At 69.3% G+C, this 57,290-nt stretch carries 52 protein-coding genes (2 of these 52 only partly in view); 8 read left to right on the forward strand and 44 right to left on the reverse strand.

The window, feature by feature from the left end:
• Positions 1–186 carry the 3' end of a vanadium-dependent haloperoxidase gene (locus tag ACIA58_RS18200; RefSeq protein WP_396404816.1) on the forward strand. It extends 1,137 nt beyond the left edge of the window, so 186 of the gene's 1,323 nt are visible here — the last part of the coding sequence; its start codon lies beyond the left edge, outside the window; the stop codon is at positions 184–186.
• A gap of 142 nt (positions 187–328) precedes the next feature.
• On the opposite strand, the gene ACIA58_RS18205 is transcribed toward ACIA58_RS18200, so the two are convergent.
• Together ACIA58_RS18205 and ACIA58_RS18210 are read right to left on the reverse strand one after the other, a co-directional pair.
• A complete protein-coding gene (locus ACIA58_RS18205) occupies positions 329–1,426 on the reverse strand; it encodes a hypothetical protein (RefSeq protein ID WP_396404817.1) in 1,098 nt (365 codons plus the stop codon).
• A gap of 217 nt (positions 1,427–1,643) precedes the next feature.
• Positions 1,644–2,309, reverse strand: coding sequence for a winged helix-turn-helix transcriptional regulator (locus ACIA58_RS18210; RefSeq protein ID WP_396404818.1), 666 nt, complete (start codon positions 2,307–2,309; stop codon positions 1,644–1,646).
• Between the two features lie 78 nt (positions 2,310–2,387).
• Between ACIA58_RS18210 and ACIA58_RS18215 the strand changes: the two genes are divergently transcribed.
• On the forward strand, positions 2,388–3,143 hold the full coding sequence (locus tag ACIA58_RS18215; RefSeq protein WP_396404819.1) for a DUF899 family protein: 756 nt from the start codon (positions 2,388–2,390) through the stop codon (positions 3,141–3,143).
• 43 nt (positions 3,144–3,186) lie between these two features.
• Here ACIA58_RS18215 and ACIA58_RS18220 read toward each other — a convergent pair whose 3' ends face one another.
• The 10 genes from ACIA58_RS18220 to ACIA58_RS18265 are packed head-to-tail and all read right to left on the reverse strand — an operon-like array spanning position 3,187 to position 16,133.
• The gene (locus ACIA58_RS18220; RefSeq protein WP_396404820.1) at positions 3,187–4,686 is read right to left on the reverse strand and encodes an arylsulfatase; all 1,500 of its coding nucleotides are present in this window, start codon (positions 4,684–4,686) and stop codon (positions 3,187–3,189) included.
• Positions 4,683–6,305, reverse strand: a complete 1,623-nt coding sequence (locus ACIA58_RS18225; RefSeq protein WP_396404821.1) for a hypothetical protein — start codon at positions 6,303–6,305, stop codon at positions 4,683–4,685. Before ACIA58_RS18225 ends, ACIA58_RS18220 begins: the two co-directional genes overlap by 4 nt.
• Before the next feature lie 9 nt (positions 6,306–6,314).
• Complete coding sequence (locus ACIA58_RS18230) at positions 6,315–7,997, reverse strand: hypothetical protein (protein ID WP_396404822.1); 1,683 nt, start codon at positions 7,995–7,997, stop codon at positions 6,315–6,317.
• Between the two features lie 19 nt (positions 7,998–8,016).
• Entirely contained in the window at positions 8,017–9,429 is a 1,413-nt protein-coding gene (locus tag ACIA58_RS18235; protein WP_396404823.1) for a sulfatase, read from the reverse strand.
• Complete coding sequence (locus tag ACIA58_RS18240) at positions 9,426–10,325, reverse strand: carbohydrate ABC transporter permease (protein ID WP_396404824.1); 900 nt, start codon at positions 10,323–10,325, stop codon at positions 9,426–9,428. The genes ACIA58_RS18235 and ACIA58_RS18240 overlap by 4 nt, the downstream gene beginning before the upstream one ends.
• Positions 10,322–11,227, reverse strand: a complete 906-nt coding sequence (locus tag ACIA58_RS18245) for a carbohydrate ABC transporter permease (RefSeq protein ID WP_396404825.1) — start codon at positions 11,225–11,227, stop codon at positions 10,322–10,324. Before ACIA58_RS18245 ends, ACIA58_RS18240 begins: the two co-directional genes overlap by 4 nt.
• On the reverse strand, positions 11,224–12,624 hold the full coding sequence (locus tag ACIA58_RS18250) for an ABC transporter substrate-binding protein (protein ID WP_396404826.1): 1,401 nt from the start codon (positions 12,622–12,624) through the stop codon (positions 11,224–11,226). The genes ACIA58_RS18245 and ACIA58_RS18250 overlap by 4 nt, the downstream gene beginning before the upstream one ends.
• A complete protein-coding gene (locus tag ACIA58_RS18255) occupies positions 12,621–14,645 on the reverse strand; it encodes an ADP-ribosylglycohydrolase family protein (RefSeq protein WP_396404827.1) in 2,025 nt (674 codons plus the stop codon). The genes ACIA58_RS18250 and ACIA58_RS18255 overlap by 4 nt, the downstream gene beginning before the upstream one ends.
• Positions 14,645–15,034, reverse strand: coding sequence for a D-ribose pyranase (rbsD, locus tag ACIA58_RS18260; RefSeq protein WP_396404828.1), 390 nt, complete (start codon positions 15,032–15,034; stop codon positions 14,645–14,647). Before rbsD ends, ACIA58_RS18255 begins: the two co-directional genes overlap by 1 nt.
• Before the next feature lies 1 nt (position 15,035).
• Positions 15,036–16,133: a LacI family DNA-binding transcriptional regulator gene (locus ACIA58_RS18265; RefSeq protein ID WP_396404829.1), complete on the reverse strand. Its 1,098-nt coding sequence runs from the start codon at positions 16,131–16,133 to the stop codon at positions 15,036–15,038.
• A 248-nt stretch (positions 16,134–16,381) separates the two neighbouring features.
• On the opposite strand from ACIA58_RS18265, the gene ACIA58_RS18270 reads away from it, so the two are divergent.
• Complete coding sequence (locus ACIA58_RS18270) at positions 16,382–16,756, forward strand: hypothetical protein (protein WP_396404830.1); 375 nt, start codon at positions 16,382–16,384, stop codon at positions 16,754–16,756.
• On the opposite strand, the gene ACIA58_RS18275 is transcribed toward ACIA58_RS18270, so the two are convergent.
• On the reverse strand, positions 16,683–18,188 hold the full coding sequence (locus ACIA58_RS18275) for an MFS transporter (RefSeq protein WP_396404831.1): 1,506 nt from the start codon (positions 18,186–18,188) through the stop codon (positions 16,683–16,685). The two genes, ACIA58_RS18270 and ACIA58_RS18275, sit on opposite strands and share 74 nt — an antisense overlap.
• Positions 18,189–18,331: 143 nt before the next feature.
• Between ACIA58_RS18275 and ACIA58_RS18280 the strand changes: the two genes are divergently transcribed.
• The gene (locus tag ACIA58_RS18280; protein ID WP_396404832.1) at positions 18,332–18,916 is read left to right on the forward strand and encodes a TetR/AcrR family transcriptional regulator; all 585 of its coding nucleotides are present in this window, start codon (positions 18,332–18,334) and stop codon (positions 18,914–18,916) included.
• A gap of 64 nt (positions 18,917–18,980) precedes the next feature.
• Here the strand turns inward: ACIA58_RS18280 and ACIA58_RS18285 are convergent, their stop codons facing one another.
• The 6 genes from ACIA58_RS18285 to ACIA58_RS18310 form a co-directional block, all read right to left on the reverse strand.
• Entirely contained in the window at positions 18,981–19,856 is an 876-nt protein-coding gene (locus ACIA58_RS18285) for an alpha/beta fold hydrolase (protein ID WP_396404833.1), read from the reverse strand.
• Positions 19,857–19,943: 87 nt separating this feature from the next.
• Positions 19,944–20,846 (reverse strand): alpha/beta fold hydrolase, encoded by a 903-nt coding sequence (locus tag ACIA58_RS18290; RefSeq protein ID WP_396404834.1) that lies wholly within the window; start codon positions 20,844–20,846, stop codon positions 19,944–19,946.
• Positions 20,847–20,870: 24 nt separating this feature from the next.
• Positions 20,871–21,632 (reverse strand): SDR family NAD(P)-dependent oxidoreductase, encoded by a 762-nt coding sequence (locus tag ACIA58_RS18295; protein ID WP_396404835.1) that lies wholly within the window; start codon positions 21,630–21,632, stop codon positions 20,871–20,873.
• Positions 21,632–22,813, reverse strand: coding sequence for a thiolase family protein (locus ACIA58_RS18300; RefSeq protein ID WP_396404836.1), 1,182 nt, complete (start codon positions 22,811–22,813; stop codon positions 21,632–21,634). Before ACIA58_RS18300 ends, ACIA58_RS18295 begins: the two co-directional genes overlap by 1 nt.
• Positions 22,810–23,676 carry an enoyl-CoA hydratase gene (locus ACIA58_RS18305; protein WP_396404837.1) on the reverse strand — a complete coding sequence of 289 codons (867 nt, stop codon included), beginning with the start codon at positions 23,674–23,676 and terminating at the stop codon, positions 22,810–22,812. Before ACIA58_RS18305 ends, ACIA58_RS18300 begins: the two co-directional genes overlap by 4 nt.
• A gap of 32 nt (positions 23,677–23,708) precedes the next feature.
• The gene (locus ACIA58_RS18310; RefSeq protein ID WP_396404838.1) at positions 23,709–25,007 is read right to left on the reverse strand and encodes an alpha-L-fucosidase; all 1,299 of its coding nucleotides are present in this window, start codon (positions 25,005–25,007) and stop codon (positions 23,709–23,711) included.
• A 156-nt stretch (positions 25,008–25,163) separates the two neighbouring features.
• On the opposite strand from ACIA58_RS18310, the gene ACIA58_RS18315 reads away from it, so the two are divergent.
• Both ACIA58_RS18315 and ACIA58_RS18320 read left to right on the forward strand, forming a co-directional pair.
• Positions 25,164–26,216, forward strand: coding sequence for an LLM class F420-dependent oxidoreductase (locus tag ACIA58_RS18315; RefSeq protein WP_396404839.1), 1,053 nt, complete (start codon positions 25,164–25,166; stop codon positions 26,214–26,216).
• An 11-nt stretch (positions 26,217–26,227) separates the two neighbouring features.
• Positions 26,228–27,415: a thiolase C-terminal domain-containing protein gene (locus ACIA58_RS18320; RefSeq protein ID WP_396404840.1), complete on the forward strand. Its 1,188-nt coding sequence runs from the start codon at positions 26,228–26,230 to the stop codon at positions 27,413–27,415.
• Here ACIA58_RS18320 and ACIA58_RS18325 read toward each other — a convergent pair.
• The 12 genes from ACIA58_RS18325 to ACIA58_RS18380 form a co-directional block, all read right to left on the reverse strand.
• Entirely contained in the window at positions 27,408–27,998 is a 591-nt protein-coding gene (locus ACIA58_RS18325; protein ID WP_396404841.1) for a TetR/AcrR family transcriptional regulator, read from the reverse strand. The genes ACIA58_RS18320 and ACIA58_RS18325 overlap by 8 nt on opposite strands.
• Positions 27,999–28,013: 15 nt before the next feature.
• Positions 28,014–29,588 carry an AMP-binding protein gene (locus tag ACIA58_RS18330; RefSeq protein WP_396404842.1) on the reverse strand — a complete coding sequence of 525 codons (1,575 nt, stop codon included), beginning with the start codon at positions 29,586–29,588 and terminating at the stop codon, positions 28,014–28,016.
• Positions 29,570–30,637, reverse strand: coding sequence for a CaiB/BaiF CoA transferase family protein (locus ACIA58_RS18335; RefSeq protein ID WP_396404843.1), 1,068 nt, complete (start codon positions 30,635–30,637; stop codon positions 29,570–29,572). Before ACIA58_RS18335 ends, ACIA58_RS18330 begins: the two co-directional genes overlap by 19 nt.
• On the reverse strand, positions 30,634–31,794 hold the full coding sequence (locus tag ACIA58_RS18340; RefSeq protein ID WP_396404844.1) for an acetyl-CoA C-acetyltransferase: 1,161 nt from the start codon (positions 31,792–31,794) through the stop codon (positions 30,634–30,636). Before ACIA58_RS18340 ends, ACIA58_RS18335 begins: the two co-directional genes overlap by 4 nt.
• Positions 31,787–33,256, reverse strand: a complete 1,470-nt coding sequence (locus tag ACIA58_RS18345) for an AMP-binding protein (protein ID WP_396404845.1) — start codon at positions 33,254–33,256, stop codon at positions 31,787–31,789. The genes ACIA58_RS18340 and ACIA58_RS18345 overlap by 8 nt, the downstream gene beginning before the upstream one ends.
• Before the next feature lie 94 nt (positions 33,257–33,350).
• Positions 33,351–34,073: an ABC transporter ATP-binding protein gene (locus tag ACIA58_RS18350; RefSeq protein WP_396404846.1), complete on the reverse strand. Its 723-nt coding sequence runs from the start codon at positions 34,071–34,073 to the stop codon at positions 33,351–33,353.
• Complete coding sequence (locus ACIA58_RS18355) at positions 34,070–34,831, reverse strand: ABC transporter ATP-binding protein (protein WP_396404847.1); 762 nt, start codon at positions 34,829–34,831, stop codon at positions 34,070–34,072. The genes ACIA58_RS18350 and ACIA58_RS18355 overlap by 4 nt, the downstream gene beginning before the upstream one ends.
• A complete protein-coding gene (locus ACIA58_RS18360; RefSeq protein WP_396404848.1) occupies positions 34,828–36,789 on the reverse strand; it encodes an ABC transporter permease in 1,962 nt (653 codons plus the stop codon). Before ACIA58_RS18360 ends, ACIA58_RS18355 begins: the two co-directional genes overlap by 4 nt.
• On the reverse strand, positions 36,789–38,024 hold the full coding sequence (locus ACIA58_RS18365; protein ID WP_396404849.1) for an ABC transporter substrate-binding protein: 1,236 nt from the start codon (positions 38,022–38,024) through the stop codon (positions 36,789–36,791). The genes ACIA58_RS18360 and ACIA58_RS18365 overlap by 1 nt, the downstream gene beginning before the upstream one ends.
• 105 nt (positions 38,025–38,129) lie before the next feature.
• Positions 38,130–39,038 carry an SDR family NAD(P)-dependent oxidoreductase gene (locus ACIA58_RS18370; protein WP_396404850.1) on the reverse strand — a complete coding sequence of 303 codons (909 nt, stop codon included), beginning with the start codon at positions 39,036–39,038 and terminating at the stop codon, positions 38,130–38,132.
• Positions 39,031–39,468, reverse strand: coding sequence for a MaoC/PaaZ C-terminal domain-containing protein (locus ACIA58_RS18375; RefSeq protein WP_396404851.1), 438 nt, complete (start codon positions 39,466–39,468; stop codon positions 39,031–39,033). Before ACIA58_RS18375 ends, ACIA58_RS18370 begins: the two co-directional genes overlap by 8 nt.
• The gene (locus tag ACIA58_RS18380; protein ID WP_396404852.1) at positions 39,465–39,881 is read right to left on the reverse strand and encodes a MaoC family dehydratase N-terminal domain-containing protein; all 417 of its coding nucleotides are present in this window, start codon (positions 39,879–39,881) and stop codon (positions 39,465–39,467) included. Before ACIA58_RS18380 ends, ACIA58_RS18375 begins: the two co-directional genes overlap by 4 nt.
• A gap of 122 nt (positions 39,882–40,003) precedes the next feature.
• Here ACIA58_RS18380 and ACIA58_RS18385 point away from each other — a divergent pair, with 122 nt between their 5' ends.
• Positions 40,004–41,170 carry an acyl-CoA dehydrogenase family protein gene (locus ACIA58_RS18385; protein ID WP_396404853.1) on the forward strand — a complete coding sequence of 389 codons (1,167 nt, stop codon included), beginning with the start codon at positions 40,004–40,006 and terminating at the stop codon, positions 41,168–41,170.
• On the opposite strand, the gene ACIA58_RS18390 is transcribed toward ACIA58_RS18385, so the two are convergent.
• A complete protein-coding gene (locus tag ACIA58_RS18390; protein WP_396404854.1) occupies positions 41,171–41,935 on the reverse strand; it encodes an SDR family NAD(P)-dependent oxidoreductase in 765 nt (254 codons plus the stop codon).
• A gap of 187 nt (positions 41,936–42,122) precedes the next feature.
• Between ACIA58_RS18390 and ACIA58_RS18395 the strand changes: the two genes are divergently transcribed.
• Positions 42,123–43,244: an acyl-CoA dehydrogenase family protein gene (locus ACIA58_RS18395; RefSeq protein WP_396404855.1), complete on the forward strand. Its 1,122-nt coding sequence runs from the start codon at positions 42,123–42,125 to the stop codon at positions 43,242–43,244.
• Between the two features lie 15 nt (positions 43,245–43,259).
• On the opposite strand, the gene ACIA58_RS18400 is transcribed toward ACIA58_RS18395, so the two are convergent.
• The 12 genes from ACIA58_RS18400 to ACIA58_RS18455 form a co-directional block, all read right to left on the reverse strand.
• The gene (locus tag ACIA58_RS18400) at positions 43,260–44,462 is read right to left on the reverse strand and encodes a serine hydrolase domain-containing protein (protein WP_396404856.1); all 1,203 of its coding nucleotides are present in this window, start codon (positions 44,460–44,462) and stop codon (positions 43,260–43,262) included.
• The gene (locus ACIA58_RS18405; protein WP_396404857.1) at positions 44,462–45,652 is read right to left on the reverse strand and encodes a thiolase family protein; all 1,191 of its coding nucleotides are present in this window, start codon (positions 45,650–45,652) and stop codon (positions 44,462–44,464) included. The genes ACIA58_RS18400 and ACIA58_RS18405 overlap by 1 nt, the downstream gene beginning before the upstream one ends.
• Before the next feature lie 95 nt (positions 45,653–45,747).
• On the reverse strand, positions 45,748–48,540 hold the full coding sequence (locus ACIA58_RS18410; protein ID WP_396404858.1) for an ATP-binding protein: 2,793 nt from the start codon (positions 48,538–48,540) through the stop codon (positions 45,748–45,750).
• 12 nt (positions 48,541–48,552) lie between these two features.
• Positions 48,553–49,434 (reverse strand): amidohydrolase family protein, encoded by an 882-nt coding sequence (locus tag ACIA58_RS18415; RefSeq protein WP_396404859.1) that lies wholly within the window; start codon positions 49,432–49,434, stop codon positions 48,553–48,555.
• A complete protein-coding gene (locus ACIA58_RS18420; protein WP_396404860.1) occupies positions 49,431–50,600 on the reverse strand; it encodes an SDR family oxidoreductase in 1,170 nt (389 codons plus the stop codon). Before ACIA58_RS18420 ends, ACIA58_RS18415 begins: the two co-directional genes overlap by 4 nt.
• Positions 50,601–50,716: 116 nt before the next feature.
• A complete protein-coding gene (locus ACIA58_RS18425; RefSeq protein WP_396404861.1) occupies positions 50,717–51,451 on the reverse strand; it encodes an SDR family oxidoreductase in 735 nt (244 codons plus the stop codon).
• A complete protein-coding gene (locus ACIA58_RS18430) occupies positions 51,451–51,936 on the reverse strand; it encodes a VOC family protein (RefSeq protein WP_396404862.1) in 486 nt (161 codons plus the stop codon). The genes ACIA58_RS18425 and ACIA58_RS18430 overlap by 1 nt, the downstream gene beginning before the upstream one ends.
• The gene (locus ACIA58_RS18435) at positions 51,933–53,918 is read right to left on the reverse strand and encodes a thiamine pyrophosphate-dependent enzyme (RefSeq protein WP_396404863.1); all 1,986 of its coding nucleotides are present in this window, start codon (positions 53,916–53,918) and stop codon (positions 51,933–51,935) included. The genes ACIA58_RS18430 and ACIA58_RS18435 overlap by 4 nt, the downstream gene beginning before the upstream one ends.
• A 193-nt stretch (positions 53,919–54,111) precedes the next feature.
• Positions 54,112–54,399 (reverse strand): alpha/beta fold hydrolase, encoded by a 288-nt coding sequence (locus ACIA58_RS18440; RefSeq protein ID WP_396404864.1) that lies wholly within the window; start codon positions 54,397–54,399, stop codon positions 54,112–54,114.
• Positions 54,400–54,499: 100 nt separating this feature from the next.
• Positions 54,500–55,750 (reverse strand): hypothetical protein, encoded by a 1,251-nt coding sequence (locus tag ACIA58_RS18445; RefSeq protein WP_396404865.1) that lies wholly within the window; start codon positions 55,748–55,750, stop codon positions 54,500–54,502.
• Entirely contained in the window at positions 55,740–56,249 is a 510-nt protein-coding gene (locus tag ACIA58_RS18450) for an RNA polymerase sigma factor (protein WP_396404866.1), read from the reverse strand. Before ACIA58_RS18450 ends, ACIA58_RS18445 begins: the two co-directional genes overlap by 11 nt.
• Positions 56,250–56,407: 158 nt before the next feature.
• On the reverse strand, positions 56,408–57,290 hold the 3' portion of the coding sequence (locus tag ACIA58_RS18455) for a mandelate racemase/muconate lactonizing enzyme family protein (protein ID WP_396404867.1). 266 nt of this gene lie beyond the right edge of the window; only the last 883 of its 1,149 coding nucleotides appear in the window; its start codon lies off the right edge, out of view; the stop codon is at positions 56,408–56,410.

Consider the following 57,290-nt stretch of genomic DNA (forward strand, 5'->3'; position numbering starts at 1 on the left):
GCGGTCACGTCCGACGTGCTTCCCGGCGTCACCCGGAAGTTCCGCTCCCTGCAGGCCATCGCCGACGAGGCCGGACTCAGTCGCCTGTACGCCGGCATCCACACCAAGCTCGACCACTATGCCGGCCAAGAACTCGGCCACAACCTGGCCAGATCCCTCCTCACCCACCCGGAACTGCGCCCGTAACAGCGGCCTGCACTCCGCGAACTCCATACTTCGTCCATCGCCGAAGCGACCGGCTCGGCTGTCCCGACCTGACCTCACCGTCCAGCCTGCCCAGCAGCTGGCGTGGACCTTCGGTGGCCCGCAGCTGAACGGGGCCCATTGCTCAGCGGGGTCCATCAGGCTTGCGCCGTGGACGGGCCGAGAAGTCCCAGTCCGGCGGTGGGGCCGGCCAGTGCGGTGGTGGCCGCCAGCCCGGCGGAGGTCTCCAGCCTGGAGGCGGTACGGGCCAGCCCGGCGGTGGGTTGAAGCCAGAGCCGCGATTGTTGTTGCCCAAGCTGAGAGCGAACACGATGAAAACGGCCAGCAACAGCAGGGAATCGCTGACCGCAAGCAGCCTCACCGTCAGCAGTAAGTGGCCTGTCGCCATGCCGGCGACGCCCAAGTTGTCCATGTCGACCGGGCCGGCTCCGACGACGATGGCGGCAACCCAGGTCAGGACGACCACGCCTGTACCGAGGCCGGCCAGGAGCCGTCGCCTGCGGCGCAGACCCATCAGAGCCAGCAGCAGACCGGCCACGCCCACCGCCCAGAGCCCGATCCCCAACTGTCCACGCCAAGGCTGTGGGTCCATTCGAACAGTCCCCGCGGGGGGCATGTCACCTTGGCCGAGCCTGTCCCAGGACCAGTAGTCACCATCAACGTCGCCGGGTGGCGATTGCCAGTCTGCGGCAGCTGGTACGCGGGGTGCACGTACGGTGATACGCACGGCCCGAACGCCGACGGTTCTCAGTCTCGACAGCGTGGTGCGGAAGTCCAAGCCGACCGTCGGACGGTTTCCGGGCTGGTAGACCCCGGTCGCATGCAACACCGCGAAGGAGTAGCCGGCGCCGTTGTCTCCGTGATCGACCCACCGGCGCGATGCGGTGGGCAGCAGCAGCGGTGCGACCGCTTCTCCGGTGCGGATCTGTTCGGCTTCCGACATCCCACCGATGATCAGGTCGACATCCATACCGCCGTCGGCCTTGATCCTGGCATCGACGCGGGCCTCCGTCCTGTCACCTGGCATCCACCCGACGGGGTCGCATCCGGTCAGGAGAACCGACAGCACCACACCAACGACGACAAGCAGACAGCCGCCGCGCGGATTGACACACCGGGCGGCGCCTCGTGTCACCTTCGCCCCGTCGGCCAGGCCGGCCGGAAACCGGACGCAGAGACCTCCCACAATCGCCGTTCGAAACTCGCCAAGCCCGAGCCTCACCTGCGCCATCCCTGACTCTGCCGCACCACATGATCCTGCGGCCACAGAGTAGGCCGCCCGAGGTTACTCAACCAGCTTTCGAACATTCTGGAAGTAACGCAGCGCTACCACAGGCTGAAGTTGCCTATGGCACCGGTCGCCGGCAGGCATGGGCGAATCTCGCATGGAAATCAGCGGGTTCGGGGGCCCGGGCATGTTGGTGTCTCGTGTGGACTCTTTACGCGCCTTGTGGGGTTGGGATGCGGACGTTTGCTATGAGGTGGCGTACGGGCTCGGGGGCGCCGGTGATGACGGTCCCGGCCGCTGCAAGGGCGGCGGGGTCCTCGGTGCCGAAGGCGGCGAGGAGGGCTTCCGTTGTGGTGACCAGGACGGCGTCCGGATCTTTGGGCGGCTCGTGGGCGACCTCGGCGCCGGCCGAGGTGAGGCGGACGCCGAACACCCCGGCAGGACCGTGGTCGCGTAGTTCGATCCGGAGCGTCGTCTCCGGCCGCTCCGGCGTCGGCACGAAGAAGGTGCGGATGGTCAGCATGGCGCTGTCCACGCTGACGAAGAGCTGCTCGGCGGTTCGGGGGGCTGCCAGCGCCCAGGTGCCGAGCGCGACCACGATCGGCTCGAGGCCGCGACCCCAAGGGGTCAGCTCGTAGACCCGCACATTGCCTGGCGGAGGCAGCTGCCGACGGCGTACGACGCCCGCGGCTGCCAGCTCGCGCAGCCGGTCGGACAGTGCGTTCGGACTGGCCGTCGGGAGCGCCTCCTGGAGGTCGGTGAACCGTTTCGGCCCGAGCAGCAGCTCCCGCACCACGAGCAGCGACCACCGCTCTCCCACGATGTCGAGGCCGCGTGCGACGCCGCAGGCTTGCCGATAGCCCCGCTGGGCCGGCATAGGACACCTCTCTTCCTGTACTTGCTCGATCATAGCAGTAACTATTAGCCTCATAGCTCCCGATATGAGGAGGAACCCATGTCCGTGTCAGCGGCACCCCCGCTCACCGACCGCGAGACCTGGCAGAAGCAGCATGACGAGCTCCGGCTCCGCGAGAAGGCACACACGCGTGAGGGCGACGCCATCGCCGCGGCCCGCCGGCGGCTGCCGATGGTCGAGGTCGACCCGACCACCCATCTGGTCGGTGCCGACGGCCCGGTGCCCCTGCTCGACGTCTTCGAGGGGAGGACTCAGCTGTTCGCGTCGTACCACATGTGGCACACCGGCAGCCCGGCCGCCGACCAGTGCGAGGGCTGCACGTTCTTCACCGGCCAGGTGCTCGAGCTGTCCTACCTGCACTCGCGCGACGTCACCTTCGCGGTCTTCTGCCAAGGGCCGTTCGAGGAAACGTCGCGCTACCGCGACTTCATGGGCTGGGAGGCGCCCTGGTACTCAGTGCCCGCGGAGTCGCTCGACTCCCTCGTCGCCGGGCGCGCGTTCGGGATGAAGGCGTGCTACCTGCGCCAGGGCGACCGGGTGTTCGAGACCTACTGGACCACCGGGCGGGGCGTCGAGGCGATGGCGCCGTCGTACGGCCTGCTCGACATGACCGTCTACGGCCGCCAAGAGGAATGGGAGGACTCGCCGGAAGGCTGGCCACAGCGCTTCCGGACCGACGGCGACCAGTTCCGGCTCGATGGCCGGCCCACATCGCAGTGGTCGCGCCTCGCCGCCGGCCGTGACGACGACCTGGGCGCCACCGGATCCGCGAGCAGCGAGCACCACTGCCACTGAGGTCCGGCAACGGTCCAGCGACCAGCGTCGGGCCAGCTCTGGATCAGGCCGTTGGAGAGCCGGCGAGGACGCCGAAAGCGAGGCCGCTCGATTCGTCGTGGCAGATGGCTTGGAGGTCGGCGTAAAGCCTGGCGACGATCTCTGGCTCGTCCGACCATCGGTTGACGGCCTCGGCCGGGTCGGCCTCCACGTCGTAGAGCTGTCCGTCAGGATGGTCCGCGTCCCAGACGGGGTTCGCTTGTACCTTGCCTGAACCGGAGCTGAACAGGGCACTGATCGACGGCTCCGAGAAACCGCCGCCGGAGCCGGGAGCGAAGATCGCCTTCCATCGGCCGGAGCGGATCGCGAAGCGTCCGCCAAGACTGTGATGCACGATCGACCGGTCGGGCTGGAGCGGCTCGCCCTGGGTCAGGGCACCGAGCAGATCCCGCCCGTCTTCGGCGGCTCCGTCCGGCAGCGGCGTCTGTGTTGCCGCCGCGACGGTGGGCAGTACGTCGGTGAGACAGACCGGGGCCTCGATCAACGATCCGGGCTCGATCCGGCCGGGCCAGGACGCGATGAACGGCTCCCGGTGCCCACCGTCCCACAGGTCACCCTTCTGCCCCCGCCAATCACCGTTCGGTCGATGCTGCGTCATGTCACCGTCGTCGGAGAAGATCATCGGCGCACCGTTGTCGCTGGTCACGATCACCAGGGTGTTCTCGGTGTCCCCCCGATCGGCGATCGCCTGCAGCACTTCACCGACCATCCAGTCGACCAGGCAGACGGCGTCCGCCCGATCGCCCAGGCCGGAGCGACCGCGGACGAAGTCCGGCGGCACACAAGGTCGATGCGGCGCCGATGGTGCGAGGTAGCACAGGTACGGCGTGGTCGGGTCGATCCCCCGCAGCCAACTGACAGCCTCACCGACGAACCGTACGTCGGCCTCGTCCTCACGCCAGCCCTCCACCTGCAGCCCGGGGCGCTGCTCGGTGAGATACACCTCCTTCTCCCGATCGGGTACGCCGACAGTGCGATCGTCGGAGATGAACGCGTACGGCGGCATGTCGAGCGAACCGGCGATCCCGAAGAACCGGTCGAAGCCGAGGTCGTTGGGCCCGCCGGTCACGGCTGCGGAGTAGTCGATGGAACGTCCGAAGTCGGTCTCGACGTCGTCGTGCAGCACCGCGCCGGGGGCGAACGCGTCCCGGACCGAGCCGTCGCGGTGCCGCCACCCGAGGCCGAGGTGCCACTTGCCGAAGGCGCCGGTCGTGTAGCCGGCCGACCGTAGGACGTTCGCCATCGTCGGCCGCTCCGGCTCGATCAGCGCCGGACCGTGTCCCATCAGCACGAAGTTCTTCAACGGTCCGCGCCAGGCGTAGCGCCCGGTCATCAGCGCGTACCGGCTAGGTGTACAGACCGCCGATGCCGAGTGACAGTCGGTCAGTCGGGCCCCGCCGGCCGCCAGCCGGTCGATGTTCGGAGTGGGGATGGCCGAGCCGTAGCAGCCCAGATCCCCCCACCCCATGTCGTCGGCCAGTACGACGACCACATTCGGTCTCACGTGTGACAACTCCCGTCCGTACTGCGGTAGATCCGGATCGCGTTCGTGGTTCCCGGGTCGATGCTGAAGTTCCCGGCCTGACTGTTGTTGAAGCACACGCCGTCGGCGTACACGTTCTGGAAATTGATGTCGCGCACCTTGTGGTTGGCGTCGACGCCGGTCACCACGTTGGGCTGGCTGAAGGTCGTGTACGCGTGGATGTTGCGGAAGATCACCTGGTCGACCTCGCCGTAGCCGAGCGCCGGGTCGTACCACTTGTTGTTCTCGACCGCGAGGTAGAACAGCCGCCAGTTGGCGTTCTCGATCCGGATGTCGTCGAACAAATACCGCGACATCGTGCCGCTGCCGGCGTGCAGCGCCCGGAAGACAGCCGGCTTCTCCAGCTGGTACGCCTCGGAGTGGATCACGTCGTTGTCGTACACGTGGAAGGTGTCGCTGTCCTGCTGGATGTTCCAGCTGATCATGAACGACGCACCGTTCTCCAGCTGCCAGATCGTGTTGCCCCGGGCAACGGTGTCACCCCAGAACAGCTTGATCGAGTCGTCGTTGACCTTGATGAAGTTGTCCTCGAGCAGGCTCTTGTTGCCACCCACCATGCCGTCGGTGCTGTACCACCAGGAGATCGCCTTGACGTTGTGCACAGTGGTGTACTGCCCGAGAGCACGGATGTTGAAGCGCGGGCCGTCGACCAGCGTGACGCCTTCGACCAGCAGGTTCGACGAGGCCTGGTCGGCGATGTCGATCAGGCCCGGCTGGTCCTTGTTCTGGTCCTGGTCCCCGGTGTCGAGGAAGAGGCCGGAGATCACGCCACGACCCTTGATCGCGACGTTCGAGACGGCGCCCGCGGCGATGAAGGCGGCCTCGACGTACGCCCCGCCGGCCAGGTAGATGGTCTTCCCGGACTGGATCGGCTGATTCGCGCCGAGGTGGTGCACGCCGGGACCGAGGTACAGCACATTCGGATCGCTGGGTGACGGGACGTCGACCTCAGGCGGGTTGGCGAACACCAGCATCGGATGGAGCACCGGGTTGTGGATGTTCGGTTCGAACTCGACCGACAGATTGCCCGGCTGGTTGGTGGTGAACGTGCAGACGTTGCCCGCGTACGACGGCGTGATCGCCGCCGAGATCGGACGGACCAAACACCCGGTCGCGGTGCCGGCCAGCAACCGCACCCGGACCGTCACACTCCCCGAGAACGAGAAGCTGGTCCACGACGTGTCCTGCTCGCGGTTGGTGTCGGCCTTGCGGGCCAGCGCCTTGTAGACGAACGACGGTTGCTGTCCGGCGGCCTGCTCGACGGTGACGGAGTACTGGTCCGATGCCGCGATCCCGGCCGGCTGGGGGTACGTGGTCAACTGGTCCGGAGTACCGGCCGCAGGATAGATCCCGCCGTACGCCAGCGAGTCTCGATGGGCCGCGATCTCGGCGACCGTTGCGTTCGTGGACGTGGTGATGCTGTTCGCGATGTCGTCGACGACCGGCACGTCACCACTGATCTGCGTGATGCTGCCGCCGAAGTCGTACTGCTTACCGGTGTACGGCGCTCCGTCGGCGCCGGCCGGTAGCGCCGTACACCCGAGCGCGAGGACAACGGCTGCCGTGACGAGAAAACGCATGACCGGACCTCACCTTCCCGAGCGGAGGCAGGGGGTGTGGGCGCTCTTCACGATCCGGATCTGGTCGGTTGTCGCCGGATCTATCTGGAAGTTGCCGTCGGCGGCCGACGCGACGCAGGTGCCGGCTATCGAGACGTCGGCGAGGGTGGCGTCGGAGACCAGATGGTCGGGGTCACCGCCGGTGAAGACGTTCGGCATCGTGAACGGGGTCTTCGCGGTGATGTTGCGGAAGATCAGGCCGGAGATCTGCCCGAAGCCGAGCGCCGGGTCGTACCACTTGGGGTGCTTCTCCAAGATGATGTAGAACAACCGCCAGCTCGCGTCCTCCACCCGGATGTTCTCGAACAGGAACCTCTGCAGATGCCCCGGCGTGGCGTGCCGGGCGCGGAAGATCGCCTGGGGTGAGAGCCAGTAGTGCTCGGCATGGATGACGTCGTTGTCGTACACGTGGAAGTCGGCCTGGTCGGTGAGGATGTTCCAGCTGATCATGAACGGCGCGCCGTTCTCGAGCTGCCAGACGACGTTGTCGCGGATCACCGAGTCGCCGGTCATCGGCTTCAGCGCGTCGTCGTTGACCTTGCAGAAGTTGCCCTCCACCAGGCTCGCCGTACCGGCCCAGATGCAGTCGGTGCTGTACCACCAGCTCATCACCTTCAGGTTGTGCACGGTGACGTGGTCGCCGAGCACGCGCACGTTGAAGCGGGGACCGTTGACGAAGGTGAGCCCGTCGACCACCACGTTGCTCGAGTTGGATCCGGGCGAGCAGGCGGCATGCGGCGGCTGGCCCGGATCATGGCAGTCGATGTCGATCAGCCCCGGTTGGCTCTTGTTCGCGTCCTGGTCACCGAGGTCGAGGTAGGTCCCGTCGATGACGCCGCGGCCGCGGATCACCACGTCGTGCACGCCGACGCCCTTGAACGTCCCCTGCACCCAAGCGCCACCGGCGATGTACACCGTCTGGTTCGAGTGCAACTGGACAGTTCCGAGCTGGTGCAGGCCGGGACCGAGGTACAGCACGTTCGGGTCGCTCGCCGGCGGTACGTCGACCTCCGGCGGGTTCGCGAACACCAGCATCGGATGCAGCACCGGGTTCGTCGTGTTGGGAGTGAACTCGACGGACACATTGGCCGCCTGGCCCAGGACGAAAGCGCACGTGTTGCCGGCGAAGTGCGTACGGATGCGCGCCGACTCCGGCCGCACCAGGCAGCCGGTCGCCGTACCGCTCAGCTTGTGCACCTCGACCGTCACCGGGCCGGCGAACGAGAACGACGTCCAAGAGGTGTCCTTCTCCAGGTTCGTGTCGGTCTTGCGCGCCGCGACCTGGTAGACGAACGATGCAGTACGGCGCCCCGACTGGGTGAGCGTCGTCGCGTACTGATCGGAGACCGGGCTACCGGCCGCCGGTGGATAAGTCGTGAGCTGGCGCCCGGCGTGGCGGTCGCCGTCGATGGCGCCGTACGGTAGCTTGGCGCGCTCCCGGGCCAGGTCCCGGAGCATGGTGTCGGTGGTCCGGGTGATCTGGTCCGCGAGCTGATCGACATGCGGAAGCGATCCGTCGATCGCCTGAGTGCTACCGCCTTGGTCGTACTCCGTCCCGACGTACCGCGGGGCGGGACGGGCGGCTGCGGGCACTGCTGCGAGCAAACCCGCGACGCAGACCGCCGCGGCGAGCACACTTGCGAACTTCTTCATGCCTCACCTCTCAAGGGTGTCAGCCGAAGCGGCGCTGGAACTTGGCGTCGGGATCCCATTCGTTCAGGCCGGGACAGCCGAACGCGGGCGCGAGCACGTAGTGGTCGTAGGTCTCGACCAGCTTGTCGCGCAGCAGCACGTGATGGCGGCGGAGCTCGTCCACATGCTTCTCGCTGTCGACCAGGTTGGTCATCTCGTACGGGTCGTCCTCGAGGTCGAAGAACTGCCACGGCCGGCCGCCGTGCGCGTCACCGAGCACGGTGTACTTGTAGCGCCGGGACCGGAAACCGCGCCACGTCTCCTCGTGGAACGGCAGGCCCGGACGCATCTCCGCGACGAACTCCAGCAGCACGCCCTCGCGGTCGATCCCGGACTCGTCACCGCGGGCGAGCGGCGACAGATCGATCCCGGGCTTGGGATCGCGGGGTACGACGCCGGCCAGCCCGAGCAAGGTCGGGAACAGGTCCTCGGTGCTGACCGGATCCTCGACCACGGACGGCGTGATCCCGGCACCGGACAGGATGAGCGGGACTCCGATCGACTCCTCCCACGGTCGCTGTTTCGCCAGCAGCCCATGGCACCCGAGCAGCTCACCGTGGTCCGCGGTCAACCCGATCACGGTGTTCTCCAGCTGACCGGTCTCACGCAGACCGTCCATCAGCCGCCCGATGTTGTCGTCGAGGTTCTCGATCATCGCGTAGTACACGCGCAGGTCGTCGATCAGGTCGCGCCCGTGCGGTCCGCGCTTGTTGTACTCCTTGCCGTCGTCAACGTTCTCCCGCAGGACGATCTCGCGATCCTTCCAGCGCTCGATGTAGTCCGGCGGCGCGGTGAAGATCGGGTGCGGCGGCTCCACCGAGAGCACCGTCGCCCACGGCTTGTCGGACGGACTCTTCAGGTCCTGGATGGCGATGTCGAACAACCCATCGGTCTGGAACCCGTCGATCTTGTGCGGCTGCGGGTCGTCCTCGTTCCAGTAGTAGGTGTCCCACGGGTCGTTGCAGATGTCGAAGGCGGCGAACCGCTGGAACCGGCCCTGGTACGGGCGCGGGACCTGGGTGCGCGACGCCTTCACCACGTTGTGGCCGGGGTAGTGACCGAAGTTCCCGTACAGGTGCCACTTGCCGTACAGCGCGGTCGAGTAGCCGGCCTCGTTCAGCTCGTCGGCGAGCGTGCGTTCGGCCGGCGACATCCGCCACTCGATCGAAGGGATGAACCGGGTGTGCGCGTACTCACCCGTCATCAGGCTGAACCGGTACGGCACGCACACCGGGTACGTCGAGCACGCGGTGTCGAACCGCGTCCCGGCCGCCGCCAGCGCATCGATGTTCGGTGTGCTGACGTTCGGGTCGCCGTACGCGCCGAGCGCCTGGCGGCGCAACTGGTCGGCGACGATCAGGACGAGGTTCGGACGGGGGTCTGGTGACGTCACTTGAGTCCTCCTGCGGTCAGACCGCTGACGAATCGGCGTTGCAGTACGAGGAACAGCAGCACCACGGGGCCGAGCATGAAGATCGCCGCGGCGCTCGTCATGCCCCAGTCCGTCGAGTACTGGTCCTGGAAAGCCAGGAAGCTGGTCGCGACCGGCCGCAGCTTCGGGTCGTGGATGAAGGTGATCGCCCAGAAGAACTCGTTCCACGACCACAACGCCACAATCAGGGCGACGGTCAGGAACCCCGGCCACGCGAGCGGGAGCACCACCCGGCGGGCGATCTGCAGGTCGGAAGCGCCATCGAGGCGGGCCGCCTCGGTGTAGTCCTTCGGGATCTTGAGCAGGAACGATCGCAGCAGCAGCGTCGCGAACGGAGCGTCCGTGGCCCAGTAGATGACGATCAGGCCGAACAGGTTGTCGACCAGGTGCAGCTGGGTCCAGAGGAAGAACAACGGCACCAGGAACAGCTGCACCGGCAGCGCGCTACCGAGGAAGAGGTACCCGACGACGACACCGCTGCCCGGGACATGGAGATGACTGAGTGCGTACGCCGCGAGGCCGGCCACGACGCAGGTGCCGATGACGGAGCCGAGGCAGATGATCAGGCTGTTCCGCATGGTGGTGGCGAAGTCGCCGCGGGTCCAGGCCTCGGTGAAGTTGTGCAGGCTGAGCGAGTCCGGCGGAGCCAGTGGGTTCGTGCCGATCTCCGCGTTGTTCTTGAACGCGTTGAAGACGACCGCGACCAGCGGTCCGAGCGCGAACAACGCCAGCACGATCAGGACGACGTACGCACCAGGACCACCGCCGGACAGTCGCCGGCCCGGCCGCCTCGAGTTGCCGGCCGACGGGCGGGGTGTGCGGGTGGTGGTCGCCGGATCGATGACGGTGGTGGTCACTCGTCCTCCCATCCCTTCCTGCGCAAGTGTTGATAGACGGCGAGGATGACGGCGGTGATCGCGGTCATCGACAGTCCCAGTGCGGCGGCGTACCCGGCGGAGTACTCGTTGAAGGCCTGCTTGTACATCAGCGTCGAGACGACTTCGCTCGACCCGGCCGGACCGCCCTGGGTCATGATGTAGATGTAGTCGAACGCCTTCAGCGTCCAGATCACCGTCATCAGGATCACGAAGATCATCGTCGGGCGGATGCCGGGCAGCGTGACCGACAGGAACTGCTGCCACCGGTTCGCGCCGTCGACGCTCGCCGCGTCGTACAGCTGCGGGTCGATGCCCTGCATCGCGGCCAGGAAGATCACCGCGAGGAACCCCCACCAGTGCCAGTCCACGACGACGTTCACGCTGACCAGTGAGGTGGAGGTGTCACCGAGCCAGGAGTGGTCGATCCCGAACTGGTGAGCGATCCCGCTGGTCGGCGAGAGCAGCATCTTCCAGACCGCCGCGTTGACGACGCTCGCCACGACGTACGGAATGAAGTAGATCGCCCGGAACAGCACCTGGAACCTGCGGACCTGGCTGAGCAGGTAGGCGCCGAGCAGCCCCATCGCCAGCGGGACGGAGCCGAACAGCACGAACCAGATCGCGTTGTGCAGCACGGCCTGGTGGACATCGGGGTCGGCGAAGGCCTTGGTGTAGTTGGCCAGGCCGATGAACTTCGCCGGCCCGAGCCCGGACCAGTCCGTCAGCGAGTAGTACATGGTTGCGATCGACGGACCGATCACCACCAGCAGATTGAGCACCAGCAGCGGTGCGAGGAACGCCCAGCCGATCACCGCCGACCGGCGCCGCGCACGAGCGGCACCGGGCGCCCGTACGCCGGCACCGACGACGGCGGCCGTCATTTGGCCGGGCCCTGAGCGGGCAGGGCCGGGATCGTACCGTCGGCCTTCTCGCTGGTGAACAAGCGGTCGAGCTCCTTGCAGTAGTCGGCCGGCTTGATCTTCTTGGTCAGCACCTGCTCGAGCCCCTCGTACACGTACACGTCCGTCTTCGGTGGCCACCAGGTCCACGTGACGTACCCGTAGTCACCCGTCGAGACCGCCTTGTTCAGCGACGTCAGCACGCGGGCCGAGCGGGGGTCGATCTTCTTCGGGATGTCGGTGTCGGCGAAGTCGATCGGGATGTTGTACGTCGCCGGCACGTCGGCCATCCGCTTCAGTGCGGCGGCGCGGTCGCCGTAGTACCAGTTCAGGAAGGTGGCCGCGGCGTCCTTGTTCTTGCTGGCGGCGTTGATCCCGAACGAGCCGCCGATGCCCAGCTCGTACAGCGGGTACTTGACCTCGTCGCGCAGCGCCGGGATCGGCATCCAGTCCCACTCGTTCGCGTTCTTCGCCTTGGCACCGAAGTACTGGCCGACCTGGCTCATGAACCAGACGCCCTGCGGGACCATCGCGACCTTGCCCTTGCCGAAGTTCGCGCCGATCTCCTGCGACGGGACGGAGAAGTACTTGTCGACGCCGCCGGCCAGCCAGCCCTTGTCGAAGTACGTCTGCACCAGCTCGACGGCCTCGACGAAGACCGGGTCGGTGAACTTGATCTGGCCGGACAGCGCCTGGTGCAGGGCGTCGGGACCGGAGTAGTGGTTCCAGAAAACCGTCATCAGCCACTCGCCCGCGGCTTTCCAGTCCACGTTCGAGGAACCGAACGGGGTGATGCCCTGGCCGTGCGCCTCGGCCGCCAGGGCCTCCAGGTCGGCCCGGTTCTCGGGCTGCTTCCAGCCCTTCGACGCGAACAGCGTCTTGTTGAAGTACAGCATCATCGTGTCGACCCGCATCGGCAGCGCGTACAGCTTGTCGTCGGTCGTGAACGCCTTCATCGCCCAGGCCGACAGCTTGTCCTTCCAGCCGTACTTGTCGGCGTACGGTGTGAGGTCCGCGAGCGCGTGCGCCTTGCTCCAGGCCAGGGTCTGGGTCGCGGCCGGACCGCGGACGACGTCCGGGCCCGATCGCGCCTGCAGAGCGGTCTGCACGAGCCGGCGCAGGTCGTCGCCCTTGTAGTACGTCGTGTTCAGGTCGACGGACGGGTTCGCCTTCTCGAACAGGGCGGCGACCTGCTCGTTGAAGTACTTCTGGTTCGCGTCGCCCTGGATGTCGAGCCAGAGATCGACCTTGCCGTTGCCCGAGCCGGTGCTGTCGTCGCCGCCGCCACAGGCGGTCAGGACGCCCGGCGCGGCGATGGCTGCCGCGCTCAGGCCTGCGCCGGTCAGGAAACGGCGGCGGCCCAACGATCGTGCGGTCATGATTCCTCCTCGCGGGAGATCGGTGTGATGCTGACCTGCTGAGTTGCGGTCCGGCCTTCGGTGACCACCAGCGCGACGCCGCCGCAGTCGAGCGTGGGGTCGGTCAGGTCGAACACGGTCTCGCCGTCGACGGCAGCGACGAGGCGGTCGCCGTCCACCGTGAGAGCGAGCTGATAGGTGTGGCCGTACTCCCAGTCGAACGCGCTGCTGGCGAGCACGGTGTGGTGCAGCACGAGCCGGACCGTGTTCCGGTCGGCCAGCTCGAGCGCGTAGTAGCGCTGCAGCCCTTGGAACCGGGCGGCGAGCCCGGCCGACGCGGCCAGATGCGGAGTCACATCGGCGGTCACGGTGTAGTTCTGCCAGTCCCGCGATCCCTGGCTGAGCAGCCCGGTGCCGCGGTTCTGGACGATCCGGAACGGCTCCGGCCAGTGCGGATCCCAGCGGTCGACCGCACGCACCCACGCACGGCGCCAGAGGGTTCCACCCGCCGGCCGCGTCAGCGTGACCTGGGGCGCGCCGTCCCAGGTGAGGCGATCGAGCTGGACGGTGCCCGAGCTCGTCAGGCCAACGGTTGTGACCGGCCGGCCACCGAGGTCCGGCACGGTGAACTCCAGGTCCGCCGACTCGCCGGAGGACAACGCGGTCGCGGGTCCGGAGAAGCTCCGCAGCTCGTCGTCCTCGTCGTACGCCGTGACCGTCAACCGGACCTCGGCGTCGTCGGTGGCGTCGACGCGGGCCGCGATCGTCTGCCCCGGGTAAAGGGTGGGGCTCGCGAGTAGGCCGTAGATCGGCATGTCGAGCGCCTCGGGCGGAGTGAACGTCGGCGTGCTGACGGTGGTCCCACCCGGCACGGTGAGCCGGCTGTCCTGGTTGCTGACCGGACCGGTGCCCTCGGCAACGGTAAAGCCCTGCACCGAACCCGGGAACGTGAAGTGGAAGCGTGCACCGTCCTTCGGGACGATCGGCTGTTCGCCCGCCCAGGCGCGGCCGTGCGCGGCAAGGGTCAGGGCCTCGCGGGCCGCGTCGGTGATGCAGGATCCACCCTCGGCGGTCGGCAGATAGAGCCGGTCGGCGATCGGGCCGCGCCAGTCCGGGCCGGCATCGAGTCCGGCGAGGCCGCCCCGCACGCCGCAGATCGCGCCGACATTGCCGGCGTTGGAGTCGGTGTCCCAGCCCGAGGTGTTGACCACCGTCATCGCCTGGGCGAACTCGCCGCCACTGTGTGCGAGCGCGTGGATCACCGTCGCGTGGTTCGGGATGACGTGGCAGTTACCGCCGTACAAGTGGTAGCCGTACCGCTCCTCGATCCGCTCCCGGGTCGCCTTCCAGTCGCCGCCCTCGGCCCACTCACGGACGTCGGCGATGACCCGGTAGATCAGGCTGTCCTTCGGGATCAGCGTGACGGCGGTGTCGAGCAGCCGCTCCATGTCCGACTCCACGAATGACCCTGCGACCAGCGCCGCGACCACCCGCGCGGCCTGGATCGCCTCACCGTCGTGGCTGACCCGGGCGGCCCGCTCGGCCAGATCTGCCGCCGCTTGCGGATCGCCGGGCCGCGTCATCGCGAACCCTTCGACGAAGATCTGCGCGCCGACCTGCTCGGCCACCACCTGGCCGTTCAGCGACATCGCGCCGCTGTCCGGTGGCAGGATGCCGGACTTCATCCGCAGGTACGCCGTGTGCTCGGTCGAGTTGCCCAGACCACCCCACCACAGCACGGTCTGCTCCTCGATGATCTGGTCGAGCCACGTCTGGCCGACCTGCTCCGAGGTCGGCTCGATGCCGTGGTCGCGCAGCGCCCGCGGAAACACCAGCGTGCCGCTGATGTCGTCGTCGGTCACCACCAGCAGATGGTTCTTCAGCGGCAGATCGCTGCGGTGGTTGACGTAGTAGGTGATGTCGCCGAGCTCTTCGACGATGCGCTGGAATCGCCAGCCCTCGAACGGCCGGCCCAGATAGACGGCGATCACCTTGCCGAGCACTCCGGCGTACACCCGATTCTCGTAATCGGCTGGAATCATCAGAACGGCACTCCCGCGGTCAGGATCACATTGGCGTACGGCGTGGTCTCGCCGGTGCGGACGACAGCCCGCGACCTGCGGCAGAGAAGTTTGAAGTCTTCGTGACTGGTTCGTTTCAACGGGATCGATCCGAGACACCGATCGAGGCCCCGAAGCAGGACGGCGTCGGTCAGTTCCTCGGCGATCAAGGCCTCCTCGGCCACCAGTTCGGCGGTGAGTACGGCCAGCACGGGCAGCAGCGCGGGTTCGTCGCGCGCCCAGACCAGGTCGATCGTCTCGACCTCGGGTGGCACCGGCAGCCCGGGATCGGCGACCACGATGGTCTCGGTATGCCGTAAACCGGCCACCACCGCGGCCAGCCGCGGATGCCAAAGTCCCGATCGCCGCATCTCAGTTCTCCGTTCGTTCGGTCGGGAACGTCGTCAGTTCTGTGTCGCCCGTCTGGAGAGCATCGCCACCGGTCGGGTCGACGCAGCCACAGGAACCTCGCCGGACCAGGCGGACCGGCAGCACCTCGGTGCCGTGCTCCTCGTCCGCGCCAGGATCGTCGCTCACGCTGAGTGTCAGTTGCTGCATCAGCTCGCCCACGGCCGCCCGGGCCAACAGGCGGAACGGCTGCTGGACGGTCGTCAGACCCGGCGTCGAGTACATCGCCGCGGCCACGCCGTCGAACGATGCGATCGCCACCTCGTCCGGACAGACCAGGCCGAGCTCGGCGATCGCCCGCAGTACACCCATGGCCTGCTCGTCGCTCGCCACGAAGATGGCGTCCGGCCGGTCCTCCTCCGCGAGCATCGTGCGGGCGGCGCTGTACCCGGCCTGCCGGCCGAACGGTGCGTGCCACAGCGACATCGCATCCGGTCGCACCCCCGCCTCCGCGAGCGCAGACCGCCAGCCGGCGACCCGGTCCGTCGCGGGCATCACGTCCTGCGGGCCGGCCAGGCAGGCGATCCGCCGCCGGCCGTGGTCCAGCAGATGCCGGGTCGCGGCGTACGCACCGCCGTGGTTGTCGACCAGGACCGCCGGCGCGATCCCCGGCACCGCCCGGTCGAGGGTCACCCACGGCGTCTTCGCGCGCTGCAGATCAGGCAGGCAACGCAACGGACCGTGCGCCGGCACCAGGAACAACCCGTCGACCTGACGTGCCAGGAAGGTCTGCACGTACGTCGTCTGCCGATCGTCGTCCTCCGACGAGTTCCCGATCAGCAGCGTGTATCCCTCAGCGAACGACTCTTCCTCGATGGCACGCGCCAGCTCGGCGAAGTACGGGTTGGCGTTGTCCGGTACGACCAGCCCCAGCGTCATCGTCCGCGCCATCCGCAACGACCGCGCGATCCCGTTGGGCCGATAGCCCAACTCCTCGATCGCGGCCAGCACCCGCTGCCGGGTCTCCTCCGCGACCCCCCGCGGCCCACCGTTCAGCACATAGCTCACCACCGATGGCGAAGTCCCCGCCAACCGAGCGACATCCGCGCGCCGAACTGTCACCAGGCCTCCTGATCAACACGAGTTGCGGATCCAGATGACGGCCAGCATGTAGTCCAGCTCACACGCGAAGCAACACGTGTTGATTCCATCGTTACCCAACCGTGACCAGCGGTCCTCCGGCTCGATGGTGCCGCGACTGCAACCAGCGGGACGCCGTCACGACGACTGTGCATCGATCACGCAGCACATTCAGGCTCTGACACGTCTACAGGGCGGAGGCCGGCAACTAGCCGGCCGGATTGGGCTCAATGGCTGAGGTCGGATCACCCGCGCCGTACCGGTTGAGATATCTGCCCACGGGGCTGGTGCTGGTATCCGTGACCAGGCTCGTCGGCACCTCCAGAGTCGACCGGCGCCGAGGAGCCACCGACCACTTCGCCGTCTACCGAACCGAGCGGAACCAGCCAGCTCTGACCATCGCGTTCGAGTCGGCGGGACATGAGCCGGACGCCGAGCCGGACACCCAGATCAACGGATTGCGCGTTTGGTGTGCAGACGGCTCGCGCCGGCGTTCGGTCATCGCCGCCGGCGACGACTTCATCCTGACTCTCACCGCGAGTGAGTTCGGTCCGGGCGCGGACGCTCTGCGGGGAATCGTCGGCGGGCTCGAACTCCCTCGGTGAGCAACGGCGTTGCCGGAGCGGGATCGGGTGACGCGGCGCCGTCCACGGGCTGGGACCTCGTCAGCCACAGGCCGGTGAATACGGCGGTGGCCACGGTGATGATGCCGGCGGCAACGAAGGCGCTGTTGAGGCCGCTCTCGAAGGATCCGCCGCCGGCTTGGCTGCTGCGGACAATGGCTCCGAGTACCGCCACGCCGAGCACCGCGCCGATCTGCCGCGTGGTGCTGCTGATGCCGGAAGCGAGGCCGCCTTCTCGTGAACTGACCGCTTGGATCGCCGCGCCTGTCAGTGGGGACATGGTCAGGGCGAAGCCGATGCCGACGGCTCCCAGCCGCCACCACACGTTCCCGTAACCGGTCTCGGCGTGCACCATGCCCAGCGCCAGCAGCCCCCCTCCGGCCAGGGCGAGGCCGATGGTCACCACGACTCGGAAGCCGTACCGCGCGGCGAGCCGGCCCGCGAACGGGCTGACGATCACCATGGCGAGCGAGGTGGGGAGGGTCTGCAGGCCGGCGCGCAGGATCGAGCTGCCCTGGACGTACACGAAGAACTGGGAGAAGAAGAACGACGAGCCCATGAGCGCGAACCCCACCACGATCATGGCGGTATTGGACACGGTGAACAGCCGCTGCCGGAACAGCCGTGGTGGCAGCATCGGTGCCGAGCGACGCGCTTCGACGGCGACGAAGCCTGCGAGGAGGATCGCCGCGGCGGCGAAGCTTCCCAGGATGACCGGTGAGGTCCAGCCGCGGGCGCCGCCCTCGATCAGTCCGTAGGTCAGTGCCCCGACCGCCAGGACGGACAGCGCGGTACCCGGTAGGTCGATCCTCGGCGCGCTCGGATTGCGGGACTCGCGGAGGTGGCGCAGGCCGACCAGCAGCAGGATCACGCCGATGGGCAGATTGACCAGGAAGATGGCGGGCCAGCCGAAGGCATCTGTCAGGACGCCGCCGGCCACGGGTCCGGCGACCAGGCCGAGTCCGCTGAATCCGGCCCACAGCCCGATCGCCTTGATGCGTTCCTGAGGAACGGGATACGCGGCGGCGAGCAGGGCCAGCGAGGCAGGGCTCAGCGCCGAGGCTCCGATGCCCTGCAGCACCCGGCCGGCGACAAGCCATCCAACTGAGGGCGCGAGGCTGCACAGCACCGATGCGGCGGTGAACACCACCGCACCGGCCAGATACACCCGCTTGCGGCCGAACCGGTCGGCGAAGACGCCGCCGGTCAGCAGCAGCATGGCGACCAGCAGCACGTACGCGTCGACGATCCATTGCAGACCGGTCAGCTGAGTGTGCAGCCGGCGCTGCATATCGGGCAGCGCCGCTCCAACAATCGTGTTGTCGAGCAGCACCATGAATTGACCCAGGCAGGTCACCGTGAGCAGCACGGCCCGGTTCGGTCCACTGCCTACGACCGAAGGTGATGCAGCCAAGAGGATTCCTCTCCATCGGTAGTTGCGCTCTCCGCGGCCGACGCGGTCAGCCTTGGACGCGCTAACGCAGTTGGCGACTGCGTTAGATAACTGTAAGCAGACTCTTTCACAAACGCAACTCGTGACTGCGTTAAGGTGGGCGCATGGACGAGCGACAGCGAGCGAGGCGACCCGGCGGGCGCGGCGCCCGCGTCGGTGCGGCGGTGCACCAGGCCGTCACCGACCTGATCAGCGAGCGCGGGTACGGCACGTTCACCGTCGGCGACGTCGCCGCCCGCGCGGGCGTGGCTGACAGCAGCATCTACCGCCGGTGGGGCAGCCTTGAAACCCTGCTCACCGACGTGGCGCTCACCCGCCTCAACGCGCGGTCGCCGATGCCCGACAGCGGGAGTCTGGCCGCCGACCTGCGTACGTACGCGGCCAACGTGGCCCGCGAGATCACCGGACCCGAAGGCCTGGCGTTGCTACGCCTGGCCGTCGCCCTGTCGAGCAACGGTCAGCAGGGAGTGCAGGCGCTTGACGACCTCCTCGCCGAACGCGGCCGGCAACTGCAGTCCATGCTCGATCGCGCCGGCGACCGCGGCGAGCACGCACCCGATGCGCTCGGCGTACTGGACCACGTGATGGCCCCGATGTATATCCGCGTCTTGTTCGGCATGGGCCCGCTGACCGCGGACTACGTCGACGGGTTGGTCGACCGCTTGCTCCGATGTCATCAGCTCCCGTGACGGCTGGGTCGGCGCTGGACAACTCCCTGTCGACAGCGACGCGTGCGGAACGATCAGCGCCGGGTCACAGCCGGATCAGGTCGGCGACTTCCTCGGGCAGACCTGGGGAGAAGAAGGCGTGGCCCATTCCGGGTACTACCTGCAGGCGCGAGCCCGGAATGGCGGCGGCCAGGGCCTCTGCGTGACCGAGCGGGAAGATCGGGTCCTGGTCGCCGTGCACGATCGTGGTCGGGGCTGTGATCGACGAGAGCGGGGCGAGCCGGTCGGGGGCGAACGTCCGGCCGGCCAGGTCGTGGTGGGCGGCCGCCGCCGGCTGAGTAGCCCTCGACCAGGCCAGCTCGAGCATCGCGCGGGCGGCGTGCTCGTCGAACGGGCGGACCGGTCCGTTGAAGACGCGGAACAGAGCAACGTCGGACTCCACGCCTGGCGGCATGCCGGCGGCAAGGTGTGCGAGGAACGCAGCGGACGGCAGCGGCAGGTCGTCCGGGTCGGGCGGCTTCCCGGCCTGTGCCCGGGCCCAGGCCGGACCCGGGTCGTAGCCCATCGGCGAACTGCTCACCACTGTCAGGGAACGTACGCGGGCCGATTCGTGCACGCCCAGCCACTGCGCGATCATGCCGCCCATCGACATGCCGGCCACGTGGGCGGCGGCCAGCCCGTAGCCATCCAGTACGGCCAGACAGTCGGCGGCCAGGTCGGCGATCGCGTACGGATGAGCATCGAAGTCGACCACGCTCGACCGGCCGGTGTCGCGGTGGTCGAACCGGATCACCTGGACGCCGCGCTCGACGAGCCGGGCGACCAACGGTTCAGGGCAGCTGATGCCTTGCGCGGCCGACCCCATGATCAGAAGGAGTGGCGGGTGACCGGGGTCGCCGGCCCGCTCGGTCCACAGCCGGAGCCGGCCGGAGGTCACGAATCGCTCTTGCCTCTCCAGCATGCACAGCACCGTACCTTCTCCTCAATCGAAGGCCGTCGAACTCCGCTGACCGCTGGGCCGTCTGGCTGGCGCCGGCCAGGCTGCCCTTCAAGCGTTGGACTCTGCGTCGACTGTGTTCGCGAAGGTCAACAGCCGCGAGTTGACCTTCGTCGCGTACTGGCCGGAGATGGCATGCGTGGCATCGGGCCACAGCTCGGCCTCGACCTCAGGGACGAGACTGCGAGCACGCTCGACGGCCCGTTCCGGCTGGTGCATGACAGTTCGCCCCGCGATGACTGCCAACGTCGGCACCGAAAGCTGTCGCAACTGCTCATCGGTGAAGTACGACGGCGGCGGCACGCCTGGCCGGAAGTACCGCAATGCCGCACCGATGACCCTCGCCACCGGGTCGTCCTGGGGTACTTCCCCGCCCTGGCCGTCGACATACTTCAGAAATCTCGGCACCGCCCGTCTCGCCGTCAACGGGATCAGGATCGGAATGGTTCGCAGGACGACGGCGAGCCGGATCCGGGCGAACGTCTGCGCAGGGTCGAACATCGCCAGCGACGCCACCCGCTCGGGATCGCGAACGGCCAGGTTGCACGCGGTCCAGCCGCCGACCGAAACACCCGCCAGATGGAATCGCTCGGGTCCGAGTTGCGCCAGTACCTCCGACAGCCACGCGGCCTGGTCCTCGGCATTCCGCAACGGGGCGGTCTGAACACTCCGGCCGGCCTCGCCGAGCATGTCGAGTGCATAAACGGTCCGATGGGCCGCCAGGTCGGCGATGTTCGGCCGCAACATCACCGTCGTGCCACCCCGCCCGTGCAGCAACAGAAGCGGTGTGCCGGAGGCGTCACCGAAGCGATAGGTACGGACCTCGCCGAACGCCGTGGGTACGTCGCGGACGTCAGCCGGTTCCGGCAACTCGCGCAGACCCTCGTCGTACGCGGCGTCGAAGACCGCGCGGCCTTCGTCGGAGATGAACCGGCCGAGCCTTTGCTGTGCCATCTGGATCCCTTTCTGCCGTTGACGTCAGCGCGGAGCCAGCCGGAGGGCGCCGTCGAGCCGGATCACTTCACCGTTGAGCATCGGGTTGGCCACGATGTGGGCGACGAGGGCTGCGTACTCGGCGGGGAGGCCGAGCCGTCGCGGATGTGGCGGCTGGGCGGCGAGCGCGGCCCGCGCCTCCGCACTCAGGACCTGCATCATCGGGGTCTCGAACAGCCCTGGCGCGATCGTCATCACCCTGATCTGCCGACTCGCGAACTCGCGCGCCAACGGGAGCGTCATACCGGCCACCCCGCTCTTGGAGGCCGAGTACGACACCTGCCCGATCTGGCCGTCGAAGGCAGCCACGGACGCGGTACTCACGATCACGCCGCGCTCTCCGTCGACCGGATCGATCCTCGACATGCGCTCGGCGGCGAGGCGGATCACGTTGAAGGAACCAACCAGGTTGATCGTCACGATCCGGGTGAAGTGCTCGAGCGGCAGCACGCCCTCACGGCCGAGCGTGCGGCCGGGGTCGGCCACGCCCGCACAGTTCACCACGACCCGTAACGCCCCCAGCTCGGCCGCCGCGTCGAGCGCTGCCGATACCTGGGTCTCGTCGGTCACGTCGGCCGGGACGAAGCAGACGCGCTCCCCGAGTTCCTTGGCCAGTGTCGCGCCCGCGGAGCGCGGCAGGTCGAGCACGACCACGCTCGCGCCGTCGCCGTGCAACCGCCGGACAGTGCCCTGCCCGAGCCCTGACGCGCCACCGGTGACCAGAACCACCGCGCCGTCGAGCCGCATCAGGACACCCGCTCGATGATCATCGCGTTGGCCAGGCCGCCGCGTTCGCACATGGTCTGCAGGCCGTAGCGGCCGCCTGAGCGTTCGAGCTGGTTCACCAGCGTGCCGAGCAACCGGGTGCCGGACGAGCCGAGCGGGTGGCCGAGCGCTATCGCACCGCCAACCGGGTTCACCCGAGCCAGATCCACCCCGAGCTCCTGCGACCAGGCCAACGGCACGGACGCGAAGGCCTCGTTCACCTCGAACACGTCGATGTCGTCCAGGCTCAGCCCGGCCCGGTCGAGCACCTTCCGGGTGGCCGGGATCGGACCCGTTGCCATCAGCAACGGATCGTCACCGGCCACTGCGAAGCCGCGGAACGTGGCCCGCGGCCGCAGCCCGAGCTCGGCCGCGGCCTGTTCGCTCATCAGCAGTACGGCGGAAGCGCCATCGGTCAGCGGCGAGGAGTTGCCGGGCGTGATCACCCAGTCGACCTCGGGGAACCGGTCGGCCAGCGCAGCGTCGTAGAACGCCGCTTCGAGGCCGGCCAGGCCTTCGAGCGTCGTACCGGGCCGTACGGTTTCGTCCGCGCGGTGGACCCGATCGCCGACCCGGACCGGAACGACCTCGGCGTCGAACCAGCCCGATTCCGCTGCGGCGGCGGCTCGTTGGTGCGACAGCAGCGCGAACGCGTCGCAGGCCTCGCGGTCGATCTTCCAGCGAGCCGCGACCAACTCACCGGCCACACCCTGACTGACCAGGCCTTCCGGGTAGCGGGCTCGGACGCCGGCGCCGAACACGTCGGCGCCCTGGAAGGGCGCGTCGAGCGAAACCCGGCTCATCGACTCGACCCCACAGGCGATCACGATGTCGTAGGCACCGGCCGCCACGCCCTGGGCCGCGAAATGCACCGCCTGCTGACTCGAGCCGCACTGCCGGTCCACGGTCGTGGCGGGCACGGTCTCGGGGAAACCTGCCGCCAGCACCGCGGTGCGGGTGACGTTCATCGTCTGCTCGCCGACCTGCGAGACGCATCCGCCGATGACGTCGTCAACCCGGGCCGGATCCAGCCCGTTGCGCTCGACCAGCGCGGCCAGTACGCCGGCCAACAGGTCGGCCGGGTGTACGTCGGCCAGCGCGCCGCTGCCCTTGCCCTTGCCCGACGGCGTCCGAACCGCGTCGACGAGAACCGCGCGGGTCATCGCACACCGCGCTGGATCCCGGCCCGGAGCGCGGCCGGGCCTTCGGGGTCGATCAGGATCCCGTACCGCTGCAGGTTGTTCGCATGCCCGAGAGCGTGCAGCGAGTAGGCACTGCGCACCGCCTCGGTCTGGCCCTGCGCGTCCAGCGCCTGGTTCACGCTCATCTTCGCGAGCTTCAGCGCGAAGGGCGGCCGGGTCGCGATGCGGGCGGCCAGGTCGAGCGTGAACGATTCCAGCTCGGCCTCGTCGACGACGTGGTTCACCATGCCGAGCGAGTGGGCCTCGGCCGCACTGATCAGGTCCCCGGTGAACAGCATCTCCTTGGCTTTGCGGGCTCCGACCTCCCACGGATGCACGAAGAACTCGTGCCCGTTCACGCCCAGTGCGACGACCGGATCGCAGAAGCTCGCGGTGCCGGCGGCGATGATGATGTCGCAGGGCCAGAGCAACATCAACCCGCCGGCGATGGTCCGGCCCTGCACCTGGGCGACGGTGGGCTTGGGAAAGTTCCGCCAGCGCAGGCTGAGCCCGAGGTACGCCTCGCACTCGAAGGCGACGGTGCCTTCGATCCCGGGCAGACCGGCCTGGGTGTCCTGGTGCACCAGCGGAGCGCCCGGGTACACCTCGGCACCGTCGCCGGTCAGATCGCCGCTCAGGTCGTGGCCGGAGGAGAAGTCGGGGCCGTCGGCCGCGAGCACGACCACCTTCACGTCCGGGTCGGTGCCGGCCAGCGTGAACGCGCGGTCGATCTCGTACAGCATCGCGGTGTCCTGCGCGTTGCGCTTGTCGGCCCGCGCCAAGGTGATCCGGGCGACGTGATCGCGCGGCCGGTCAAAGCGGATCCGGGTGAACTTCTCCGACACCTGGTGCTCCTCTGCTGGATGTTGATGAAGGGTCACGCCGCGCCGCCGATCGTCAACGACACAACTGATGCGGGCTCCTTGGTGGCGGGAATCCGGATGGCCCCCTCCGCCAGGTCCACCTCGCCGAAGCCGAGTACCTGAGCCGACCTGGCCAGCGCCGCCACGTCCGGTGCGAGTCTGAGCTGCTCCGGCGGCCGGCCGAGCACGATCACATTCAGCCGATCGCCGGACGTGGTGTAGCGCACCGGCGTACCACCGAGATCGTCGGCCGGGCGCTGCCAGGGCCGGGTGCCGTAGATCGCGTCGCCGTTGACGGCCAGCCAGTCGCCGAGACCTGTCAGCCGCGAGCGCTGGATGTCGGGGATCGTGCCGTCGCCGCGCGGTCCGACGTTCAGCAGCAGATTGCCGCCGCCGGCGACGATGTCGACGAACGACCGGACCAGGTCGGCGACGCTGATCAGGTCGGCGTCGGTCTCGGCGCCGTTGTAGCCGAACGAACTACCCAGACCCCGGGTCGACTCCCACGCTCCGGTCCGGGGTCGCTCGCCGATGCCGTACTCGACGGTGCGGAAGCCGTAGTGCGCGACACCGAGCCGGTCGTTGACGACACCGTCCGGCACGGTCTCGTAGTACCGCTCCAGCAGCGCGCCGAGGTCCTTGTGTCCCGCCTTCGGCCAGCCCATGTCGTTCCACAGCACGTCCGGCCGGAACCGCTCGATCAGCTCGGCGAGCTGGCTACGGGCGTACTCCGCGTGGGCCGGGTCATGGGCGGTGCGCTCCGGATCGGCCTGAGCGACGTCCTGGACGCTGCGCACCGGGGACAGCGGCCGCGTGTGCCAGTCGACCAGACCGGAGTAGTACAACCCGAACCGCAACCCCGCGGCACGCACCGAAGTCTCCAGGGCGCCGATCAGGTCCCGCTTCGGGCCCCGCCGGACGGCCGTGAAGCCGGTGCTCGACGTGTCCCAGAGCGCGAACCCGTCGGCATGCTTGGAGGTCGGTACGACGTACTTCGCGCCGGCGTCGCGGAACAACCGGACCCACTCGCCGGGATCGAAGTGCTCGGCCCGGAACTCGTCGGCCAGATCCTCATAACCCACGCCGGCTCCGTACCGCTGGTCGTGGTGGTGGCGGGTCGGGCTGTCGGGCAGCCGCAGGGAGTTCGCGTACCACTCCGCGTACGGGAGCCGGGCGAAGTCGCCGAGCGCGTCCCCGAACGACGCCCCGGTCGGCGCCCAACCCGGCACCGAGTAGATGCCCCAGTGCACGAAGATGCCGAGCTTGGCATCGAGATACCAGTCCGGCGTCCGGTTGTCCGGATAGTCGTTCATACGCACGATCCTCATCGCCGCGGGCCGTTTACACGGCCGACAGTACGCGGAATTGACCGATCAGTCTATTCGATCGAGATGCATGACACATTGACCAATCAATTCGCAAACTGAGAGCGTATGGACTGGTCAGTCCATTAGCCAGGGGGAAGCATTGTGGAGATCGGTCTCGGGCTCAGCTACACCGGCGATTTCGCGGCACAGGCCCGCCAGGTGGCGGAGTTGGAGAGTGCCGGGCTCGACGCCGTCTGGGTCGGCGAGGCGTACGGGTTCGACGCACCGAGCTATCTCGGCTACCTGGCCGCGAGGACCAGCACCGTCCGGCTCGGCGCCGGGGTCCTGCCCGTCTACAGCCGGACGCCGGCGCTGCTGGCGATGACCGCGGCCGGTCTGGACAGTCTGTCCGGCGGCCGGTTCCAGCTAGGCCTCGGTGCGTCCGGCCCGCAGGTGGTCGAGGGCTGGCACGGCGTCCCGTACGACGCCCCCCTCGCGCGGACGCGGGAGATCGTCGAGATCTGCCGCAAGGTCTGGGCCCGCGACGAACCGGTCATCCACAGCGGTCCGCGCTACCCGCTACCCCTGCCACCCGAACAGGGCACCGGCCTGGGCAAGGCGATGAAGATCATCCCGCGGCTGGTCCGCGACCGGATCCCGGTGTGGCTCGCAGCGCTCGGCGAGCGCAGCGTCCAGCTCGCCGCGACGGTTGCCGACGGCTGGTTGCCGGCCTTCCTGATCCCGGAGAAGGTCCAGGACACCTGGGGTACGGCGCTTGCCGCCGGCCTGGCCGATCGCGACCCGGCCCTCGGGCCGCTGCAGATCGCGGCCGGCGTCACGCTGGCGATCGGCGACGGCCCGGAGGTGGTCGCCGCGCGGCAGTCGGCCCGTCCGGCCCTGGCCCTCTACATCGGCGGGATGGGTGCCCGCGGCAACAACTTCTACGCCGAGCTGATCAGCCGGTTCGGGTGGGAGTCCGAAGCCCGCGAGATCCAGGACCTGTACCTGGCCGGCCACAAGGACCAGGCAGCCGCCGCCGTCCCCGGCAGCCTGCTCGAGCTGACCTCGTTGTGCGGACCGGCCGGGTACGTCGCGGAACGGATCGCGGCCTATCGCGAAGCCGGTGTCACCCAGCTGCAGGTCGCTCCGGTCCCGGTCGGCGAGCAACGCACGGCCGACCTGATCGAGCAGGTCAAGACTCTGTCCGACAACTGAGGAGAATCCCCATGAGCATCCGCACGTTCGTGATCGGCGTCGGGATGACCCCGTTCGTGAAGCCGGGCAGCCGCGACTGGCAGTACCCGGACATGGCACGCGAAGCGGGCCAGGCCGCACTGGCCGACGCCGGCATCGGCTACGAGCGCATCCAGCAGGCGTACGCCGGCAGCGCCCTGGGGGGATCAGGACACCGTGCGCTGTACGAGCTCGGCACCACCGGCGTTCCCATCATGACCGTGGTCAACGCGTGTGCCAGCGGGTCGAGCGCGCTCTTCCTGGCCGGCCTGGCGATCCGCGGCGGTGCGGCGGACTGCACGCTGGCGCTCGGCTTCGAGAAGATGGAACGCGGCTCACTCAGCACCGGCGACGGCGCGGTGAATCCGTTGCAGTACCAGGTGGACCTGGCTACCGCGGCCCGCGGCTGGGACGACGGGATCGCGCCGATGCCGCAGATCTTCGGCAACGCCGGCCGTGAGCACATGGACAAGTACGGCTCGAAGCCCGAACACTTCGCCTGGATCGGCTGGAAGAACCACAAGCACTCCGTGCACAACCCGAACTCGCAGTTCCGCGTCGAGTACAGCGAAGCCGAGATCCTGGCCGCACCGCCGGTGTACGAGCCGCTGACCCGGCTGCAGTGCTCGCCGACCTCCGACGGCGCGGCCTGCGCCATCCTCGCGAGCGAGCGGTTCGTGGACGACAACGACCTGTGGGACCGCGCGATCGAGCTCATCGGTCACGCCGTCGCGAGCGACCCGGCCATCACCTTCGAGGGCACCGCGTCCGCGATCCGCGCCGTCGGCTCCGAGGCCACCCGGGTCGCCGCCGTCCGCGCCCTGGACCAGGCCGAGACCGGGATCGACGAGGTCGACGTGATCGAGCTGCACGACTGCTTCAGTACGAACGAGCTGATCAGCTACGAGGCGCTGGGGCTGGCCGAGGAAGGCCATGGGCACGAACTGGTCGACGCCGCGGCCACGACGTACGGCGGTCGCTGGGTCGTCAACCCGTCCGGCGGCCTGATCTCCAAGGGTCATCCGATCGGCGCCACCGGTGTAGCGCAGTGCGCGGAGCTCACGTGGCAACTCCGGGGCACAGCCGGTCAGCGACAGGTGCCGGGCGCCCGGACCGCATTGCAGCACAACGTCGGCCTCGCGAACGCGGCCGTGGTGGCTATCTACCGGGCGGTCAGCTGAGGGTCCGAAGCCCGTCCAGCAGCAGGTCGACCAGTTCGTCGGCGATCTCGTCCGGACCCATGGGTCCGGCGGGGTCGTACCACAAGTAGATCGAGTTGAAGAGGCCGAGCACACCCTTCACGGTCAGGCGCCGACGGGCCACCAGGCTGCGGTCCGCGGCGCCCTCGTCGAGAATCCGCACCCAGGCCTGCTCGAACCGGTCGGCTGCCGCCACCACCCGCTCACGATTGTCCCCGGTCAGCCACTGCCACTCCCGGTAGAAGATCCGGGTGGCGTGCTCGTGCTCGGCGATGTCGCGAACGATCGCCCGGGCCAGCAACCGCGCCTTCGCGGCCGGCTCCACGGCCAGGGCGAGCACCTCGTCGGCGTAGGTGTTGAGTTTCTCGATCCGGCGGATCGTGATATCGAACAGCAGCGCCTCTTTGTTTCCGATGTGGTAATAGATGGCGCCGCGGCCGAGCCGCACGGAACGCTCGATATCGCTCATTCCGGTGCCGTGGAAGCCCTTTTCCGAGAATAGCTTCTCGGCCGCCCTGACAATGCGCGCCCGGGTGGCGTTGTCCTCGTCCGAATCCGCTGGCACGCGGGCCAGAATACGTCAGGTCCGCAGTTGCCGGCGTAACTCGGCCTTCGCCACCTTCTGCAGCGTCGACCGCGGCAGGTCGTCGACCACGTAGACCTCCCGTGGCACCTTGAACGAGGCCAGCCGGGCCGAGCAGGCCTCGGTGATCTCGGTCGTCAGTGCGGAGTGGTCCCGGCGGGAGACCACGAACACGACCGGCACCTCGTCCAGCATGTCGTGCGGCGCACCGACAACCGCCGCCTCGACCACGCCGTCCACGCCGAGGACGACCTGCTCGATCTCGGACGCGGCGACGTTCTCACCACCCACCTTGAGCATGTCCTTGACCCGCTCGAGGAACGTGACGAACCCGTCGGTGTGCCGGACCACCCGGTCGCCGGTGGAGAACCAGCCCGTCTCCGTGAAGGCGCCCTCGGTCGCGGCCGGATCGTCCAGGTACTCGGCGAACAGCGACACGCCCCGGTCCCCCTTGATCAGCAGCTCGCCCGGCTCCTCGTCCTGCACCGGCCTTCCGTCCGGGCGGACGATGTCCAGCTCGTACTCCGGTGCCGGCCGACCGATCGACATCGGCCGGTTCGGATGGTGGACGTAGCCGACCACCCCTTGGGTGATCGTCTCGGTCATCCCCCACCAGCCCAGCGAACGGACGCCGTACCGCGCGTCCCACGGCGGGTCGCAGGTCCCGGCTGCCCAGAGCCGGTAGTTGTGGTCCGGAACCTCGTAGTCCGCGAGAGCCCGGATGGCGAAGGCGATCGTCGAGTTCCAGGTGCAGCCGTGCTTGACCGAGACCGGCCAGTACCGCCGGGCCGAGAACCGCGGCTGCAGCACCACACCGGCCCCGGCCCACATCGACGGCAGGAAGGAGTAGGCGAGCGCGTTGGCGTGGTACAGCGGCAGGAAGATCAGATGTACGTCGTCACGTCGCAGATCCTGATGGGTCGCGGTGACCCGCGCACCCCACAACGCGTTGGCATGGGTCCAGACGACGCCCTTGGGCCGGGCCGTGGTGCCGGAAGTGAACTGGACCAGGACTGCCAGACCAGGCTCGGGGACGCGGCCCGCGGACTCCGGCGCGCCGTACAGGGCTGCGAAGGACGACTCCGCGTCAGGCCGGGACGAGGGTGTCGTTCCGGCGTCGGACTCCGTGACCGCGATCCAGCCGGCCTCCGGAACCGAAGCGCTCACCAGTTCGGCGTACGCGGGCTGGGTGATGGCCGCGGCAACCTGCGACGTCTCGGCGAAGTACCTCAGCTCCGGACCGGCGGCGCGCGTGTTGGTGGTGACGGCGATCGCGCCGAGGGCGGCCAGAGCGAACCAGGACAGGACGAACTCGGGACAGTTGTCCAGGTGGATCAGGACCCGGCTGCCGCGGCCGATCCCGCGGACTCGCATCCCGGCCGCCAGGCGTCGTACGTCGGTGACGAACTCGCGGTACGACCAGGTGCGCCCGAGCCCTTCGAGCGGTTCCCAGGCCAGGAACCGCCGGTCGCCGTACGCGCTCTCGCAGGTGCGCAGCAACCAGTCGATGTCCTGGCCGACGAACGGGTGCGACGGTGGCAGCGCGAACGACTTCACCTGGGGACCGGGCATTCGGCCCACCACCTTTCGTTGCCGGGCTCGGCGCTCCACATGGGCGGCGCCAGCCGCGGGAGAGGGTCGAAGACACCTCGTGCCTGGTTCACCGGATGTGACGGCGCCTCGTCGATGGAAAGCACCGGTGTGAGACAGACGTCGCTGCCCTCGAGCAGGTCGCACCATTCGGACCGGCTCTTGGTCCGGAAGACGTCGCCGAGCAGCTTGGTTGCCCGCGGCCAACTGTCGCGGTCGAGCTGTGCGGGCAGGTCCTCGGGGTCGAGACCCAGGCTCCGCAGCAGGAGCTCGTAGCGGTGCGGCTCGATCGCGGTGACGGCGACGTACTCACCGTCGGACGTCTCGTACACGTTGAAGAACGGCGCACCACCGTCCAGGTGGTTGCGACCGGGCACGCCCCAGTCCCCGGCCGCGTGCATCGCGTAGACCGAGTGCATCAAGGCGGCCGCGGTCTCGGACTGCGCCGCATCGATCACCACCCCGGCACCTGTCCGGCGGGAGTGGTGCACGGAGCTGACCAGCGCCAGGGCCGCGTGCAGGCCGCCGGCCATCTCGCCGATCAGATTCAGCGGAACGATCGGGGCGGACCCGTCGCGGGCGAGGGCCCGCAGCGCACCACTGATCGCGACGAAGTTCGTGTCGTGCCCGGCGACCCCGGCCTGCTCTCCTTGCTGCCCCCAGCCGGTCGCCCGGCAGTAGACCAGGCGCGGGTTCCGCGCCAGGCACTCCCCCGGCCCTAGTCCGAGGCGCTCGGCCACACCGGGCCGGAACCCCTCGATCACGGCATCCGCGCACTCGGCCAGCCGCAGCACTGTCTCCTTGCCGGCGGCGGACTTGAGGTCGACGGGCATCGTCTCGCGGTCGGCCCCGAAGTCCACCGAGGTCAGTCCACTCATCGCGGCGTCGACCGAACTGGGCGCGTCCGCGCGGCCGATCCGGACGAGTTGGGCGCCGAGGGCAACCAAGAACGAGGCACACGTCGCGGCCGATCCTGCCACGCTCAACTCGACCACGCGCAGATCGGCGAGCGGCCTGAGTGCGCCGCTCATCCGAGCCGCTCCACGATGGTCGCGTTCGACTGCCCGCCGCCCTCGCACATCACCTGCAGGCCGAACCGGCCACGGGTGCGGTCCAGTTCGGCCAGCAGCGTCGTCATCAGCCGGGCTCCACTAGCCCCGAGCGGATGCCCGAGTGCGATCGCGCCGCCGTTCACGTTCACCCGCGCCAAATCGGCGCCGGTGTCACGCTGCCAGGCCAGCACGACCGGGGCGAAGGCCTCGTTCATCTCGATCAGGTCGATGTCGTCGAGCGACAGCCCGGATCGCGCCAGCGCGTGCCGGGTCGCGGGAATCGGGGCCGTCAGCATGAAGATCGGGTCCGAACCGACCACCGACAGCTGGTGCACCCTGGCCCGCGGGGTGAGGCCATGCAGGCGCAGCGCCCGCTCGGACACGACCAGCATCGCCGCCGCCCCGTCGGACACCTGGGACGACGTCGCCGCGGTGACCCGCCCGTCCGGAACCAGGGCCGGCAACGCGGCCATCTTCGCCAGTGAGGTGTCCCGCCGCGGCCCCTCGTCGGCGCTCAGGCCGAAACACGGGCTCAACTCCGCGGCGAAGCGGCCCTCGTCGGCCGCGGCCACAGCCCGGCGGTGACTCTCCAGCGCGTACGACTCCAGCTCGGCCCGGTCGAGATCCCACTTCTGCGCGATCAGCTCCGCCGACCGGAACTGGCTGACCGGTTCATCGCCGTACCGCGATCGCCAGCCCACCGATCCGACGTACGGATCCGGGTCGTCGTAGCCGGGCAGCCGGTCGGAGTGGAACGACGACTGGATCGGCACCTGGCTCATGTTCTGGACTCCGCCCACGACCACCACGTCCTGGGTGCCGCTCATCACCGCCTGCGCGGCGAAATGCAGGGCCTGCTGCGATGATCCACACTGCCGGTCGAGCGTGACACCGGGTACGGACTCGGGCAGGCCGGCCGCCAGCCAGGCGGTTCGCGCGATGTCGCCGGCCTGCGGGCCGATCGTGTCCACGCAGCCGAAGATCAGGTCGTCCACCGCGGCCGGATCGATACCGGTCCGCTCGACCAGGGCCCGCAGTACCTGGGCGCCGAGGTCGGCCGGGTGGACCGTGGCCAGCGCGCCGCGACGACGGCCGATCGGGGTCCGCAGTGCGTCGACGATGTAGGCCTCAGCCATCGGAATCCTTTCGGGCCGCAGCGGCGCCGAGGCGTTCGATCGCGGCGTCGCGGATCGCACCGCGCCGGACCTTGCCGGCGTCGCTGCGCAACGGTTCGCCGACGAACTCGACCGAGCGCGGAACCTTGTACCGGACCAGGCGATCGGCCAGGTAGGACAGCAACTCGGCCTCGGTCAGCACCTTCTCGGTCTGGACGACGGCATGCACCCGCTGTCCGAGATCGACATCGGGCAGACCGACCACGGCGCAGCTCAGGACGGCCGGATGCTCGACGATCGCGGCCTCGACCTCGGCGGGGTAGATGTTCGCGCCCCCGGACAGGATCAGGTCGGTCCGGCGGTCGCTGAGGTACAAGAAGCCCTCGTCGTCCAGCCGGCCCAGATCGCCGACGGACTCCCAGTCGCCGTGCCGACGCGCCTCGGCGCCCTTGTAGTGGTACGTCGGGGCCGCCGAGCGCATGAACACCTCGCCGACCTCGCCCGCGGGCAGCGGTTCGCCGGCGGCATCGAGGATCGCGATCTCGCCCGACAACGGCCGGCCCACCGAACCGCGGTGTGTCAGCCATTCGGTCCCGGTGATGACGGTGTAAGCGATGGACTCGGTACTGCCGTACATCTCGATCACGGCCTCGGGCCCGATCAGGTCGATCCAGGCCAGCTTCAGCCAGTCCGGACACGGCGCGGCCATGTGCCAGACGATCCGCAGCGACCCGACGTCGAAGCGCCCCGGCTCGGCCTCGATCGCCCGGAGCATCCGCAGCATCATCGTCGGCACGAGGTTGACCCAGGTGATCCGGTGCTCCGCGATCGCCTCCAGCGCGGCCACGGCGTCGAAGGACGGCAGCACCACCAGCTCCTGGCCCAGGAAGAGTCCGAGGCTCGAGAACGTCAGCGGCGAGTTGTGGTACAGCGGACCGGCGACGAGTTGCCGGTCGTCGGCCCGCATGTGGAACAGCTTCCCGGTGTCGGCCGGCAGGACGCTCGGTTGGCCGGCCACGATGAGCTTCGGCCGGCCGGTGCTGCCCCCGGAGGCCGGGGCCTTCCAGGCCGGTGAGACCCGGTCCGGGAGTGGCGCCTGGCTGTGTGCGGACAGGTACCCCGTCGGCAGGCTGGGCCAGGCCGTCGTGTCCAATCCGACGACCAGCCGGGGGTCCGCGAGCTTCAGGATCTCGTCGCGCTCCCCGGCGGGCATCCGCGCCGACAGCGGCTGTGGGATCGCGCCGACCTTCCAGGCTGCCACGAGGGCGACATAGAACTCGATCGAGTTCGGCAGCACGATCGAGACGAAGTCACTGACCTGAACGCCGCGCTCGACATAGGCCCGGGCCAACCGGTTCGCCCGCCGTTCCAGCTCGGCGCGGCTGACCCGCTCGGCTCCGCACACGATCGCCAGCCGGTCGGGTCCGGTCTCGGCCAGGCCGGACAGGATCCGGGCGAACGACGGTGGCTGGTCGGCTGGCACCTGTGCTGCTCCTCGCGTCTTCGTCGGCAATTGAGGCGGCCCTGCCACTCTGCCGCCGCCCGAGGCCAGGCGGCCAGCAGGGTCCTCCCTCGGATTAGCGGCCATCCGCCGCGGCCTCCCCCAGGTAGCTGTCCTCCAGCAGGTCCCGCCGCGACAGCAACTCCTCGCCACGACCGGACATCACGAGCTCGCCGTGCCTCAGCACGTAGCCGCGGTCGGCGATGGCCAGCGACATCTCCACATGCTGCTCCACCAGCAGGACCCCGATCCCCCGCTCGGTCGCGATCCGGCGGATCACCGGCAACAGCCGCTGAACGATCACCGGAGCCAGTCCGAGACTCAGCTCGTCGAGCAGTAGCACCGCCGGGTCCGCGATCAGCGCCTTCGCCACTCCGAGCATCTGCTGCTCGCCGCCGGACAGCAGTCCACAACGCCGCTTCATCAGTGGCCGGAGCGCCGGAAACAGCTCGGCCACGTCGTCGACGGTCGTCGTACTGCGCCGGTGCCGGCCCAGCCGCAGGTTCTCCGCGACCGTGAGCTGGTAGAACAGGCCGCGGGCCTCCGGTACCAGGGCCAGGCCACGTCGCGCCAGCCGGTGCGGCCGTCCCCGTGGGACGGAACCGCCGAGCACCTTCAGCTCGCCGCGCAGCGCCGGCAGCACGCCGGAGAGCGTCAGCAGGGTCGTCGTCTTGCCGGCTCCGTTCGGTCCCAACAGAGCGACCACCTCGCCGGCGTCGACGTGCATGGTCAAGTCCCGGACCACGGGGACGCCGGGATAGCCGGCGACAAGGTTCCGTACGTCGATCACCGTCGTCACGTGGCCACCTCCGCCGCTGTGCCCAAGTACGCCGCGACGACCGCCGGATCGGTGCGCATCTCGGCAGGCGTGCCCTGCGCGATCAGCTTGCCGAACTCCAGCACGTACACCTGGTCGCACACCTCCAGCACAAGTCCCATGTCATGGTCGACCAGCAGCACACTGATGCCGTCGGCAACAACACCGCGGAGCCGGTCACCGAGCTCCTTGCTCTCGTCCACGTCGAGACCGGCGGCCGGCTCGTCGAGCAGCAGCACCTTCGGCCGCGCCGCCAGGGCCCGCGCCACCCCGAGCAGCTTGCGCTGCCCGAGCGACAGCTCATCGGTACTGCGGTGCGCCAGGTCACGCAGACCGACCAGGTCGAGCGCGGCCCACACCTGCGCGTCATCGTCCTCGCGCCCCGGCCGGACCAGGTCCGTCAGCAACCGGCCGAGGCTGAATCGACGGGACGCGACCAGCGCGTTCTCGTACACCGACAGGTCCCGGAACAGCTCGATCGACTGCCAGGTCCGGGCCAGGCCGAGCCGGGCGCGCCGGTGCGCCGGCAACGAGCCGAGCGGCGTACCGGCGAGCTCGATCTCCCCGGTACACCCGGTGAAGCCGCTGACGGCATCGATGAAGGAGGTCTTGCCGGCCCCGTTCGGGCCGATCAGTCCGACGATCTCGCCCCGGCCCACCGTGACGCAGACCTGGTCGTTGGCGACGACTCCGCCGTACCTAACGGTGAGATCCCGGGTGCTCAGCACCGGTGCCGTCATCGCGCGACCTCCGGGGACGGGATCCGGCGTGCCTTGATCTTCTCGACCAGCCTGGCGTTGCCCGCGCGCACCTGGCCGGCGATGCCCTGCGGGTTGAGGATGACGGTGATCATCAACCCGATGCCGGACAGCAGCAGCCACCAATCGCCGCGGAAGTGGAACACCCGGTCGAAGAACACGTTGGCCAGCCCCAGCGGCGCCGAGAGGCCGGCGATCATCGCACCCGAGACGCTCGTGATACCGCTCAGGTAGGCCACCGCCAGCAGCGCCAGCCCGGAGATGACCGCGAACGACGCGGTCGAGAGCTGCCCCCGGCTGTACCCGATCAGGCAGCCGCCCGTCCCGGCGACGAACGACGAGAGCGCGAACGCGACCAGCTTGGTGGCCGCCAGGTCGATGCCGACCGCGGCCGCCGCCCGTTCGTTCGAGCGCACGGCCAGGAAGACCCGCCCGGTGTACCCGCGCAACAGGTTGCCGACCGCAACGGTCAGGACGACCAGCAGGACCAGCACCATGACGGCGAACGGCAGCCGGACCAGCTCCGCACCGCGACGGATCCCCAGATCGATACCGAACAAGGACGGATCGCTGATCGGGTTGCCGGTCGGCGGAGACAACGACGGGTTGCTGAAGACGAACTGCTCGATCGCGACCGCCCCGGCCAGCGTGACCACCGCGAGCTGGGCGCCGCGGATCCGCAACGCCGGGATGCCGACCAGGACGCCGAGCCCGGCCGAAGCCAGGCTCGAGAGCAGGACAGCCAGGGGGAACGGGACACCCGCGCCGGAGGTCAGTCGCGACAGCGTGAACCCGGCAGCTCCGGCGAACGCCAGCTGGGCCAGCGAGATCTGACCGACGAATCCCGTCAGGAGCACATAGGACAGCCCGAGGATCGCCATGATCATCGAGGTGACGACGGCGAACCGGAAACTTCCCTGCGTCGTCAGGACCGCGATCAGCCCCGCGAGGGACGCGAGCGCGACCACCACCGGCCGGTTGGCGGGCCGGTGCACCTGCGGCAGCCGGTCGGCCTCTTCGTCACCCCGCGAGGGCAGGCTCCGGCCGGCCAGGAACAACGAGACGACGATCACCAGGAACGGTACGACGTCGGCCAGCCCGGGGCCGGCCCAGTCCGGCCACCAGAGCTTGGTCCGCAGCAGCGACAGCTCCGACTGGATCCCGGCCAGCACGAACCCGGCCACGCAGACGATCCCCACCGAGCGCAGCCGCCCGACCAGCGCGACAGCCAGCGCGGGCACGATGTAGAAGATGTAGTTGGACGAGGTGAGCCCGGTCGCGGACGAGGCCAGAATCACCATCAACCCGCTGAAAGCCGACGAAAGCAGCCAGGCCGAGCCGGCCAGCAGGTCCGGCGAATAGCCGGACAACGACGCGTGGACGTCGCTCTCGGCCGCTGCCCTGGTGGCCAGACCCAGCCTGCTGAACCGGAAGTAGGCCCAGAGCAGCGCAGTCAGCAAGACCGCTGTGCCGGCCATGTAGAGACGGCCGCTGGCGACGGCGACGCCGTTGACCACGACCAGATCGTTCGGCAGTAGGGCGTCCACGGCCCGGGAGTCCTCGCCGAACCGCAGCAGTGTCGCGACCTGAAGGGTCAGCATCAACCCGACCGAGGCGACCACCTTGGCCAGGGCCGGCGCCGACCGCAGCTGACGAAACACCAGTACGTGGGCGAGCAGACCGGTCACCGCGGCTACGCCGACTCCGAGCACCAGCGATGTCCACATCGCCGATCCGACGTGGATCCGCCCGGCCGGCAGCACCAGGTCACCGCTCTTGCGAAGCTCGGCGAAGGTGAACGCTCCCCACGCGGCGATCCCGCCCTGGGCGACGCTGATCACCCCGGTCGCCTTGTAGACGACCACGACGCCCTGGGCCAGTGCGACATACGCCGCACCGGTCCCCAGGCCGACGATCAGGAACAAGAGGAAGGAACTCATCACCGCGGGGCCAGATCGGACATCCCGACGAAGCCGTCGGAGGCGACGCCGATCTTGCCCCCGGCCTTGACCTCGTAGAAGATCACCGAATTGCTGCAGGCGGTGGTCCCCTTCCACGCGCTGCCGTCACAGCTGATCCGCGGACCGGCGAAGGCGTCCACCGACTTCGCGGCCTTCAGCGACTTGAGCACGCCAGGCCCGGTCAGGTCGCCCTTGGCGGCTGTGAGGATCCGCGCGATGGTCATGGTGTCACCGAAACCTCCGCCCGCGGTGGTCAGCAGGTCCGCATGGCCCGCGGCGGTCATCGCCTTGACGTAGGTCTGCAGTTCGGCCTTCTTACCTGCGGGCGCTTCGTCCATCACGTCGTGGCGCCAGCCGTCGCTGAAGATCTGTACGCCGACAGCCTGGTCGGGCACCGCCTCGATGAACTTCGAGCAACCGCCGACGTACACGTCACCGGCGTAGCCGCTCGTGCGCAGCGCGGTCACCAGTGCTGTGCAGGAGGCATCCACCAGGCCGAGGCCGGCGATCACGTCCGGCTTCTTGGCCATCGCCGTCGCCGCGAGCACGCTCCAGTCCGGATTCGCCGGCGAGTACTGAACGATGTCGTAATGGATCCCGAGCTTGTCCGCGACCGGCTTCAGCAGCCCGTCCGCCCAGGCCTTGGCGCCGGGTCCGTCGCTGAAGAAGAACGTGATCGACTTCTTGCCCTTGTCCTTGTAGAACTTCAGCGGCGCGGCGAACAGCGACTCGATCGCGGCACCGAGGAACACCGCGTTCGGATCGACCTGTTGCTGCTGGCCGATCGCGGTGTGCCCGACGAGCGGGATCTTCGCGCTGTTCAGGATCGGCAGCATCGCATCGCCACCGGCCTCGGCCCCGACCTGGACGAAGGCGACCTTGGCCTCGACCAGCCGGTTCGCACAGTCGATCGCCGACTCCGGCGTACCTTGGGTCTTGCAGACCTCGTACTTGATCGGGCGGCCGTTGATGCCACCCAACTGCCGATCGACATAGTCGGCCGCGACCTCCGAACCGACCCGCCAGCCAGGGATGCCGCGCGCGGTCTCGGTGTTGACCAGACCGACCTTGATCGGTTCTCCGGTCGCGACCTTCGCGTCAGCCAGTGGCTCGGCCGCGGTACCCGCCGCGCCGCCGCCGTCCTCGTCACCGCAGCCTGCCAGCACCACCAGCAGGCCCACCGCCAGACAGCCGAACCTTCGGATACTTCTCATCTGCTGCACGCTCCCTCACGGGTCCACCGGCGGTCTCCGCACGGTGATCAGACTCTTGGCCCAGCCGTCGCCGGCCAGTAGCGGGAAGAACCCTGCAAATAGCGATCAGGCGATACCGGTCCCCAGGTGCTGGACCAGGAGCCCTGCCTCCTGCACCGCACTGTGGGGCTCGCTGTAGCCAGCCGCGGCGCGGATCCGGTCGATCTGTTCCGCGACGTCCTCCGCCGTCGGCTCGTTGTCGCTGAACCAACCGGGACCGACCCCGAGCAGCACCCGGGCGAACCGGCCGCCGCCGGCGGTGTACACCTCGTGCGTGATCGTGCAGCCGGGCGACACCAGAAGGACCACCAGGGGCGTGACCAGGTCAGGCCGCACCGAATCAGCGAGATCGCCCATCAGCCCTTCGGTCAGCCGCGACGCTGCGATCGGGGAAATCACGTTCGACGTGATGCCGTACTTCTCCCCCTCGACCGCGAGAACGTTGGACAGCCCCACCACGCCGGCCTTCGCGGCCGCGTAGTTCGCCTGCCCGAAGTTCCCGAACAGGCCGGCCGCGGAACTGGTGAACAGCAGGCGTCCGTGCCGCCGCTCCTTCATCACCCGGAACGCCGGCTGGGTCACGTGGAAGGCGCCGTACAGATGGACCTCGAGTACGGCCTTCAGGTCTTCGCTCGTCAGCTTCGGGAAGGTCCGGTCGCGCAGGATGCCTGCGTTGTTGATCAGGATGTCGACCGTGCCGAAGGCGTCCAGCGCGCGTTGCACGATCGCCTCGCCGCCCTCGGCGGTGGCCACGCTGTGGTGACTCGCCACGGCATCGCCGCCGGCGGCCCGGATCTGTGCGACGACCTCGTCGGCGGCCGCTTGCGATCCGCCCGTGCCGTCCAGCGCACCGCCGAGATCGTTCACCACCACCCGGGCTCCGCGCCGGGCCAACTCGAGGGCGTAGCTCCGGCCCAGGCCGCCGCCCGCACCGGTGACGATCGCCACCTGACCGGTGAAGTCGAGGTCAGTCATCGCCGGCCTTTCCAGCCGGTACGACGAAGACGGCCGTACCCGAGACCGCGACGCTGCCGTTCTGGCGGGTGCAGGTCAGCTCGACCTCGATCCGCTGACCGTCGCCGGCGGGTTCGGCCGCGGTGACCCGGCCCGAGCACGTCAGCACGTCGCCGGGCCACACCGGCTCGCGGAACCGGACGGCGAACCGGCGTACGCCGTCCGCGCCGAGCCACCGGGTCGCGAACGTCGCCAGCAGGGAAGCCTGCAGCATGCCGATCGAGAACACCGACGGGAAGCCCGCCGAGCGCGCGAACTCCTCGTCGTGGTGGATCGGGTTGAAGTCGCCGGAAGCACCGGCGTACCGGACGATGTCGGTCCTGGTCAACGGGCCGAACGTCGTACTCCAGGCCGTGTCGCCGACTGTGAGCACCGGGGCGGCGGTCGTCATGGGCGGCCCTCCTCCGGGGCCTGGCTGGTCTGCACGAGCGTGGTCCGCTGCTCGACCACCAGGTCCCCAGTCGCATCCCGGAACTCGTGCACGATGGTCACGAAGGTCAGGTCGCCGCCGCGGCGGCCCGGCTTGCGGTAGACGTCGCCGAGCCGGGTGGTCACCTCCAGCGTCTGTCCTGCCCGCGGCAACGGCCCGTGGAAGACGTACTCCTCCTCGCCGTGCAGCACTCGGCGCAGGTCGAGCTGGAGGTCACCGAGGTCGAGCTCGCCCGGCGGTTCCCAGGCCAGGCTCGCGGTGGTCAGGAAGGTCGGCGGCACGACCGCGTCCGGAGCGTCGTACGCCGGGTCCGGCGCCATCACGGCCCGGGCGAACTCGCGGATCTTGCCGCGTTCGATCGGCATCGTGTACATGGCCAGAAGTTTGCGGACGCCCGGCAGGCCCGCACAGTGGTGCCCGCCCTAGACATAACACCCGCCTATCGTCAGGGTTTTTCCCACTTCCCTCCGGCGGCGCGGTCGTCGACCGTTGAGACGTGCCTGCTACGAGTGATGCCGACGAGTTGCTGCAGTCCCTGGTCGCCGCCCTGCTGCGCGACCATCCCCCGGGCGAGGTCGACCCCGAGGCCTTCCGGGCGGCACAGTTCGACCGCGGACTCGCGTGGGTGCACCACCCCGAGGGGCTCGGCGGCCTCGGCCTGCCGGTTCAGCAGCAAGCCGTTGTCGACGACCTGCTCGCGCTGGCCGGGGCGCCGGGCCCGCCGGACCACAGCGTGATCGGCTACGGGATGGCTGCCCCGGTACTGCTCGTGCACGGGACCGAGGTCCAGCAGCGCCGCTACCTGCGGCCGCTGTTCACCGGCGCCGAGGTGTGGTGCCAGCTGTTCAGCGAGCCGGGCGCCGGCTCGGACATCGCCGCGCTGGCTACCTCGGCCCGGCGCGACGGCGGCGACTGGGTGGTGAACGGGCAGAAGGTCTGGACGAGCTTCGCGCAGCTGGCCCACTTCGGGCTGCTCGCTGCGCGGACCGATCCCGGCGTGCCGAAACACCGCGGCATCACGTACTTCGTGATGGACATGCACGCGGACGGCGTCGAGGTACGGCCCCTACGGCAACTGACCGGCGACGCCGAGTTCAACGAGGTGTTCTTCGTCGATGCCACGGTGCCGGACGCCGACCGGCTCGGCGCGGTCGACGGCGGCTGGCCCGTGGTTCTGACCACCCTCATGAACGAGCGAGTGATGATCGGCGGGGCATTGCAACGCGGTGCCGGGCCGATCCAGGACGCACTGCTGCTGTGGCAGCAGGCCGTGAACCGTGACCCGGTGCTGCGCGACCGGCTCGTCCAGCTGTGGATCGAGGCCGAGTGCCTGCGGCTGACCACCGTGCGGGCTGCCGAGCAGGCGAAGGCCGGGACCCCTGGACCGGAAGGGGCCGTGGGCAAGCTTGCGGCCACCGTGCTGAACCAGCGGATCTACGACCTGTGTATGGATCTGCTCGGGCCGGCCGCGACCCTCTACGACGCGACCGCGGCCGGGGTCCGGGACGACCCGCGCTGGCAGTTCCTCCGCTCGAAGGCGAACACGATCGAGGGCGGTACGTCGGAGATCATGCGCAATATCCTGGCCGAGCGGGTGCTCGGTCTGCCGGCCGAGCCGAGGACCGACCGCGACCGGCCCTGGCGCGACGTACCGCGGAGCTGATCACTGCGGCATCCGCAGGCCGGCGTCGATGCGGAAGCAGTCGGCGTTGAGGTAGTCGTTGTCCACCAGGTGCCGGACGAACGACGCGAACTCCTCCGGCCGCCCCGGGCGGCGCGGGTACACGAACTCCTGCTGCCGCCGTTGCCTGATCGCATCCGGCAGGCCGGTGAAGGCCGGGGTGTCGAAGGCGCCCGGGGCGACCGCCAGCACGCGGATACCCCACACCGACAGATCCCGCGCGGTCGAGTGCACCATCGCGGTCAGCGCGTATTTCGACGACGCGTAGGCACTGACTCCCAGCGTGCCGTCCAGACCGGCGATCGACGACGTGTGCACGATGACGCCGCGGCCACCGGACCGCAACTCCGGCTGCCGGGCCATCGCGCCGGCCGCCTGCCGGGTCACGTCGTACGCCGCGACGAGGTTCACCTCGACCACGCGGCGCCACGGCTCCAGCGGCTGCACCTCGCCGTTGCGGCGCACGGTTCTGGTCGGCGGCAGGCCGGTGGCCGCGCAGTTCACCACGACCCGCAACTCCCCGGCCGTGGTCGCCACCTCGACCGCACGGGCGACGGCGTCCGTATCGGCCAGATCACCCTCGACCACGATCGCCTGGGGCAGGCCGGCGAGCCGGCGACTCAGAGCGTCGCCGTCACGGTCGAGCCCGACCACGATCGCCCCGTCGGCGGCGAGCCGGCCGGCAGTTGCCGCGCCCAGCCCTGAGCCCGCTCCGGTGACGAGTGCGACGGTTCCGGTGATGTCCACGAGAGTCCTCCTGCTCGGTGCTTTTATCGCAAACTAAGGACGTTCCATGGCCCGCGGCAGTGGAGATCGCCCTTGCCCTAAACGCCGGGCATGAGCCTCGTCCCTCGTTGTCCCGCGACACGTTGACCGGCCGCGAAATCCGCGGCTAGCGTCGATGATCGAGACCGGGCACCGAGCAGGAGGAACGATGACCATGGCCAGCACAGCCGCCGGCGCGTCACCGACGGAGCTGGACGAGCTGCGTGCGACCGTACGCCGTTTCCTCGCCGACAAGGCGCCCGAGTCCCACGTTCGCTCGGTGATGACCAGCGACCACGGCATCGACGCGCAACTGTGGCGCGAGCTTGCCCAGCAACTCGGACTTCAAGGGTTGGCACTCCCCGAGGCCTACGGCGGCGCCGGCTACGGGTACGTCGAGCAGACCGTTGTGCTGGAGGAGCTCGGCCGGGCACTGACCTGCGTGCCGTACTTCGGCACCGTCGTGCTGGCCGCCAACGCCCTCCTGGAGTCGGGTGACACCGGGGCGATGGGCCGCTGGCTGCCTGCGATCGCAGCCGGCGAATTGACCGCCACGCTCGCTGTGGGAGAGCCGATCACGGCAGAGCCGGCGATCGCCGCGACCCAGGTGGGAGAGTCCTGGCAGCTGGACGGGACCGTGTCGCACGTGGTCGACGGGATGTCGGCGGAGCTGCTGCTGGTCTTCGGCCGGACGGCGAAGGGGCTCGGCCTGTTCGCGCTCGATGCCGGCACGAGCGGCGTCGTCCGCACGCACCTGCCGACGATGGATCTGACCCGCAAGCAGGCGGCGTTCGCCTTCGCCCACGCGCCTGCGACGCTGGTCGGTGCGGACGACGACGGCGAGCGGATCCTGACCCGCGTACTTCAGTTGGCCGCGATCGCCCTGGCAGCCGAGCAGGTCGGGGGCGCCCAGCGCTGCCTGGAACTGGCCACGGAGTACGCCAGGACGCGGATCCAGTTCGGTCGCGCGATCGGTTCGTTCCAGGCGGTCAAGCACCGCTGCGCCGACCTGCTGGTCGGGATCGAGCTGGCCCGGTCGGCCGCGGCCCGGGCAGCCGTCTGCGCCGCGGAGAACGACGCCGACCTCGCGCTGATGGCGAGTCTGGCCAAGTCCTTCTGCTCAACCACATTCGTGCAAGCAGCGACCGACAACATCCAGCTGCACGGGGGCATCGGCTTCACCTGGGAACACCCCGCGCACCTCTATCTCAAGCGCGCGAAGAGCGGCCAGCTCCTGTTCGGTGGTCCGGCCCTGCACCGCGAGCGGGTCGCGCGGGCCCTCGGCCTCTGACGCGACCCGCTGCGGTCAGACCCGGTCCAGCGACCGGCGCAGCGCGTCGATCAGCCGTTCCTTGCGCGGATCTCCACCCATTCCGTTCATGCTGAGCTGGTTCGGCACGTACCCGAACCCGACCCGGGCCGCAGCGTCGCCGAACCCGATCGAGCCACCGGCACCGGGATGCCCGAAGGAGGCCGGACCGAGCTGGGTGCTCCACTGGGTCGGCAGCCAGAATCCCAGCCCGTACCGCGTCCGCACGAACAGCACCCGATCGGGGCCGTCTGCCTCGGCCTGCCGGGCCCGATCGACCGTCTCGTCCGAGAGCAGGCGGACACCGTCCACCTCGCTCACGCAGGCGGCGTACAGCCGGGCGAGGGCTCGCGCCGTACCGATGCCGTTGATCGCGGCAACTTCACTGCGGTACAGCCGTCGCAGTTCCGCGGGGGTCGGCGGCTGCGGCTTCGGTGCGAGCGCGCCGTTGAGGAACATCGCCCGGGACGACACCGACGCCGGATCGCCGAACGCCGCGGCGATCTGCAGCTGTTCCGGCGTCGGCGGGCCCGGAGTGGGCGGCGGCGAAGGAACTTCCCGCGCGACCCGGTCGAGTTCGCTGTCGGGCAGCCCGATCCAGAAGTCGAGTCCGAGCGGCCGCGCCACCTCGGCCGCGAAGAACTCACCCAGCGACCGGCCGGTGACCCGCAGAACCAGTTCGCCGACCAGCCAGCCGTACGTCACAGCGTGATACCCGTGCTCCGTCCCCGGTACCCACACCGGTGCCTGCGCGGCCAGCGCCGCCACCACAGGCCGTCCGTCAATGACGTCGTCGAAGGTGACGGGCGCGTCGACCAGCGGCAACCCGGCCTGGTGGCTCAGCAGCATCCGGACCGGCAAGTTTTCCTTGCCTGCGGCACCGAACTCGGGCCAGTACGCCGCTACCGGCCGGTCCAGGTCGACCAGACCGCGCTGCACCAACAGGTTGACGCAGATGGCCGCGACGCCCTTGGTCGTGGAGTAGACCATCGCGGCCGTCGAGGCGTCCCACGGGCGACCGGTCGCCGGGTCGGAGGTCCCCGACCAGAGGTGCACAACCTCCCGGCCGTCCACGTACGCCGCACAGGACGCCCCGGTCTCCAGGCCGGTCCGGAAGTTCTCGGCGAACGCGTCCGCGACGGGCCCGAAACCTTCCTCGACCTCGCCGTGCACCTGCGGCTCCGCCGTACCGGCCGCCATCAGCCCAGCCGCTCGATGATCATCGCGTTCGCCATCCCGCCGCCCTCGCACATCGTCTGCAGGCCGAACCGTCCACCGGTCCGCTCCAGCTCGTGCAGCATGGTCGCCAGCAGCTTGACACCGGAGCAGCCGAGCGGGTGACCCAGCGCGATGGCGCCGCCGTTCGGGTTCACCTTCTCCTCCTGCGGGCCGAGCTCCTTCATCCAGGCCAGCACCACCGCCGCGAATGCCTCGTTCACCTCGAAGTGGTCGATCTGCGACAGCTCCAGGCCGGATTCGGCCAGCACCTTCCGGGTCGCCGGGATCGGGCCGGTCAGCATCATCACCGGGTCGCTGCCGGTAACGGCGAAGGTGTGGAACCGGGCCCGCGGCGTCAGCCCCAGCTCGCGTGCCTTCTGCTCGCTCATGATCAGGGCAGCCGATGCGCCGTCGGTGATCTGGCTCGAGGTGGCCGCGGTCGTGCGGCCGTCGGGCAGGAACGACGGCTTGAGCGTGGCCAGCACCTCGGCGCTGGTACCGGGCCGGATCCCCTCGTCCGCGCCGACCAGTTCGGTCCCCTCCTGGATCTCGCCGGTCTCGCGGTCCAGCACCCGCCGCCGGACCGGCACGATCTCGCGGTCGAACCGACCCTCGTCGCGGGCGATGGTGGCCAGCCGCTGCGACCGGACGCCGTACTCGTCGAGCAACTCCCGGGTCAGGCTCCAGTGGTCGGTGATCAGTTCGGCTGCGACGCCCTGCGATTGCAGGCCACCGCGGTCCTCGTACCGGGCGACCACCTTGTCGCCGTACGGAAGGAGTCCGGGCACGATCGCCGAGGCCATCGGGGTCGAGGACATGACCTCGACCCCGGCCGCCACCACCACGTCGTACGCGCCGGACTGGACACCCTGTGCGGCGAAGTGGACGGCTTGCTGGGACGACCCGCACTGACGGTCGATCGTGGTGGCCGGCACGGACTCCGGGAAGCCCGCCGCGAGGGCTGCATACCGGCCGATGTTGGCCGCCTGGCGGCCGACCTGGGTGACGCAGCCCATCACCACGTCGTCGACCAGCTCCGGATCGACGCCGTGCCGTGCGACCAGCTCGCCGAGCACCTCGCCGGCCAGATCGGCCGGGTGCCAGCCGGAAAGCCCTCCGTAGCGCTTACCACCGGCGGTCCGGACGGCGTCGACCAAGACGGCTGTGTTCATCGTTTGCACCCCTGGGAGAGACGGATGTGTCCTGGTCGACGCAACCATCGATCAGCGACCGCCCACAGGCGTGATCGCCCTCGGGATAACACGGCTCAGCCGAGCAGGCCCTGGTCGAGCGCCCGGGCGAGCTCGAACCGTCCGGCACAACCGGTCTTGGTGTACACCCGGCTGAGGTAGGCCTCGACGGTCTTCACACTCAGCGAGACTGCGACAGCGATCTCGCGGTTGGACCGGCCGAGCTGCACCAGCCGCGCGATCTGTGCCTCGGTCTCGGTGAGCAGCGCCCGCTCGGCCGGCCGGTTCCGCGGGACCTTGAAGCCGCGGTCGCGTAGCTCGGCCGCGGCACGTCGCCGCCAAGGCGCCGCCCCGAGGGAGTGGAAGACCCGGATCGCCGCGGTCAGGTTGTGCTCAGGCTCGACGTCCATCGCGCCGAGTTGGAGCAGCCCTTGCCCGCGAGCCAATGCCAGCTGGTGCTCGTCGGCCAGGAGGAGACCGGCCTTGACGAGCTCGGGGTCGCCGGCCACCCGGCCACGGGCGTACAGGGTCCGGGCGGCATTCGCATGCTCGGGTACGCCGGCGTCGAGTCGGCTCTGCTCGTCGAGCGCCGCCCTCGCCGCCGGCAGGTCGCCTGCCTCCAACTCGACCTCGGCCAGCCGACCCTGGAGCATCGCGCGAACTCGCGGCAGCTCGCTCGGCCGTTCGAGCTGTTGCCGAAGGCAATCACGCGCGGCGGCCAGGTCACCGGCGAGCAGATGCAGCGTACTGAAGGCGGCGCTGTCCAACGCGGCCAGTGGAGCCGACGCGGCCACACCACCGTCCACCAAGCGGTTCGCCGCGGCCCATTCGCCGCGGCTCGCGCGCAACTCGAGCAGCAGGCCGCGGATAACGGTCAGGTACGACCGTGAACCGGTGTCGGACAGCTCCCCCAGCAAGGCTTCTGCCAGCGATACCGCCACCTCCCAGTCACCCACGTTCGCCGCGTGTTGCGCGCGTGCGACGGACAGCTCGGCCTGGTACAGCCGCCAGTCCGAGGCCGGTACGACCGCGTCCGCGACCGCTATCGCCTCGGCGCAAGCGATCGTGTCGCCCTGCATCGCGAGAACGTAGCTGATCGTCGAGTACGCGTTCAGCCGCGCCTGGACGGGTGCATCGATCGCCTCCCTGTGCAGCGCGCCGATCAGCTCTCCGACCGCGCCGTACCCATCCAGCACGCACCGCGTGTGCACCAGGTGCACCAGCGCGTTGATCCGCAGTACCGCCGGCAGCAACCCGAGCCCCGCCAGCACCTCCCCGATCGCGGCGTTCGCATCCGCCGTCCGCCCAGCCATCGCCAGGACGTACGATGCCTGGGCCGCCAGCCCGAGAGTCCAGCGGCCGGCCAGCCGCTCGGCCTCGACCAGCGCAACCGCCTCGGTCAGAGCGGACTGCTCGATCAGAGCCTCCAGCACCAAGGGCACCAGGCGGTTGCGGGGCTCCCCCGGCACCAGCACGCTCAAAGCCTCGCTGCCTGACCTGGCGGCGTCCTCGGGCCGACCGGCGAGCAGGTACGCGCGGGCGAGCTTGGCGGTCAGCGCCGCGGCGCGTTGCTGATCACCAACCGCCAGCTCGACAGCCCGCTGGTACCAGGGGATCGCCGACCGCGGCGCGGCTACTCCGACGGCCTGTGCTGCCCGCGCGAGCACTGCTACCGCGTGGTCGTCGCCCGGCCGGGCCGTCTCGCGGACATGAACGGCGATCTGCAGGTCGCGGTCCGCCGATTCGGGCAGCGCGGCCAACCGCTGCGCGGCAAGCGTGTGCCACCGCCAGTGCTCCGCGGGCCCGATCTGTTCGTAGAGCGCGTCCCGGACCAGCTCATGCCCGAACCGGCAGCCTCCAGCGCTGTCCAGACGAAGGATGCCCCGCTCGAGCAAGTCGTCGCAGGCCGCCGCCGCCGCGGACGGGGACAACCCGGCCAGTTCGGCGGCAAGCTCGAGCCGGTCCAGCTGGACCGAACGGAGCAAGGCGATCGCCTCGGCCAACCTCCGGACGTCGGGCGCCACGCGGAGGATCCGGTGCAACACCGCCGCCCGCCGGTCGTCCGCCGTACTCCAGTCGGTCGGGCCGGTCCGGTCGCCGGGTCCGCTCTCGGCCAGGTCGAGCAGAGCCTGGATGGCGAAGAACGGATTGCCGCTGCTCTTGGTCCGGACCACGTCGAGCACCTCGTCGGTGGCGGGCGCGCCGCTGACCACTTCGACGAGCCGGGTCAGCTCGTCGTCGGCCAACGGGCCAAGATCGAACTGCCAGAGCAGCCGGTCCGTGCGCAGCCGGTCCAGCCAGGCGACGAGCGGTGCGACAGTCGCCATCTCAGGCCCGCGGATCGTCCCGACCACGACCACCGGGTGCCTGGCCGGTATCCCGGACAGGCCTGCCAGCAGCACGATCGTGTCGTCGTCGGCGAGGTGGAGGTCGTCCACCAGCAGCAGAACCGGGCGGTCGGCCCGCAGTGCGGCGAACAACCGGGCCGCCGCGCCGTGCACTGCCGCCAGCGGCTGCCCGGACGTCCCGTCGAGCACGTGAACCAGCGCCCGGGTCAGCTCCGCGACCTCACCGGTCGCACCTGCGAACGTCCGGTCGAGCGCCCGCCGGAAGGTCCGGTACGGGATCGCACGCTCCAGCTCATGCGCACGCAGCCGGATCAGGTAGACCCGATCACCACCCAGCCGCTGTGCGGACGCGGTCAGGAACCGGGACTTGCCGATGCCCGCCTCGCCGCGCAGGATCAGCGCGCCACCCGTGCCCCCGGCGGCGCCGACAGCCGTCGAGACGACGTCCGCGAGTTCCCGTTCCCTGCCGGTGAAGGGCGGTTCGGTCCATCGCGGCCGGGCGCCGGGGTCGGTGCTGGTCATGACCACATCGTTTCAGGTCGGTGCGATCCGGTAGACACGCGTCGCCGTACCGGCGAACAACGCTTCCCGCTCGAACGGACTCAGGTCGGCGGTCAACCCGTCGTAGGTCGCCCACACGTCGTGGTAGGTCACGATCGGCCGCTCGACCGGAAAATTGCTGGCGAACAGGCACCGGTCCGGCCCGAAGATCTCGATAGCCTCCCGGACCAGAGGGCCGGCCATCTGCCGGCCACCAGCCATCCCGAGGGCCGAGAGCTTCAGCGTGGCCCACGGGACGTCGCGGGCGAAATCGCGCAGACCCTGGCGCCACCGATCGAGGTACGGCGCCGCGGGCGGTACCCCGAGGTGCTCCAGTACCACTGGCAGTCCCGGCAGCTTGCGGAAGGTGGCCGCCGCCTGACCGAGCTGGTGATCCCACACCAGCAGGTCGAACGACAGGCCCCGCACGGCCAACCGTCCGAGCCCGCGGACCCACCGGGGGTCGTCCAGCAGATTCTCCCGCGGTACGTCGGCCCGGGCCGACGTGGGATCGAACCAGGCCTCCTGGCGGACGCCACGGAAGAACGCGTACTCCTGATGCCGGGCGAGCACGTCGTCCAGGTCCGGCCGGCGCAGGTCGGCGTATCCCACACAGACGGTCGGAACAGGAGGGTCACCAGCGTCGGCCAGCTTCGCGAGCCAGCTCGTCTCGGCGACCGGATCCAGCTCGTGCGACATCTCTGCCTGGACGTGGACCGTCGCGGCCAGGTCCAGGCCGCTGCTGTCGGCCCGGAGATCGTCCGGCAGGTAGTTCGCACGCAGCGGTTCGGATCCCGGATCGTCCAGCCACGGGTACGGCAGCACGTCGAGGTCCCACAGGTGCACGTGGGCGTCCACGATCCGCGGCAGGCTCACGAGCTGAACTCGAAGGTCGCCAGCCCGTCGGGACTCATCGACACCAGTCCGCCGTCGACGAGCAAGTCCGATCCGGTGACGAAGGATGCTCCGCTCGAAGCCAGGAACGCGATCGCCGCGGCTACCTCCGATGGCTCGGCGCAACGCCCGAGCGGGCAGTACGAGCCCCAGATCGGCTCCCACTTCGCCCGGTCACCGCCGGCCGACCGGTCCAGCACCTCGGTCCACACGTAGCCAGGGCTGACGCTGTTGACCCGGATCCCGCGCGGGGCGAGGTCGAGCGCCTGGCAGCGGGTGATCTCCAGGATCGCGCCCTTGCTGGCGTTGTACGTCCATCGGTTCGCCTGCGAGACGTGCCCGGACACGCTGGCGACGTTCACCACCGAACCGCCGCCGTTGGCCGCGAGGGCGTCGGCAGCCCGGGCGGACAGTTGGGCCGGCGCGACCAGGTTGACGTCCAGCGTCCGCTGCCAGTCGTACTGGGTCGCGTGCACACCGGCGAGCAGGAAGACGCCCGCGTTGTTGACCAGTACGTCCAGCGATCCGTCGGGGCCCGCAGCGGCCGTCACCAGCGTCTCGTGTGAGGTCAGATCGGTGATGTCGCCCGTCACCGGCCGGAACGCGGTCGCCGCCGCACCGAGGTCGCGCCGTACCTTGTCCAGTCCGTCGGGGTTCAGGTCGACCCCGGTCACAAAGGCGCCCTCGGCAACGAACTGGTGGACGGTCGCCGCGCCGATCCCACTGCCGGCACCGGTGACCAGCACCCGGCGGCCGGCGAAGCGCTCGCCGATCGCGATCGGCTGCGGTGTCCTGGAGAGCCCGGACGGGTCGTTGTGCGTCGTCAGCGACGCGATCCGGCCGTTCTCGACCCGGATGATGTTGACGCCGTCGAGGTCGTACGTCGTACCAGCGGGGTCGGTGAACACCGCGCTCCACTCGATGGCCGCCTCGTCGTCATCGCCCAGCACCCGGCCGACCCGCACCGTCAGCCCGGGAAAACGGGCGGCGCTCTGCTCGTAGAAGGTCCGGATCTGCGCCTGGCCGCGCAGGTCCGCACCCGGTCCGCGCCAGTGTGCGTCCGGGGCGAAGAACGCGAGGATCCGATCGACGTCGCGGGATTCCTCCGCGTGCCAGTAGCGTCGCGCGACTTCCTCGACCAGGCTCATCCGGCTGCTCCTCTTGCTGCGGCGGTGCTCTCCAGCGGGTGCTGGGCGAGCGGACGAACGAGAATGGACCAGGAATTCCATCTTCTCCGTCCATGGGTCTCAGGTCGGCGGACTGCTCAACCGATGAACTGACCGCCGTTCACGTCGATCACCTGACCGGTGATGTACGAGCTGCGCGGTCCGGCCAGGAAGGCGATCGTCTCGGCCACCTCCACGGCCGAACCCAGCCGGCCGGCCGGGATCTTGCCGGTCAGGACAGCCAGCCGCTCGGCTCCATAGGTCTGCGTCATCGGCGTCTCGATCACGCCGGGCGCCACACAGTTGACCCGGATCCGGCGGTCTGCCAGCTGGGCGGCCAGGCTCCGGGTCAGGCCGATCACGCCTGCTTTCGACGCCACGTACGCCGGCGAGCTGAAGGTGGACGCGGTACGACCGGCGATCGAGGCCACCGTGGTGATGCTGCCGCCGCCGGCCGGGAACAGTGCTGCCGCGGCACGGCACACTCGCAAGGTGCCGGTCAGGTTGATGTCGAGCACCTCGCTCCAGACGTCGTCCGTGCAGTCGGACACCGAGCCGACATGCACGATGCCGGCGCAACACACGACCGCCCGGAGCTGCCCGAACCTGATAGTTGCTGCGAGCAACTTGTCGACCGACGCGGACGAGGATACGTCCACCGCGACGGCCTCGGCCCGGAGGCCCTGATCGCGGAGCTCGGCGCGGACGAGAGCGGCCTTGTCCTCGTCGCGGTCCGCGACGAGCACCGCATAGCCCTCCCGCGCCAGCGCCGTACACGTGGCGGCGCCGATTCCGCCACCACCTCCGGTCACGACGGCGACTCTCCCAGCCATCAGCGTGTCCTGAACCGGTCGAGACGCTCCGGAGACGGTTGCAGGAACTCCAGCGTGTTGCCGTCCGGATCGTGCAGATAACAGGCCGCGCCGCCGACATTGGCACCTTCGGTGATCGCGACCGGCTCGTTCCGGAACCGCGCACCAGCGGCACGAGCCCGGGCGGCCAGGTTCTCGATGTCGTCGACCAGGAACGCCAGATGGGCGGCGCCGACCTGGTTGACCGCGACCGGCTGCCCCTTCGCCTGCTGGGCGACGTACTGGATCAGCTCGATGTCGTGGCTCGAGGGCCGGGTCGGCGTGCCGGCGATGCGTAACTGCGCGACCTCGAGCACAGCGCCGGGGACCCCCACGAGGGTCTGCGTGTAGGTATTGTCCTGGCGCTGCCGGTGCACCAACTCCAGGCCCAGCGCCTCGGTGTACCAGGCAACGGCCCGGCTGATGTCGCTGACCGTGATGCCGTGGTGGAGGATGCCGAAGATCATCCGGCCGCCCGTACCGACGATCCGCGCACCGCGATGAGGCGACGTGCGGCCGCTGCGATCTGATTCGCATCCGGCACCACGCCGCGCTGCAACGCAGGTGCGGCCGGGATCCGGGTGTCCGGCGCCGCGATCCGTGCGACGGGGGCGACCAACCGGTCGAAGTGCTGCTCGGTGACTCGGGCCGCGATCTCGGCACCGAACCCACCGGTCCGGTTGGCCTCGTGGGCGACGAGCACCCGGCCACCGCCCGCGCTGACCGCCTCGGCCAGCGCGTCGTCGTCGATCGGGTTGAGCCAGCGCAGGTCCAGCACACCGACCTCCGAACCTTCCCGGCTCAGAGTGTCCGCGGCATTCAGGGCCCGGTGGAGCATAGGGCCCCACGTGACGATCGTGAGCGCCTCGCCTCTGCGGTGCCAGCGAGCGCCGTACGTCTGCTCCGTAGGGGCGGCGGCGAACACCTCACCCTTGTCCTGATAGAGCTCACGCGCCTCGACCAGGATCACCGGGTCGGGACCGGCCACGGCGGCTCGCGTCATCGCGTAGGCATCGGCAGGCGTCGCGGAAACGCCGACGATCAGTCCTGGTACATGCGCGAGGACGGCTTCCAGACTCTGAGAATGCTGCGCACATGAGCCGGGTGTCGCACCCTGCTGGAGACGGACCACGAGCGGGGCACTCAGGGCACCACGGTTGAGGTAACGCACGTTCGAGGCTTGGTTCACCAACTGGTCGAAGGCGACCCAGAGGAAGTCGCCCCACATGATCTCGACGACGGGCCGCAGACCGGACATCGCCGCACCGACGGCCGAACCGAGGATGGCGCTCTCGGCGATGGGTGTGTCGAAGATCCGTTCCGGGCCGAAAGCCTTCTGCAGACCTCGGCTCACCCCGAAGATCCCGCCTGCGTGTCCGACGTCCTCGCCGTACACCAGCACCTCGGGGCGCGCGGTCAACTCCTCGCTCAAGGCCAGGTTCACCGCACGCTGGTAGGTCATCTCGGTCACCGGCCCGCTGCGCTCGCTCGGCCGGTCCGCGATGATCTCGGCCCTGACGTGGTCGGTCGCGGTGGCGGGATCGGGCTCGGGCATCGCCAGCACTCGGGTGGTCGCCGCGTCCAGTTCGCGATCGACGGCGGCCTCGACCTCATCCAGGCGGTCGGCCGGCACACCTGACTCCAGCAAGCGCGCACGCAGCCGGGCGATCGGCTCGCGTGCCTCCGCGTCGGCGCGATCAGCGACCGGCCGATAGTGCTCGATGTCCTTGTTGTAGTGGCCGGACAGCCGCACCGTTCGGCACTCCAGCAGGGTGGGGCCGGCACCGTCACGGGCGCGCCGTGCCGCGGTTGCCACGGCGACTCGGACCGCCTCGGGATCACAGCCGTCGACCACCTCGGCCGGGATGCCGTACCCGGCGGCCCGGTCCGCGAGCTCCGGGGTGAGGCTCGTCAGAGCGGCAGGCGTCATCTCCGCCCAGCCGTTGTTCTCACAGATCACCACCAGCGGCAGCTTGTTGCTGGCAGCAAACACCAGGCCCTCGTGCACCGAGCCCTGGCTCATCGCTCCGTCGCCGATCGACACGACGACGATCCCGCCGGTACCCAGCCGGTCGGCGGCCAGCGCCACCCCCGCCGCGATCGGCACGCCCGCTCCGACGATCGAGTTCTCACCGAGCAGCCGATGCCGCGGTGAGGACAGGTACGCCGACCCGCCGCGGCCCCCGTTGACGCCGCCGGCTCGCTGACAGATCTCCGCGAGCAACTCGTCGATCCCGACTCCGCAGGCCAGGGCCCAGCCGTGGCCGCGGTACGTCGTCAGCAGCCGGTCGTGCTCGCCGAGCGTCCGCATCGCACCGACGGGGATGGCCTCCTGCCCCAGGCACAGGTGCATCGACCCGGCGATCACGCCGTCCCGGCCCAACTGCAGGCAGCGTTCCTCGAAGCGCCGGATCGTCACCAGCTGCCGGTAATCGTCGAGGTCTGTCACAGCAGCGGACTCCTTCGCTCGAGGCCACCGGCCGAGAAGCTGCGACCGGCGACCGGGGTGATGAGGCCAGGATCAAGCCTCCGTCCCGCACCCGAACAGCAGAGACAACCCCCGAAATAGGCGCCCGGCCGACGAACCTCGCGATTGCGCTTCGTCTCCAGTGCAGCAGTCGCCCTCGGTCATTGGTTTGTGTCTAGGTTTCGCCGGTGTGAGGAGTCCACCCGGCGTGCACCAGATCGGCGAAGGCCTCGAGCAGCCGCGTGACCGCGGCCGGTTGTTCTTCCATCAACCAGTGGCCGCAGTTCGCGATGACTTCGCTGGTGACGTTGTCGGCGAATCCTTGGAGGGACAAACCAGGTTCCAGTCCGCGGCCGGCACCGGAATCGCCCCCGATGGCGAGCACCGGGACCTGAAGCGCGGGCCGCGGCAGCTTCGGCGACGGCCTGGTCGTCGATGCATGGGCCGGCTTCGCCGCCCTCACGCGCGATCGGGGGTGGCAGACACGCACCTCGTCATCGATTGCGAGGTGCGTGTTTGCGGGAAACCGGTGGATTTCGGCTTGAGTGCGAGCTCCCCTGGCGTCAGTGCGGGAGGGCTGTGGCTGCGTCGTACCACTGGTTGGTGTCGAGTGGGTTCTTCGGCAGGGTGAGTGATTCGGCGATCTTGCGGAGGGCGGCCTTGTTCACCGGGGTGTCGAAGGTGCGGACGGTGATTGCTACACCGTTGCGCTCGAGGCGGAGGATGGTGGCTGGGGCGGGCTTGCCGCTCGTGGCGTCAGTTGCCCAGCCGTCGGTGGTGTACCAGGCGCGGTAGCCGTGGATGGTGAGGTCGGGCGGATTCTCCTTGGACAAGCGGGTCATCTGGTTCCAGAACTTGTCGGTGGAGTATCGGATCTCCAGGTCCTCGCCGGGCATCGGCGGCGGGCCCCAAACGCTTCCGGTGACGAATCCCTCGGGGGCGGGATGGGTCTTGTCGCCGCTCCACACGGGTTGGAGGTTGTTCTCCCCGGTGGTTGGGTTGCCGTCGGTGAAGACGATGCTGAAGCTGTGACCATCGCCAGGGAAGTTCGCCGACCTGTCCTGGACCCGTAAGGGGCGCAGGCCGGCGGGGACGTAGCCGACCTTGAACGGGGACGCAAGGCGTTGCGAGGTCGCCTTGATCGTCTTCGCGACCGCGATCGCGGTCTTGGGGTCGCTGTCCGACGGTGCGTCGATCGTGGGGACCTTGAGGGTGCCGAGATGGCGCTGTGCCTCGCAACTGAGCAGGGCCCAGACGCCCTTCGCCGGCTGCCACGCGACGGTGGTCACCGGGCGGGCGGTGCGGCCGAACGACATCGCATAGCCGGGTGGAAACGAAGTGATCGGCTCACCGTCAGGCATCGTGACGAGGCGGCCGGACAAGCCGTTGAGGTCTATCCGAGGGCTGTCGGCGGGAATCTTGCCGGGGTCGAAGTCGCCGTTGCGGTGCAGGGTGAGCAGACACCACTTCGACCAAGGGCTGCCGACGCCGGCCAGTTGGTAGATCTGCCGGTTCGCCTCGTAGGCGCGCGGGTTGACGATCATTCCCGCCGGAGCAGTGAGCGTGACCCAGTTCTCCCACGCGTTGCCGCTCTGAGCGACCGATGCCTCGTGCAAATTGTCGATCGCGACGCGTACGCCGACAGCAGCGGCCGCGGTCGCGGTGACGGTAACGAGAACGAACGCGGTACGGCGTCGCCGGACCGGACGACGCTCAGCTGAAGGAACGGGCAGCTCTTCGACGGCAAGGTTTGACTCGGGGGCGACGGCGGCGATGCGGTCGAACGCGTTCCGCAGATCTGATTCAGTGCGCATTGAGGACTCCAGGAGAGGTGGAAGCAGACGGCCCGAGCTCGACCCGGAGTTTGGCGAGGGCGCGGGAGGCGTACGAGCGGACGGTGTGCGGCGAGCAGCCCATCGTCTCGGCGATCTCGGCGTCGGTGAGGCCGCCGTAGTAACGCAGGGCCAGGACCGTCCGTTGCCTCCGGGGCAGTTTGGCCAGCGCCGCGACGAGCTCGTCCTGGTCGGCGAGCCGGACCGCGTGGTCGGGCTGCGAGCGGTCGGCGTTCAGCCAGATCTCCGGCCTGGGCACGATCCGGGACCACTTCCGGCGCCAGGACAGGTACTCGTTGACGACCATCCGGCGCAGGTACGCCTCCGGACGGGCAACCCCCTCGACCCGGTCCCAGTGCCGGTGGGCCTTGATCACCGTCTCCTGGACGAGGTCCTCGGCCAGGTGGCCGGACCCGCACAGCACGGTCGCGAACCGGACCAGGTCCGGCACGCCCCGTCGCGCCCACTCCTCGAAGGTCACCTCGACTCCCCTCCGAACCGGCTCAACACCGGCCTTCACAGCAAAAACGCACCTCGCACCCAATCTGATGCACCGCAGCCCCCAATTCGTGGCCAGCCCGTTCCGGCACCGCCGGTGAGAACGCCGTGCGGGAGTCGGTCAGATCGAACGCTGAACGGTCACGACAACTCCGCGACGGCGGCCAGGCCAGCAGGGTCGGCGTAGCGCGCGAGGCGGTCCGGATCCAGTTCTACGCCCAATCCAGGTCCGTCCGGCACTGCCAGCATGCCGTCGTCGTCGAGCTTCCAAGACTCGGCAGTGATGTCGTCGACGTACGGCGAACCCGCGATGTACTCCACCAGATCCGTGCCTGGCAGGGCCGAGGCAAGCTGCAGGTCGGCTGCGAGTCCGACAGCGGTGTTCCAGCCATGCGGGATGAGGGTGATCCCGTTGTCGTAGGCCGTCCAGCCGATCCGGCGCTGCTCGCTGAGACCGCCGACCTTCGTCGTATCCGGCTGGACTACGTCGAGCGCATGGCCCTGCAACCAGGGCAGGTAGCTCTGCCGGCGCGTCAGCACCTCACCCGCCGCGATGTCGACCCGGCTGGCCAGCCGGAGTGCCACGTAGTCCTCCAGAGCGTCGGGCCGCAGCGGCTCCTCGAACCAGCGAACTCCGTACGCCGCGAGCATGTCCGCGGTCCTGAGCGCCCACTTGTACCCGTGTGGCCAGAACGCGTCACTGCCACCGGCGTCGACCATCAACGACGCATCCGGACCGGCCGCCTCCCGCGCGGCCGCCACGATCCGCTCGTCAAGGGCGTGGCTGTCCCGGCCGAACGGGCCCCAGCCGATCTTGAACGCTCGGAAGCCGTCTTCCCGCACCGCCGTCAACTGGTCGGCCAGCACCTCCGGCTGGTCCATCAACAAGGATGCGTACGGCTGGACGCGCCGTCGGTACCGACCACCCAGCAACCGCCCCACGGGCTGACCGGTTGCCTTGCCGAACAGGTCCCACAGCGCGGTGTCGATACCGCTGATGGCATGGGTGACCGATCCGCCGCGG

It is taken from the genome of Kribbella sp. NPDC051586, from assembly GCF_044453965.1.
Lineage (GTDB): Bacteria > Actinomycetota > Actinomycetes > Propionibacteriales > Kribbellaceae > Kribbella.

Excerpts from the sequence above, each read along its gene's own strand:
- ACIA58_RS18210 (WP_396404818.1), bottom strand. The coding sequence starts at position 2,309 with ATGCCGGCCCAGCGGGGCTATCGGCAAGCCTGCGGCGTCGCACGCGGC.
- ACIA58_RS18215 (WP_396404819.1), top strand. The coding sequence starts at position 2,388 with ATGTCCGTGTCAGCGGCACCCCCGCTCACCGACCGCGAGACCTGGCAG.
- ACIA58_RS18225 (WP_396404821.1), bottom strand. The coding sequence starts at position 6,305 with ATGCGTTTTCTCGTCACGGCAGCCGTTGTCCTCGCGCTCGGGTGTACG.
- ACIA58_RS18230 (WP_396404822.1), bottom strand. The coding sequence starts at position 7,997 with ATGAAGAAGTTCGCAAGTGTGCTCGCCGCGGCGGTCTGCGTCGCGGGT.
- ACIA58_RS18245 (WP_396404825.1), bottom strand. The coding sequence starts at position 11,227 with ATGACGGCCGCCGTCGTCGGTGCCGGCGTACGGGCGCCCGGTGCCGCT.
- ACIA58_RS18250 (WP_396404826.1), bottom strand. The coding sequence starts at position 12,624 with ATGACCGCACGATCGTTGGGCCGCCGCCGTTTCCTGACCGGCGCAGGC.
- ACIA58_RS18255 (WP_396404827.1), bottom strand. The coding sequence starts at position 14,645 with ATGATTCCAGCCGATTACGAGAATCGGGTGTACGCCGGAGTGCTCGGC.
- rbsD (WP_396404828.1), bottom strand. The coding sequence starts at position 15,034 with ATGCGGCGATCGGGACTTTGGCATCCGCGGCTGGCCGCGGTGGTGGCC.
- ACIA58_RS18270 (WP_396404830.1), top strand. The coding sequence starts at position 16,382 with ATGGCTGAGGTCGGATCACCCGCGCCGTACCGGTTGAGATATCTGCCC.
- ACIA58_RS18280 (WP_396404832.1), top strand. The coding sequence starts at position 18,332 with ATGGACGAGCGACAGCGAGCGAGGCGACCCGGCGGGCGCGGCGCCCGC.
- ACIA58_RS18285 (WP_396404833.1), bottom strand. The coding sequence starts at position 19,856 with ATGCTGGAGAGGCAAGAGCGATTCGTGACCTCCGGCCGGCTCCGGCTG.
- ACIA58_RS18290 (WP_396404834.1), bottom strand. The coding sequence starts at position 20,846 with ATGGCACAGCAAAGGCTCGGCCGGTTCATCTCCGACGAAGGCCGCGCG.
- ACIA58_RS18295 (WP_396404835.1), bottom strand. The coding sequence starts at position 21,632 with ATGCGGCTCGACGGCGCGGTGGTTCTGGTCACCGGTGGCGCGTCAGGG.
- ACIA58_RS18300 (WP_396404836.1), bottom strand. The coding sequence starts at position 22,813 with ATGACCCGCGCGGTTCTCGTCGACGCGGTTCGGACGCCGTCGGGCAAG.
- ACIA58_RS18310 (WP_396404838.1), bottom strand. The coding sequence starts at position 25,007 with ATGAACGACTATCCGGACAACCGGACGCCGGACTGGTATCTCGATGCC.
- ACIA58_RS18320 (WP_396404840.1), top strand. The coding sequence starts at position 26,228 with ATGAGCATCCGCACGTTCGTGATCGGCGTCGGGATGACCCCGTTCGTG.
- ACIA58_RS18330 (WP_396404842.1), bottom strand. The coding sequence starts at position 29,588 with ATGCCCGGTCCCCAGGTGAAGTCGTTCGCGCTGCCACCGTCGCACCCG.
- ACIA58_RS18335 (WP_396404843.1), bottom strand. The coding sequence starts at position 30,637 with ATGAGCGGCGCACTCAGGCCGCTCGCCGATCTGCGCGTGGTCGAGTTG.
- ACIA58_RS18340 (WP_396404844.1), bottom strand. The coding sequence starts at position 31,794 with ATGGCTGAGGCCTACATCGTCGACGCACTGCGGACCCCGATCGGCCGT.
- ACIA58_RS18355 (WP_396404847.1), bottom strand. The coding sequence starts at position 34,831 with ATGACGGCACCGGTGCTGAGCACCCGGGATCTCACCGTTAGGTACGGC.
- ACIA58_RS18360 (WP_396404848.1), bottom strand. The coding sequence starts at position 36,789 with ATGAGTTCCTTCCTCTTGTTCCTGATCGTCGGCCTGGGGACCGGTGCG.
- ACIA58_RS18365 (WP_396404849.1), bottom strand. The coding sequence starts at position 38,024 with ATGAGAAGTATCCGAAGGTTCGGCTGTCTGGCGGTGGGCCTGCTGGTG.
- ACIA58_RS18370 (WP_396404850.1), bottom strand. The coding sequence starts at position 39,038 with ATGACTGACCTCGACTTCACCGGTCAGGTGGCGATCGTCACCGGTGCG.
- ACIA58_RS18375 (WP_396404851.1), bottom strand. The coding sequence starts at position 39,468 with ATGACGACCGCCGCCCCGGTGCTCACAGTCGGCGACACGGCCTGGAGT.
- ACIA58_RS18380 (WP_396404852.1), bottom strand. The coding sequence starts at position 39,881 with ATGTACACGATGCCGATCGAACGCGGCAAGATCCGCGAGTTCGCCCGG.
- ACIA58_RS18395 (WP_396404855.1), top strand. The coding sequence starts at position 42,123 with ATGACCATGGCCAGCACAGCCGCCGGCGCGTCACCGACGGAGCTGGAC.
- ACIA58_RS18400 (WP_396404856.1), bottom strand. The coding sequence starts at position 44,462 with ATGGCGGCCGGTACGGCGGAGCCGCAGGTGCACGGCGAGGTCGAGGAA.
- ACIA58_RS18405 (WP_396404857.1), bottom strand. The coding sequence starts at position 45,652 with ATGAACACAGCCGTCTTGGTCGACGCCGTCCGGACCGCCGGTGGTAAG.
- ACIA58_RS18410 (WP_396404858.1), bottom strand. The coding sequence starts at position 48,540 with ATGACCAGCACCGACCCCGGCGCCCGGCCGCGATGGACCGAACCGCCC.
- ACIA58_RS18420 (WP_396404860.1), bottom strand. The coding sequence starts at position 50,600 with ATGAGCCTGGTCGAGGAAGTCGCGCGACGCTACTGGCACGCGGAGGAA.
- ACIA58_RS18425 (WP_396404861.1), bottom strand. The coding sequence starts at position 51,451 with ATGGCTGGGAGAGTCGCCGTCGTGACCGGAGGTGGTGGCGGAATCGGC.
- ACIA58_RS18430 (WP_396404862.1), bottom strand. The coding sequence starts at position 51,936 with ATGATCTTCGGCATCCTCCACCACGGCATCACGGTCAGCGACATCAGC.
- ACIA58_RS18445 (WP_396404865.1), bottom strand. The coding sequence starts at position 55,750 with ATGCGCACTGAATCAGATCTGCGGAACGCGTTCGACCGCATCGCCGCC.